The organism is Mesorhizobium sp. B2-3-4 (assembly GCF_006442315.1).
Classification (GTDB): domain Bacteria; phylum Pseudomonadota; class Alphaproteobacteria; order Rhizobiales; family Rhizobiaceae; genus Mesorhizobium.
This window is the reverse complement of sequence record NZ_VFVY01000004.1, coordinates 113,892-167,388: the sequence shown is the minus strand read 5'-3', so window position 1 is coordinate 167,388 and position 53,497 is coordinate 113,892. Positions and strand designations below refer to the sequence as shown.

The window sequence follows — 53,497 nt, the reverse complement described above, 5'->3', positions numbered from 1 at the left end:
TCGGCCGCCGCGTCTTGCGCGAAAGCTGAAGCGAAGGCTGCATCCGGCAGGTAGATCAGGCCATGATCGTCGGGCGCGAGCTTTGGCGCCAGGGCATGCGGCGTGGCGCGGTAGAAGACGTCGGCCACGGTTTCGCTTTCGTCGAGCGCAAGTGCTGCCACGTAGACAAGCGCTCTCACGTGGCTGTTGCCTGCCGCCCCGATCACCGCGCCGGCATAGGCATGGCCGGCGAGCACGACCGGCCCGCCGATGCGCGCCAGTGTCTGGTGGAGTGCCGACACATCGTCCTCGAACGACGTCAGCGGCAGCGGCGCGGCAACCACATTGAAGCCTTGCGCCGCGAGCGGCGCGATGACCCTGGCCCAGCTCGACCCGTCGGCCCAGGCGCCGTGGACCAGCACAACACTGACATCGTTTGAGGGCATCGCGGCTTTCCTTCAGAATTGGAATTTTGGAGTAACCTTCTTGATATTGTTAGAAGGGTTATTCGACAATCACATAACTTGTCAACCGACGCCAAAGGGGTTATCACCGTTTTGTGTTCAAGGCGCTCGGCCGGGCCGGTGCGCGATCGGAGCTGTGATGACCTCTGCAATCTTCGTCGGTGACGCCCTCGGCCTGGATTTCCTCAATTCGGTCGCGACGCCGCTTGATACGCCGGTCGACTGGATCGCCGACGGCGAAGGTTTGCTGGATTGGGTCGAGCAGGCGCGGCTGGCGCCGTCCGAAGCGCTTGCGAGCATTCGCAAGCAAGCGCTGCCGGGCGAACTCGACAGGACGGCCGATCAGGCGCGGCGCCTCAGGGAGTGGTTCCGGGGGTTCGTGCGTGAGCATATGGGGCGCCGGCTGGCCGCTGAAGACTTTGCCGAACTGGAGCCGCTCAACCGCCTGCTCGAGCGGGACGAGGTTTTTACCCGCATTACCCGGGCGGCGAAGGGCACGGACATGCCTTTTGAGCTTGAGGCCGCCCGCAAATGGCGTACGCCCGAGGCGCTTCTGCCGCCGATCGGGGAAGCACTGGCGCGGTTCGTCTGCAGCGAGGATTTCTCACATGTGAAGGCCTGCGAGGGGCCGGCTTGCACCTTGCTGTTCGCCGATCATACACGCGGCCACCGCCGCCGCTGGTGCAGCATGGCGCAGTGCGGTAACCGGGCAAAGCAGGCCGCGCACCGCCACCGTATCAAGGCGCATCACGACTAAGCGCGACCGCTGCTCGAGGGGGCGGGCCGACGCATCGCGCACGGGCCGGCGGCTTGTCGCCGCCAGCCCGCGAGGGCGTCATGGCGCCACGTCGACATGACCCTTCATGTTGGGATGAAAGCGGCAGAAATAATCGACGGCTCCGGCGGCCTTCAAGGTCAGGCTGGCTGACTTCCTCGGCGGGATCATCACTTCCCAGCCGCCCTTCACGGTGGCGGTGTGGGCGAACACATCCTTGTTCACCCACTCGATCGTGTCGCCGACCTTCGCATCGACGCTGGCTGGCGAAAAGACCAGCTTGTCGATGGTGACCTGGATGGTCGCTGCCGCTGCCGCGGGCATCGCAATCGCAATGGATGCAAGCGTCAGTATCGCCAGCCGCACCGGGCGATCCGGGACGCCCGCCTTCATTTCAACATGCCGGCGACGTGTTCGGCATGCTGCTCATGGCCCTGGAAGATCTTCAGGCCAGTCTCCAGCAGGCTTTTCAGCTCGGCATTGCTGGCCGAGGGGATAAGCAGGGTTTCGAGAGCGCCATTGACCTGCTTGTGATAGGCGACCTCGTTTTCGATATAGGCCTTGTCGAAGGCGGCGCCTTTCAGCTTGGCGAGCTTGGCGCGCTCTTCCTTGGCCGCCTTGGTCAGCGCCTGGCTGGTGGCGTTGTCCTCGGGCTTGACCTTGAGCTTCTTGACTAGGTCGAGCGCCTGCTTGTTCACCGCTTCATGGTCGCGCTCCATGTCCTTGGCGAAATCGACGACCTCCTTGTTCTTCGACTTCTTGATCGCCTGCTTGGCCGCCTCGATGTCGAGCACGCCGGCCGTGTAGGCGATATGGGCGATCTGCGGATCGGTCGGCTTGTCGGCGGCATACGAGGCCGGAGCGGCGCCGACGAGAAGCAGGGCGGCAAGGGCAACGGTATATCGGGTGAACATGGCATCCTCCTTGGCCCGGCAGCCAGCAGGCGCAGGGCTCACTTTTTCAGTTGACGTTCATTGGATGCGGGACAGCAAGAAACGTTCCCGGAAAATCAGGATGGCGTCAATCCAGGCCGAGCCGCCCCATCACCGCCCCGGTCAGCCGCTCGCAGCGCCTGCCCGCGAACGGGAAGGCGTCGAGCAGCACGGGGCCGATCTCGTCGTCCATCGCCTTGCGCAACAGGACGCGCGCCCGGTGCAGCCTCGTCTTGACGGTCTGCGGCCGCACGCCCAGCAAATCGGCGGTCTCCTCCATCGACAGGCCCTCGATGACGCGGGCGACGAACACCATGCGGTAGATATCGGGCAGGCTGTCGGTCGCCCGTTCGACAAGTGCCAGAATCTGCCGCTGCGCCATTGCCCGCTCCGGATCGTCGCTGGAATTGAGGGGAAACCGGATGATCTGCGCTTCCGGATTGTCCGGCATCTCGGCTGTGCGACGTCTCTTGCGCAGGCGGCCGAGCGCCTCGTTGATGACGATGCGCGAAAGCCAGGTGGAAAGCTTGGAGCCGCCGCGAAACGCCGCCAGGCTGGCGAAGGCGCTGACATAGGCCTCCTGGACGACATCCTCGGCTTCGGCGTCGTTGCGCAAAATGCCGCGCGCGATGCGGTAGAGCCTCTGGTTGTGCGTCTTCATGATGGCGCGAAAAGCCCCCGGCTCGCGCGCCAGCGCCCGATGGACGAGTTGCATGTCGCCGGAAAAGCTCTCGGCAGCCACGGGCGCCGTGGCGGGCATGGCGTGCTTGCTCATCGCGACCGGATCTCCTCGTGCAAATACTGCACGTTGGATGCGCCTGCCGGCAAAAGGTTCCCGGATCGGCGCTATCCGGATCGCTATTTAGGCTGCTGCCCGTCCCTTGTCTGCCGTCTGCACGCGCGCGGCCGCGGCCAGAAGGTCGGTCTGCGTGATCAGGCCGAGAATATGCCGCTCTGCGTCGACGATGACCACGGCATGGCTGCGGCCGTCGGTGAGGACCGGAAGCAGGCTCATCGCCGGTGTCCGAGGCGAGGCGGTGCCGGCTTTCGCCATCACGCCCTTCACCGTGTCGGTAGCTCTCGTCAGTTCGCGCAGGCCGATGGCGCCAACCAGCCGGCCGTCCGCGTCGACCACCGGCAAGGTGCGGATATTGTGATCGAGCAATTGCTGGCGGGCCTCGTCGGCGGCGGCATGCTCGGGCACCGAAACCACGTCGCGCGACATGATGTCTTCGCACAGCAGCGTCCTGTGCGAGCGCACCATGGCTTGCAGTTCGACTTGCCGCAGCAGCCGCTCGAGGTCGTCGCGGTCGATGTCGAAAGTCTCGTCGAGCGCGGTCAGCGCGGCATCGATGTCCTCGGGCCGGAAGCCCGTGCGCTGCCGTGCCGGCGGGTCGGCGGTGCCGTGGCTGTTGGCGGCTGGTGCGGCGACATGCGGGTAGTTGCGCCGGGCCAGTTTGTGGAAGAGAAAGCCGAGCGCCACCAGGATGGTCGAGTTCAGGGCCACCGGCACGAACGGGAACAGGAAGCCCGCGCTGATGACAGCCGGGCCACCGAGCACAGCCGTCAGCGCCGCGGCGCCGCCTGGCGGATGCAGGCAGCGCGTGAACGACATCGCCGCGATGGCGAGCGCCACGGCGAGGCCCGAGGCCATCACCGGGTCATGGATGAAATGCGCCACGGTCACACCCACCAGCGCCGATATCGAATTGCCGCCGATGATCGACCAGGGCTGCGCCAGCGGGCTTGCGGGTACGGCAAAGAGAAGCACGGCCGATGCGCCCATCGGCGCCACCAAGAGGGCCACATGCGGGCCGCCGCCCATCGCCAGCCCGCTGATCACCCCGGTCAGCGCGATGCCGATCGTGGCGCCGATACACGCCAGGAGGCGTTCGCGCAGCGTCGCGCCGGCAAGGATTGGGACAAAAAGACGAAAGGCCATGGCACGCTTATGGAGAATGGATTGGAGGAGATGCCTGCGCATCACGCAATGCAGCCGAAGCCGCGGATTTGAAAGCCAAACAAATCCGCAAAGTCGCGGCCCGGGAGAATAATATTGCGCGACACCGCTCGCCGGTATGCTGCGAGCGGCTCGCGCTTTGTTATCAGTGTCAGTGTGTCGTGGCTGTTGCTGGGCTCTCCCGGTCAGCCGGCCGGGGTCAGCCTGCGGCAGCCGCCAGCCCGCGCATGATATCGGCTTTCAGGTCGTCGACATCCTCGAGGCCGATCTGCAGGCGGATCAACGGACCCTCGTAAGGGGCTTTCGCAACGACGCGGTCGCCGAGCCAGACCGGAACGGCAAGGCTCTCATAACCGCCCCAGGAGTAGCCGAGCCCGAAGATCCGCAGCGCGTCGAGGAAGGCGTGCTGTTGTTTCTGGCCGCCACCGGCGAGTACGATGGAAAAGATGCCGCTGGAGCCACAGAAGTCGCGTTTCCACAGATGGTGGTCCGGATGACTGGGAAGGGCAGGGTGGAGCACCCGCGCCACGCCCTCTTGGCCCTCCAGCCATGAAGCGATGGCCAGCGCGCTGCGCTGGTGATGATCGAGCCGCACGCCCATCGTGCGCAGGCCGCGCAGCACCTGATAGACGTCATCGGGTCCCGCGCAGCATCCCAGTGTGCAAAAACTCTCATAGAGCTGCTTCCAGCAGCTTTCATTGGCCGAGACCGTGCCAAGCAGCACGTCGGAATGGCCGGCCGGATATTTCGTCGCCGCATGGATCGAGATGTCGACGCCGTGGTCGAGCGGCCGGAAATAGAGCGGCGTCGCCCAGGTATTGTCCATCATCACGATGGCGCCGGCTGCGTGCGCCGCCTTGGCGATGGCCGGGATGTCCTGCACCTCGAACGTGTTGGAGGCCGGCGATTCGGTAAACACCACCTTGGTGTTGGGCTTGATCAACGCGGCGATGCCGGCACCTGCGTCGGGAGCATAGTACTCGACCTCGACGCCCAGCCGCTTCAGCATGGTGTCGGCGAAGTTCCTCGTCGGATGATAGACGGTATCGACGATCAGCAAATGGTCGCCCGCCGACACGAAGGCGAGCAGCGGCACGGTGACCGCCGCGAGACCCGAGGGAACCGCGATCGTGCCGGCCGAGCCTTCCAGCGCATCTATGGCCTGGTTAAGGGCATCGGTCGTCGGTGTACCGCGCGTGCCGTAAGTGTATTTCTGGTCGCGGGCGGCCATCGCGGCGGCATTGGGAAACAGCACGGTCGAAGCATGCACGACCGGCGGGTTGACGAAGCCGAAATAGTCACGCGGGTTGTTGCCCGAATGGGCAAGCCGCGTGTTGATGCCCACCTTGCCGGAACCCTGCTCGCCGCCGTCTTTCGCCATTCGTCCATGCCTCTTCTGGTAAGCCGTTAGCCATAGTGCGGCGGCATGGGCCGCGCAACAGCGCGGCGCGCGCCAGGAAACGACTTCGGATGTGCCAATTCCTCAGGGAGGGTCCTTGGGCCGGGCCGTTGCTTCTCCAGCGCGGTGACGGCGCCCGCTACAGTGCTGTGCGCATGTACTCATGGACAGGAAGCACCGTAACCAAGAGTAATTGGAACCGTTCGGATTGCCCCGACAATGCCCGATTGGGTGTGCGACGAGCTTTGCCGATTTAATTCGCGTCTCTGACTAAATCGCGGGCGCGTTTGTCTGCGATTCAAGCATTTCCGGCAATCGATTTTCAAACGCGTTCGGATTCGGTCATTTTCCTTGACCTCACGAGAATTATCGCCTTCGATGCTGTTCGTGAATGGGAGGCGGCGCGTCGATTTGCGATGCGGGGTTCCGGGAATGGGCCGGGATGGGAGCTGCGTTCACACGGGAAAAAAGATCAGGGTTTGCCTGAAAAACAGAAAAGGGTCTGTGGGTCATGAAACATATTGCTATCGGCATTCTTGGCGCCGCCACGCTCGGATTGATGGCGTCGGCCGCGTCGGCCGGCACGCTCGATACGGTCAAGGCGAAGGGCTTCATCCAGTGCGGCGTCTCGACCGGTCTGGCCGGTTTCTCCGCGCCGGACGACAAGGGCGACTGGCAGGGCATCGACGCCGATTTCTGCCGCGCCGTTGCAGCCGCCGTCTTCGGTGACGGCACCAAGGTGAAGTTCACCCCGCTTAGCGCCAAGGAACGTTTTACCGCGCTGCAGTCGGGCGAGGTCGACATCCTGTCGCGCAACACCACCTGGACGATCAACCGCGATACCGCCCTCGGCCTGAATTTCATCGGGACGACCTACTATGACGGCCAGGGCTTCATGATCAACGCCAAGAAGCTGCCGGGCGTCAATTCGGCGCTGCAGCTTTCGGGCGCCGCCGTCTGCGTGCAGAGCGGCACGACCACCGAACTCAACCTCGCCGACTACTTCAAGGCGAACAAGATGGAGTACAATCCGGTCGTCTTCGAGAAGCTGGAAGAGGTCAACGCCGCCTATGATGCCGGCCGCTGCGACGTCTACACCACCGACCAGTCGGGTCTTTACGGCATTCGCCTGACGCTCGGCTCGCCGGCCGATCACGTCGTGCTGCCCGAGATCATCTCCAAGGAGCCGCTTGGGCCCGCCGTTCGCCAGGGCGACGACCAGTGGTACCATATCGTCAAGTGGACCTATTTCGCCCTGCTCGACGCCGAGGAGCTCGGCATCACCAAGGCCAATGTCGACGAGATGAAGAATTCGGCGAGCCCGGAGATCAAGCGCGTGCTCGGCCAGGAGGCCGACACCAAGATCGGCACCGATCTCGGCGTCTCCAACGACTGGGTCGTCAACATCGTCAAGGCCACCGGCAATTACGGCGAAATGTTCGACCGCAATGTCGGCTCGGGCAGCCCGCTCAAGATTGCCCGCGGCATCAACGCGCTGTGGACCAAGGGCGGCCTGCAATACGCTCCTCCGATCCGCTGATCGAAATGTGATCCGGAAGGCAGGCACCTGCCTTCCGGTTTCTCTTTCACAGGGGACGTGACATGGCATCGCAGGAAATCCTACGCGAGGAGCCGAGCCGCGGCTCCTTCGTCAATGACCCGAGAATACGCAGTCTCTTCTTCCAGACGCTGGTCGTCATCGTTCTGTTCGGCTCCGTCTGGTGGATCGTGCAGAACGTCATCGACAATCTGCAGCGACTGCACATCGCCTCCGGCTTCGGTTTCCTCAAAGGGCGAGCCGGCTTCGACATCTCCGACACGCCGATCGCCTACACGTCGGACTCGACCTATGGCCGCGCCATCATCGTCGGCCTCATCAACACCATCATCGTCGCCGTGGCGGGCATCATCACCGCCACCATCATCGGCTTTGTCATCGGCATCGGGCGGCTGTCGCAGAACTGGCTGATCCAGAAGATCTGCACGGTCTATGTCGAGATTTTCCGCAACATCCCCCCATTGCTGGTCATCTTCTTCTGGTATTCCGGCGTGCTCGCCGTGCTGCCGGCGCCGCGCGACTCCTATCATCTGCCGTTCGGCTCCTTTCTCAACCAGCGCGGTTTCTATTTCCCGCGCGCGGTCTGGGGCGAGGGCTCCTGGCTGATCCTGGTCGCCCTGGTCGTGGCCCTTGCCATGGCCTGGTTCGTCGCCCGCACGGCGCGTCAGCGGCAGATGGCGACAGGCCAGCAATTCCCGGTGTTCTGGACTTCGGTGGCGCTGATCGTCGGCCTGCCGCTGCTGGCTTACGTGCTGAGCGGCTTTCCGCTGAGCTTCGACCTGCCCAAACAGTCGACCTTCAATCTCACGGGCGGCTTCCAGGTCAAGCCGGAGTTCCTGTCGCTCTATCTGGCGCTGTCCTGCTACACGGCGGCCTTCATCGCCGAAATCGTGCGCGCTGGCATCAGGGGCGTCAGCAAGGGCCAGACCGAGGCGGCCGCCGCGCTTGGGCTCCGGTCCGGATCGATCTTGCGGCTGGTCGTGGTGCCGCAGGCCATGCGCATCGTCATTCCGCCGCTGACCAGCCAGTATCTCAACCTGACCAAGAATTCCTCGCTGGCGATCGCCATCGGCTACCCCGACCTGACGGCGACGGCCGGCACCGTTCTGAACCAGACCGGACAAGCGGTCGAGGGCGTGCTGATCATGATGATCGCCTATCTCATACTGAGCTTGGTGACCTCGGCCGTCATGAACGTGGTCAACGCCAGAATGGCGCTGGTGGAGAGGTAGGGCCATGCAGGAACACGATATGTCCTGGGTGCGCACCGAAATGGCGCTGGCGCAGCCCGCGCCGGCAAGCGTCAGCGGTCCCGTCGCCTGGGTGCGCAGGAACCTGATCGGTTCGGTCGGCGACACCATCCTCACCATCCTGGGCATCGTCATCGTCGCCTGGGTTCTGCCGCAAGTCATCAACTGGGCGTTCATCAATGCCGTGTGGACCGGGCCGGACCGCACGGTCTGCGCCACCGTCGGGCAGGGCGGTATTCAGCCGGACGGCTGGAGCGGCGCCTGCTGGGCTTTCGTCAACGCCAAGTTCGGTCAGTTCATGTTCGGTACCTATCCGGTCGAGGAGCGTTGGCGGCCGATCCTGGTTGCCATACTGTTCGTGGCCCTCCTGGTGCCGATGCTGATCCCGCGCGTGCCGCGCAAGGGCTTGAACGCCATCCTGCTTTTCCTGGCGCTGCCGGTCGTTTCCTTCTTCCTGCTGGTCGGCGGCATGTTCGGCCTGCCGCATGTCGAAACCTCGCGCTGGGGCGGGCTGCTGATCACGCTCAGCCTGTCCTTCGTCGGCATCGCCGTGTCGCTGCCCCTGGGCACCGTGCTGGCGCTCGGCCGGCGCTCGAAGATGCCGATCATCAAGATGCTGTGCGTCATCTTCATCGAAGCCGTGCGCGGCATCCCGCTGATCACGGTGCTGTTCTTCGTCAGCGTCATGCTGCCGCTGTTCCTGCCTGCCGGCGTCACCTTCGACAAGTATTTGCGGGCGCTGATCGGCGTGTCGCTGTTTGCCGCCGCCTATATGGCCGAAGTGGTGCGCGGCGGCCTGCAGGCGATCCCCAAAGGCCAGTATGAAGGTGCCGATTCGCTCGGCCTCGGTTACTGGCAGAAGATGAACCTGATCGTGCTGCCGCAGGCGCTGAAACTGGTCATCCCAGGCATCGTCAACACCTTCATCGGCATGTTCAAGGACACTAGCCTGGTGCTCATCATCTCGATGTTCGACCTGCTCGGCATCGTCAAGCAGAACTTCTCCGATGCCAACTGGGCAACGGCGCAGACCGCGAAGTCAGGTCTTGTGTTCGCGGCCTTCGTGTTCTGGCTGTTCTGCTTCGGCATGTCGCGCTATTCAATGTACACCGAACGCCGGCTCGACACCGGTTACAGAAGATAAATAAAGGGGAATTGGCCATGGCCACCGAAAATGCCGTCAGCGCGGAAGACCTCAAGGTCAATGTCGGAAAAATGCACATCTCGACCACCGATGTCGCCATCGACATCATCGCCATGCACAAATGGTATGGCGAGTTCCATGTGCTGAAGGACATCAACCTGAAGGTGATGCGCGGCGAGCGCATCGTCATTTGCGGCCCGTCCGGCTCCGGCAAGTCGACCATGATCCGTTGCATCAACCGGCTGGAAGAGCACCAGAAGGGCAAGATCATCGTCGACGGCAAGGAACTCACCAACGACCTCAAGAAGATCGACGAGGTGCGCCGCGAGGTCGGCATGGTGTTCCAGCACTTCAACCTGTTTCCGCATCTGACCATCCTGGAGAACTGCACGCTGGCGCCGATCTGGGTGCGCAAGACGCCGAAGAAGCAGGCAGAGGAAATCGCCATGCATTTCCTCAAGCGCGTCAAAATTCCCGAACAGGCCAACAAATATCCAGGCCAGCTTTCGGGCGGCCAGCAGCAGCGCGTGGCGATCGCGCGCTCGCTGTGCATGAACCCGCGCATCATGCTGTTCGACGAGCCGACCTCAGCGCTCGATCCCGAAATGATCAAGGAAGTGCTGGAGACCATGGTTGGCCTTGCCGAGGAAGGCATGACCATGCTGTGCGTCACCCACGAGATGGGCTTCGCCCGCAAGGTCGCAAACCGGGTCATCTTCATGGACCAGGGCCAGATCGTCGAGCAGAACACGCCGGCCGAGTTCTTCGACCATCCGCGCCATGAGCGCACCAAGCTGTTCCTGTCGCAGATCCTGCACTAGGCTTTTTACGATTGAAAAGAGCCCGGCCGAGACAGCGCCGGGCTCTTTTGCGTTTGGACCGGAGCAATCCGCGAAAGATATGAAACGGGCTTTGCGCTCATATCGCCCCGGAATGCGTTTGCGGGACTGCCCTTCATGAGAAAGCTCGGCCGTTCTCTGGGTCTGCTGTTGATCGCGGTCGCGCTCGCCGTGACGCTCGGCACTCTGGTGCCACGGCCACTGTGGCAAGTCGCTGGCGACAAGTCGGCGACGCGCCATATCCTGGTGCTGAAGAACCCGATCCACACCGATATCGCCATTCCGGTGGACGACGAGGTCCGCCGGCGCTTCCGTTTCCTTGCCGATGCCGGCCTCCCATCGGACGCAGCCGAAGTGCGCTATCTCGTCTTCGGCTGGGGCGGGCGCGCCTTCTACCTGGAAACGCCGACATGGTCCGAGTTGAAGGCGGTGCCTGTTTTCAGGGCCCTGACGCTCGACGCCTCGGTGATGCATGTCGACCTCGCCGGCGACATCGCCGAACCGCGCCCCGATGTCGCCGGTTTCGACGTGGGCGCGGACCATTTTGCCGCATTGCTCGACTTCATCGAAGCGAGTTTTCAGCAAGGGCCGGGCGGCCCCATCGTCATCGACAATGCCGCCTATTCCGATTTCGACCGCTTTTACGAGGCCAATGGCCATTTCAACGCGCTGATCGGCTGCAACACCTGGACAGCGGCCGCCCTGCGCACCGCCGGCCTGCGCACCGGCTGGTGGAACCCGCTGCCGATCTCGCTCGGCCTGTCGATGCGGCTGTATAACTAGTTTTTGCCGCGGTTCCTTTCAGCGATGGATGATCTGCTGCTGTTCCCAGCCATAAAGCCAGTCAAGATCCGCCGCGAGCTTCTCCCCTGGCCGTGCCGCCAGTAGCAAATTGCGGGCCAACGCGACCGGACCCCGCGCGTGCCAGGCAAGCCGGTTCAGCGCGCCGCGTTTCAGCACCTTTGCGATGCGGGGTCTTCTCAGCTTCTCCCAGGTGGCGAGGCTCTGCCGCGGATCGTCGGGAAAGTCGGCAACAGCATCCGCAAGCGTCGCCGCATCCTCGATCGCCATGGCGGCACCCTGCGCCGCGAAGGGTGTCATGGCATGCGCGGCGTCGCCGATCAGGGCGATGCCTTCCGGTGCCGTCCAGCGTTTTTGCTCGACCGTGTGGATGGGGAAGGCGGTCCAAGGCCCCACGAGGTCCACCAGTCTCGCCAGCGCCTGTGCGGTGCCACGCATGGCGCGGGCCAGGATGGCCGGATCGGCATGGCCCGACCAGCCTTCGGCGATGCGGTCGCCGGGGGTGAAGGCGGCGAGGTTGAAGGCACTGCCCCTGCTGACGGGGTAGGCGACCATGTGAAAGCCGGGGTGCAGGAAGGTGGTGACGCAGTCGCTGGCGCCGATCGCGGCAAAGGCCTGGCCGGCTTCGCTGTCGGCGCTTGCCGTCGCGCGCCAGGCCAGTTCGCCGGAGAAACGGCTGTTGGCGAAACCGGCGCCGCTGGCTGGATCGGCAAACCTCCGTACCGCCGACCAAACGCCGTCGGCTCCGACAAGCAGGGATCCTTCGGTGTCGACGATCTTGCGGCCGACCCCCTCTGTCATGGTGACAACGAGTGAACCGGAGGCCACGCTGCTAACCTGCGCGCCGGTGATGAGATGGATATCGGGCATCTGCGCAACACGCGCCATCAGGGCGTTTTGCAGGTCTGCCCGGTGCGCGACGAGATAGGGCGCCCCCCAGCGTTCCTCGCCGGCACCGCCCAGCGGCACGCGTGCCAGTTGGCGCAGGCTCGCTGCGTCCTTCAGCACCACGGCCTGCGGCTTGACGGCGTTGGCAAGAAGCGTGTCGAGAACGCCGAGCTGGCGCAGAATGCGTGTCGCGTTTGGCGAGAGCTGGATGCCGGCGCCCGCGGCTTCGAGGCGCCTGGCCTGTTCGAACAGTTTCACGGCATAGCCGCGTTCGGCAAAGGCGATCGCGGCCGTCAGCCCGGCGATGCCAGCCCCGGCAATCACGACCTGCCGGAACCGCGCCTCGCTCATGATCGGGAGGTCAGGCGGCCTGGTCGATGTAGAGGCAGCCCGCCGGCAGCGTTTCCGTCGCCTTCAGCTTTGGCGAATAGCGGTAGAGGGTCGAGCAATAGGGGCAGACCTTCTCATTGTCGTCACCCATGTCGAGGAACACGTGCGGATGATCGAACGGCGGGTTGGCGCCCGTGCACATGAATTCCTTGACCCCGATGTCGATCGCCGGATGGCCCGCATCGTTCTGGAAATGGGGAATGGAACCGCCTGCCATCGTCGTCTCCTTAACGCAGTCTCGTCTGCATCTGGATCATATCAGGCCTGTTTGCAAGTTCGATGAAATCAAACTGTCGCAAAAGCCTGTCAGAGAACTGTCGCAAAAGCCTGCCACAGGATAAGTTAAGCCGGTTAACCGGCCGAGGCGGGCGCAAGAGCAGGAACAATGAACGAATTGAAGCCGGTACAGAGCGAATTCAACAATGTCGCGGCGGCGAGCCCGGAAGGCAATCCGGACCGTTTCGTCAACCGCGAGTTTTCCTGGCTGCAATTCAACCGCCGCGTTCTCGAGGAATCGCTGAACACCCATCATCCGCTGCTGGAGCGGGTGCGCTTCCTGTCGATCTCGGCCGCCAATCTCGACGAGTTCTTCATGGTGCGCGTCGCCGGCCTCGCCGGCCAGGTGCGCGAGGGCATCGTGCTGAAGAGCCCGGACGGACGCACCCCCGAACAGCAGCTCGAACAATTGCTGCGCGAGGTCGAGCGGCTGCAGGAGGACCAGCAGAAGAGCCTTTCGGCACTGACGGTACTGCTCAACAAGGAAGGCATCGAGAGCATCACCCGTGATGCACTGACCAAGGACGAGAAGGTCTGGCTGGAAGAGCATTTCCAGGATCAGGTATTTCCGGTGCTGACGCCGCTGTCGATCGACCCGGCGCACCCGTTCCCGTTCATTCCCAATCTCGGCTTCTCGATGGCGCTGCAGCTTCGCCACCGCAAGAACGGCGAGGAGATGAGCGCGCTCCTGCGCCTGCCGGTGGCGTTGAAGCGGTTCATTCGTCTGCCGGACCGCAAGAGCCATGTCCGCTTCATTCCGCTGGAGGAGGCGGTCGGCCTTTACATCGGCAAGCTGTTCCCCGGCTACGAGGTCAAGGGCTCCGGCACGTTCCGCATCATCCGCGACAGCGATATCGAGGTCGAGGAAGAATCGGAAGACCTGGTGCGGCTGTTCGAGACGGCGCTGAAACGCCGCCGGCGCGGCTCCGTGATCCGCATCGAGTTCGACATGCTGATGCCGGCCGAACTGCGCGACTTCGTCGCCGGCGAGCTTGGCGTCTCGTCGAGCCGCATCAGCGTGCTGACCGGCCCGCTGGCGCTCAGCCAGATCTCCGAGATCGTCGCCGTTCCGCGCGACGACCTGAAATTCACGCCCTACAACCCGCGCTTTCCCGAGCGCATCCGCGAACATGGCGGCGACTGCTTCGCCGCCATCCGGGAGAAGGACATCGTTGTCCACCATCCCTACGAATCCTTCGACGTGGTAGTGCAGTTCCTGCGCCAGGCGATGGCCGACCCCGAGGTGGTGGCGATCAAGCAGACGCTTTACCGCACCTCCAATGACAGCCCGATCGTGCGGGCGCTGGTCGACGCGGCCGAGGCCGGCAAGTCGGTGACGGCGCTTGTCGAACTCAAGGCTCGCTTCGACGAGGAAGCCAACATCCGCTGGGCGCGCGATCTGGAGCGCGCCGGCGTGCAGGTCGTGTTCGGATTTCTCGAGCTCAAGACCCACGCCAAGATGTCGCTGGTGGTACGGCGCGAGGACGGCAAGCTGCGCAACTACGTCCATCTCGGGACCGGCAATTACCATCCGGTGACCGCCCGCATCTACACCGACCTGTCCTTCTTCACCACCGATGCCACGATCGCCCGCGACGTCGCCCAATTGTTCAATTTCATCACCGGTTATGCCGAGCCGACCGCCGAAATGCGGCTGGCGATCTCGCCGTTCACGCTGAGGAACCGCATCCTCCAGCACATTTCGGACGAGGTCGCGCACGCTCTGGAGGGACGGCCGGCGCGGATCTGGATGAAGATGAACGCGCTCGTCGACCCGATCATCATCGATGCGCTCTACGATGCCAGCCGCGCCGGTGTGGAAATCGACCTCGTCGTGCGCGGCATATGTTGCCTCAGGCCGCAGGTGCCTGGCCTTTCGGAGAACATCCGGGTCAAGTCGATCGTCGGCCGGTTCCTCGAACACAGCCGTATCTACTGCTTCGGCAACGGCCATGGCCTGCCTTCGGACGAGGCGATCGTCTACATCTCCTCGGCCGACCTGATGCCGCGCAATCTCGACCGCCGTGTCGAGACCATGGTGCCGATCACCAATCCAACTGTGCATGAACAGGTTCTGGGCCAGATCATGCTCGGCAACATCATGGACAATCAGCAAAGTTTCGACGTATTGGCTGATGGAACTTCCCGGCGCGTGGTGCTGGAGGAAGGCGAGGAGCCGTTCAACGCGCAGGAATATTTCATGACGAATCCGAGCCTGTCGGGACGGGGTGACGCGCTGAAATCGCATGCGCCCAAGCGGATCGCGCAGTTCAAGCGCCGCAAGAAGAACGCCACCACCTGATGCTGTCCAATTCCCAGGGCCGGCTGCAGGACCGCCGACCGCTGTCCATCATCGACATCGGATCCAATTCGATCCGTCTGGTCGTCTATGAGGGGCTGGCGCGTTCCCCGACCATGCTGTTCAACGAAAAGATGCTGGCCGGTCTTGGCCGCGGCATCGTGTCGACGGGCAAGCTCGATCCCGAGGGCGTGGCGCGCTCGATGGAGGAGTTTCGCCGTTTCCGCGCGCTCTCCGATCAGGCCGGTGCCGAGCACATGTACGTGCTGGCGACCGCCGCGGCCCGCGAGGCGATCAACGGTCCCGATTTCATCCGTCGCGCCGAGGACGTGCTGAAGACCGAGATCCGCGTCATCAGCGGCCGGCAGGAAGCCTATTATTCGGCCCTCGGCGTGATTTCGGGCTTCCATCCCGCCAACGGCATCGCGGGCGATCTGGGCGGCGGCAGCCTCGAACTGGTCGACGTCAATGGCGAAGCGATCGGCGACGGCATCACGCTGCCGCTGGGCGGCCTGCGCCTGCAGGACATGGCGAAGAACTCGCTCACCCAGGCCGCGAAGATCGCACGCGATGAACTGTCGCGGGCGAAGCTGCTGAAAGGCGGGCAGGGCAGGCCCTTCTACGCCGTTGGCGGCACCTGGCGAAATCTCGCCCGCCTGCATATGGAAATGACGGGTTACGCGCTTGGCGTGATGCACCACTACGAAATCTCGGTCGAAAGCGCCGCCAATTTCCTGCGGCAGGTCGCCAGGGGCGAGGTCGAGAAGGTCAGGGGCATCGAAGGCGTCTCGAAGAATCGCCGCTCGCTGCTGCCTTACGGCGCGGTCGTGCTTCAGGAGATCATGGCGGCGATGCAGCCGTCGAAGATCATCGTCTCGGCGCTGGGCGTGCGCGAAGGCTTCCTCTATTCGCTGCTCGACGAGGCCGAGCAGAAGGCCGATCCGCTGATCTCGGCCGCCGAGGAACTGGCGCTGTTGCGCTCGCGCTCGGTCCATCACGCACATGACCTCGTCGAATGGACCGGAAAGGCTTTCAAGGCCTTCGGCATCGACGAAACCGAAGACGAGGCGCGTTACCGCCATGCCGCTTGCCTGCTCGCCGATATCGGCTGGCGCGCTCATCCCGAATATCGCGGCAAGCAGTCGCTCAACATCATCGCGCACGCGTCTTTCATTGGTGTCGATCACCCTGGCCGCGCCTATCTGGCGCTGACCAACGCCTACCGCCATGACGGCATCTTCAATGAGGGGATCGCGCCCGAGATCAAGGCGCTGGCGCCGCCTCGCCTGCTGGAGCGCGCCCGCGTGCTGGCGGCGATGATGCGGGTTGTCTATCTGCTGACGGCGGCGATGCCCGGTGTCATGCCGAGGCTGAAGTGGGAGCCGCGTGGCAATGGCGTGCTGGCGCTGGTCCTGCCGGCTTCGCTTTCCGATCTCTATGGCGAGCGCCCGGCCGGCCGGCTGGCGCAACTGGCGCGCATCACCAACCGCCGTCTGGTGCTGGCGGTCGAAGGCGGGCCGAGCGTTTCGGTGAAGTAAGCCCCGCAGCAGGGTCCGGGTAAACCGCGCAATCCTTTCCGCCTGAGACCGCGCACAATCCGGAGTCAGGTCGACTCCCGGCCGTCGGCGGACCAGGCGCCGGCGCCGGCCATGGCAAGCGCCAGGAAACCACCTGATATGGCGATGTCCTTCATCAGCATCTGCTGGTGCAGAAAGGCGAGCGTCGCGTCGCCGTCGCCCTGGCCGTAATGGCCGATGAAGCCGGCCACCACGCAGAAAGCCGCCAGCAGCAACGCCACGATCCGCGTCTGGAAGCCGACGAGGATCAAAAGCCCGGCAATCAGCTCGAACAGGCCGGTGCCCCAGGCGGCGAGCGCCGGCAGTGGCAGGCCTAGACCGGCGAAATAGCTGGTGGTGCCGGCAATGTTGGCGAGCGCCTGGAAGCCGGATGGCACGAACAGCACGGCAAACAGCAGCCGCGACACCAGAAGCAATGCGTTGCGGGCCATGGCTACCTCCCTTGCCGGTGCACCGGCGGCCAATCGCAGTCTACGCCTGCAATTGGACAACGAAAAAGCGGCGCGGAAAATTCCGCGCCGCTTTTTCAGTCCTGGGAAGAAAAGTCTCAGCCGCGCTTGGCGTCGATCGAATAGGCGCCGGCACCCGAGGAGGCCAGCAGCAGGAAGCCGCCGGTGATGGCGAGGTTCTTGAGGAACTGGATCATCTGCATCTGGTCAGCCCAGCCGGTATGCGCGACAAGCCCGGTTGCGATGGTGAAGATCGCCAGCACCCAGGCGGCGATCCTGGTCTGGAAACCGATGAGGACCGCAAGGCCACCAAGCAGCTCGATCAGGCCGACGATGACGGCCGTCGCCGTCGGTGCCGGCAGGCCGAGGCCACCGAAATAGGCAGCGGTGCCGGAAATGGCAGTGAGCTTGCCGAAGCCGGAAAGCAGGAAGATGACCGCGAGCAGGACGCGGCCAAGCAGAATGGTGAGGGAACTGTTGGACGCGGTGCCGGCGCCGGCGGCGGAACTGTTGATGGACATGGTGACTCTCCGAATGGGTTTGAATGGCCACTCAGATAAACGAAGCCGACTGTTCACCAAAGTCGGCTATGCGACGACACATTGTTCACAGATAATATATTCCCGCGATTGCCGAGGAAGCGCGAAATTCATATCGGGTCGCGTGGCGACGGGAGTAAATTCTCCCGCCGAAAAATCCCTACGGCTTCGCCCTGGCATGACGGCTTCCCTGGCCTGCGCGCAGCTTACCCCGGATGGGTCATGTCCTCCGGTCGTACCAGCCGGTCGTAGTCGGCTTCACTGACAAGTCCGGTGGCCAGCGCTTCCTCGCGCAGTGTCGTTCCCTTCTTGTGCGCCGTCTTGGCGATCTTGGCGGCGTTGTCGTAGCCGATCGTCGGGGCCAGTGCCGTCACCAGCATCAGCGAGCGGTCGAGTGCCGCCTTGATGTTGTCCTCGCGGGCCTCGATGCCGACGACGCAATTGTCGGTGAAGGAGACGCAAGCGTCGGCCAGCAACTGCACCGATTGCAGGAAATTATACGCCATCAGCGGGTTGTAGACATTGAGCTCGAAATGGCCCTGGCTGCCGGCGAAGGTGAGTGCCGCATTGTTGCCGAACACCTGGACGCAGACCTGTGTCATGGCCTCGCACTGGGTCGGATTGACCTTGCCCGGCATGATCGACGACCCGGGTTCGTTTTCCGGCAGCGACAATTCACCGAGGCCCGAGCGCGGGCCGGAGCCGAGGAAGCGGATGTCGTTGGCGATCTTGAACAGTGCCGCCGCCGCCGCGTTGATGGCGCCGTGCGAGAACACCATGGAATCGTGGGCGGCGAGCGCTTCGAACTTGTTCGGCGCGGTGACGAAGGCGATGCCTGATATGGCGGCGATGCGATCGGCCACTCGCTCGGCAAAGCCGACCGGCGCGTTGAGGCCGGTGCCGACGGCGGTGCCGCCCTGGGCCAGTTCCTGCAGGCCCGGCAGCGTCTGCTCGATGCGCTTGATCGAGGAGGCGACCTGCGCCGCATAGCCGGAAAACTCCTGGCCCAACGTCAGCGGCGTGGCATCCTGCGTGTGGGTGCGGCCGATCTTGATGATGTGGTTGAAGTCCCGGCTCTTGGCGGCCAGCGCCTTGTGCAGATGGTGCAGCGCGGGGATCAGGTCATGAACGATCCGCTCGGCGCAGGCGATGTGCATGGCCGTCGGATAGGTGTCGTTCGACGACTGGCTCATATTGACGTGGTCGTTGGGATGCACCGGCTTCTTCGAGCCCATGACGCCGCCCAGCATCTCGATCGCCCGGTTGGAGATCACCTCGTTGGCGTTCATGTTGGATTGCGTGCCCGAGCCGGTCTGCCAGACCACCAGCGGGAAATGATCGTTGAGCTTGCCGTCGATGACCTCCTGCGCGGCCTCGACGATCGCCTTGCCGATGGCCGGATCGAGCCGCTTTAGCTCCATATTGGCTTCCGCCGCCGCCCGCTTGACGATGCCGAGCGCGCGCACGATCGAAGCCGGCTGCTTTTCCCAGCCGATCTTGAAATTGCCTAGCGAGCGTTGCGCCTGCGCGCCCCAATAGCGGTCGGCGGCAACCTCGATGGGGCCGAACGTATCGGTTTCGGTTCTGGTCTTTGGCGTGCTCACGGCAAGTCTCCGTCTGTCGATTTGCGCAAGGGCGTATCGCGTTGCACAAAACGCATCAAGCGGAGATTGAGGGCGGTGTGGATGCAAATCGGTTCAACTCAAGACGAAGAAGTACCGCGGCGGCATTTTAGCGTGATGACAGATACCGAGCCGTCACATACGGTGCCGTGCAACACAATCTTGATCAGGCAGACGTGGCACACGATTTCCAGCACGATATAGATGCAATCGCACGCATCGATGCCATCCCGACCATCCTTGATGTCGTCTGCCGCACGACCGGCATGGGTTTCGCGGCTGTCGCCCGTGTTACGGAGGATCGCTGGATCGTCTGCAGCGTTCTCGACAATATCGACTTCGGTCTTTCGCCTGGTGGCGAGCTGAAGGTCGAAACCACAATCTGCAACGAGATTCGCGCCAGCCACGAGGCCGTGGTCATTGATAGCGTTGCCGATGACGCGGTTTTTTGTGGCCATCACACGCCCGCGCAGTATGGCTTTCAGAGCTACATATCGATGCCGATCATCCGCAAGGACGGGCAGTTCTTCGGCACATTGTGCGCCATCGATCCACGCCCGGCGCGATTGAAGAATCCCGAAATCATCGGCATGTTCAAACTGTTCGCCGAACTGATCGCGACACATCTGGACGCAGCCGAGCGGCTGGACGCGGCCCGCGCGGAAACCCTTTACGAGCGCGGCAACAAGGAACTGCGCGAGCAATTCATCGCAGTCCTGGGCCATGACCTGCGCAATCCGCTTGGCTCGATCGCGTCCGGCGTCAATATGCTGAAGCGCACCGATGACGAGGCAAAGCGCGCACAGATCCTGGCCCTGATGGAAGGCAGCGTGGTGCGCATGAGCGGGCTGATCGACAATGTGCTCGACTTCGCCCGCGCCCGCATGGGCGCCGGCCTGTTTGTCAAGGAGGCCGAGCCGAAACCGGTGGAGGCACTGTTGGACCAGGTCGTGTCCGAATTCCGATCGATTCATCCAGACCAGATCATCGAAACCGAATTCGACGCTGCCAAGCCTGTGGCCGCCGATCATCTGCGCCTTGGGAGGCTGTTCTCGAACCTTATCGGCAATGCGCTCACCCATGGCGCGGCTGGCGAACCAGTCAAGGCGGGGGCCTCCACGGCAGGCGGCGAACTTGTCTTCTGGGTTGCCAATTCCGGGAAGCCGATCGCGGCCGAGATGATGGGCAATCTGTTCCAGCCCTTCGTGCGCGGCAAGACCACCAATGAGCAAGGTCTGGGGCTTGGACTCTATATCGCATCGGAGATCGCAAAGATGCATGGCGGCAAGGTGGAGGCCACCTCGACTCCACACGAGACGCGTTTTGTCTTTCGAATGCCGCTGACGCGATCTTGATTGACGACGGCCGATTTCGGGTCGACCGCAGCCACAAGACGCTCAGCCCGCAGTGTACCCGCCGTCGATGGCAAAGATACCGCCGCTGGTCCAGGCAGCCTCGTCGCTTGCCAAATACACCGCCATCCCGCCGAGGTCGGCCGGGCGGCCGATGCGGCCCAGTGGGTAGCTGCGCTCGACATAGGCCTTCAGCTCTGTCTTCGCCTCGGAAGGCAGATTGTCGACGGTCTTGCGCCGCATGGCCGTGTCGACCGTGCCTGGTGCTATCGCATTGACGCGGATGCCGCGCGGACCGAGTTCGAAGGCGAGCGATTTGGTGAGCGAGTTCAACGCGCCCTTGGACAGGGAGTAGACGCTCGACGGTCGCTTGGGGATCATCTTGCTGGCGAAATAGGAAGAGATGTTGATGACTGATCCACCGGCGCTGCTGAAATGCTGCAGCAGCCCCTGGGTGAGGAAGAACGCCGCCGTCACGTTGAGCGCGAAGGAGTGCTGGAATTGCGCCTGGCTGACGGTCTCGAACGGCACGAGATAGGCGACACCCGCATTGTTGACGAGAACGTCGAGCGGCCGGCCGGAAGCTGCGACATGCTCGACCACCGCTGCGATGCCGGGGTTGGTGGCGAGATCCGCCGACAATGTCTCCACCTTGCCGGCCAGGCCGGGATCCGTCAGCCGCAGGCGCGCGGCTTCGAGCTTGCTCGCGTCGCGGCCGACGATCAGGACATCTGCGCCTTCGCGCAGAAACGCTTCCGATATCGCCATGCCGATGCCGTCCGAGCCACCGGTGACCACCGCCCGCTTGCCGCCAAGCCTCATCGCTCAAACCTCGTCTAGTCATGTCGAGCCATCAACGAAGGCGATCGCACCGCATGGCCGCCACGGGGTCAAGCCATCCGGCTATCGCAGCGTATGAACTTCAGCAGGCGCATAGCCAAATCCGGCGCGGGCACGTTAGCCATAGCTTGCCTAAGATAAACGGAAAGGATAGCCAATACCGGCAGGCGATCGATATTGAAAGACCTGCCCGTTTTTTGATGTAGTTCTTCGAAGAGAATTCTAGAGATGGCGCGCCTGAAGTCAGGGATTCCGAATCTGCCCTTGCCGGTGGATATTGTCGAAGTGGATCGCCGCATCCTGCCTGGCCTCAACCGGAATGAAATGTACTGCCAATTCCAGGGCGGCAGAATGGAGGCAGTTTTCCGCCTGGCCTGGCTGCAAAGGCACATACAAACACTGACGCTGATTGCCGAGGCATTGGCTATGCTTGGTGTTCGAAGCATAGAGCCCTTCTATGTCAATCTGGCCGATACGCCATCTCTGAGGAGATTTCGGTATTTTCGGACCAGATTCGGATCGTCTTCGGCGGACGGCTATGCGGAAGTCGCCGCTCCTGATTTCGTCTTCAACGGCTGGCCGGAGGCGAAGTTCGACGACTACGATCAGAAGGCGCGGACCATGGCAGCGGCGTCTGAAAGGCCGCCACTCTACGATCGCGCTTTCTGGGCCGGGCGCTGCATGCACGAAGCGCGCAAGGCGACGGTCCGTTTCGCATCAACCCGGCCCGACCTCCTTGATGCATACGACACCGGGCCCAATTACGATGCCAGGGCTAACCAGTATTCCCGTGGGTTCTGGACCATGGAAGAGCAGGTTGCGACCTACAGATACATGATCGACGTCGAGGGTGCTGGCTATAGCGGCCGATTGAAGCTGCTGCTTCACACCAAGCGCGTCGTGCTTTTGCAGGACCGGCCGTGGCGGGAATGGTTCTTCGACGATATCGAACCGTTTCGCCACTACGTTCCGGTGGCGCGTGACATGTCCAATCTGGCCGAACGCATCGAGTGGCTGCGCGCCAACCCCAAGAGGGAAGCCGAAATTGGCGCCGAGGCGCAGGATTTCGCACAAATTCGCCTGACCCGCGCGGCGGCCGTGTCGGCCTGGGCGAGGCTGCTGGCGGATCACGCGGCCGCGGGCGGCAATCTGAAGTCGGGCCTTCAGGGTCGCAAGCGCGCCAAGGGCTGGCCGGCCTGAGATACGTCGCCTCGCGACGGTGGCGTGCTGCCTGCCACCGGGGATGTTCGCATCGCCGGTGGCTGATCACCTCAACAGCGATCGAGCCGTGGGCGCCAGTCGAAACGTCTCGGTCGGTCTTGTGCAAACCGCCTGCATGCTCTGGCTGAGTACCGGCGAGACGGAGGAGCGAGAACTGGCATGGGCACCGGCATCGTCGAAGCCGGCAATGGCGATGAAGACGTTTTCGCCGGCGCGCACGGGAAGTCGCGGGAAGGTGTTCGCGGCCGGCTCCGTCAGAAAGGCACCGAGCAGGCGCGCACCGTTCTGCACAAGCCGCGAGGTCATCTCGGCCTGGAAGCGTCCCGCGAAATCAGCCTCGGCACTCGGCCGCAAGTGATGAATCGAAATCTCAACCAGACCGGACAACCGATTCCGGTCACTTGTGGTTTTGGCCACGGCCGCCGGCCGATTTGCCCCCGACAGATCGAAGCCGGCACCTGGCCAGGCCGGCCGCAGCAACAGCACATCGTCGGAATCGATCATCGTCGCATTGGCGGCATCGCGGTGCTCGCCCCAGACAGGGCCGTCATAGAATGCGCCCAGAGCATTCTTACGGGCTTCCATGCTCTCGAACCCGCGCATCCAGACGAACATGTCGGGGCGATCCAGGTCGCGGAACTGACCGATGATGGTCATTCCCGCATCTTCCTGGCTTTCGATGAATTCCGTGTCGAAGAGTTCGATCAGCGTTTCGCGGCGACCGGGTTTCAACGTGTACTGGCGCAGTTCCACGATCGGCGAGGCGAGTGTCGTGGGCTTCGGCTTGGCAATCGGGGTCGGGTTCATCCGGCGGACTCCAAAACAGGGTGATCGTCCTGTTTATAAACAGACCGGTTGCCCTGTTTTGTCAACATGCTACTCTTCGACAATGTCAGCAGAGATCGACAACAGGCCGAGGCGCGCCAGAGCCAAACGCATCAACGACCCCGAAGGCATGCGCAGGAAAGTGCTCGATGTCGCCGAGGCGGCGTTTCAGGCGCGCGGCTACCATGCATCCAGTCTTGGCGACCTGATGGCGGCGGCGGGCGTCAGCAGCGGCGCGCTCCATCATCATTTTCCGACCAAGAAGGCGCTGGCCCTGGCCGTCATCGACGAACGCGTGGCGGCGGCGGTCGAGGATACGTGGATCGCGCCGGTGCGGCAGGCGGCTTCGGCGCGCGAGGGCGTGCGTCAGGTGTTCGAAGCCGTGGCGGCGGAACTGGAGCGCCAAGGCTTCGTGCGCGGCTGTCCGCTCAACAACCTGGCGCATGAACTGTCGCTCGCCGATCCCGAGCTTCGGCTTGCCCTTGCCAATATTTTTTCCACTTGGCGCCAGGCCATCGCCGACAGGATCGTCGCCGACCAACGAGAGGGCAGGGAGCAAGGCACGGACCCCAGGCATTTTGCGATGTTTGCCGTCGCAGCCTATTCCGGCGCCATGTCGATGGCGAAGGCGGCGCAGGACGCCCGCCCGCTGCGCGACTGCCTTGCGGCACTGGAGCAGAGCGCCTCCCAAGCCGCATCATCGGAGCCGGAGCCCGTCGCGAGGCGACGTCGCCGGGTGCTGCGACGCTACAGCGCAAGTTGAGGCCGGTAGACCACTGCGGGGCGGCTGGTTAATGGGACGGCGCAATCCCATCGGCTGAACTTTACTGCCGGCCGCTCTCCATGTTGAAATTCGCCAATGATGAATCGCCTTTCGTCCACATTGCTGTCGCGTCGTGGTTTCATGGTGCGGGCCGCCGGCCTTGCCGCCGCCGGTTTTGCTTCGCGTCCGGCGCTAGGTCAGACCGGGCAACGCATCCAGCCCATAGACGCCACCTTCCTGTTCGTAGCCGATGTCCATGCCTGCCGGATGGCGAGCGGCCTGAGCCCCAATTGCCTGCAGGAAGGCAAGACGGACGCGGCACTGCTGCGCAATGTCGCGGCGCTGAACGCCATCGGCGACAAGGATTGGCCGGCCGCCATCAACGGCGTCGCCACGGGCCTGCGATCGGCCGGCAGTCGCATCGGCACGCCGCTCGGCCTTGTCGTCGGCGGCGACATCACCGATGACGGCGGCGGCCAGATCACCGAGCCCAGCGAAGGTACGCAGCTCCTGCAGTTCAGCCAGCGCTATCAGCAAGGCATGGGTCCGGACCGCGTGCATGTTCCGGTCTATGTCGGGCTCGGCAATCATGATCTCGATCAGAACGGCCCGCCGCACCATGTCGATTGGTACCGTCGCGAAATGCGCGACTATGTCGAGGTCAACCATCGCGCCGGCGTGTTCTTCAAACCGCCGGTGCCCGCCACCAGCTACGACGTCGACACCGACTGCTATTCATGGGACTGGGGTGGCCTGCATCTGGTTCAGACGCATCGCTTCGCCGGCGATACCGGCCATGGCGCCGACAGCAGCCTGCCCTGGCTCAAGCAGGACCTGGCGACCTATGCCGCGGACGGCCGCCCGGTCATCCTGTTCCAGCATTATGGCTGGGACACTTTTTCGACCGAGCGGTGGGACCCGGCCAAGAAGACATTCGACGATGATGGCAAGGGCGCGCCGCATTGGTGGAGCGACGCGGATCGCCAGTCTTTGCTGGCGGCCCTGAAGGGTTACAACGTCGTTGCGGTCTTCCACGGTCACCAGCACGAGGTGCCGATGATCTATCAACGCGACGGCCTCGATCTCTTCAAGCCGAAGGCCGCCTATATGGGTGGCTTCGCCCTGGCACGTGTCACCGACGACAGGCTGGATGTCGTGCTTGCCGAAGCCGGCGACGATCATGGCGATGTGATCTTCACCAACGCCTTCAGCAAATCCCTGAAAACATGAAAAGGGCCGCTCCGAGCGGCCCTTTTCATAGTGGTCAAAGCGCTTTCTTGACCTTTTCCTTCACGTCGCCATACGCCTTCTGCACTTTGCCTGTGGCTTTGTCGGCCATGCCTTCGGCCTGTGTCTGTTTGTTGCCCGTCGCCTTGCCGGCCGCTTGCTTGACCGAGCCTTTCACCTGCTTGGCCACGCCGGCTACCTGATCCTTGTTCACCATTTTCGCATCTCCCGGGTTTGGTTCGCCTGAGCAAACGAGCCGGCACGGTTTCGGTTCCAACAGCCGCTGCCTGTGCCTGCAAAACTGGTGGCTTCCGGCGATCCGGCCGGCAGGCTAGGGTGCCGGTACACGACAACGCCAAGGGGGACAGATGTCGGACTTCACACTCTATATCGGCAACAAGTGCTTTTCGTCCTGGTCGCTCAGGCCCTGGGTGGCGATGCGGCACCTGGAGATACCGTTCGAGGAGGGTTTCGTGCGGCTGCGCACGCCCGAAACCGCCGCCAACCTGGCCAAAGTGTCACCGACAGGTCAGGTTCCCGTCCTGAATCACAAGGGCAGGATCGTCTGGGAAACCCTTGCCATCCTTGAATATCTCGCCGATCTCTTTCCCGAGAAAAAGCTCTGGCCAGCCGATCCCGGCGCTCGCGCCCTGGCGCGTTCGGCCGCGACCGAGATGCATTCCGGCTTTCGCGAGGTCCGCTATGGCTGGCCGATGAATTTGCGCCGGCCGAAGGGACACAAGCCCCTCGACGCCGAGGGCGACGCCCAACGTGTCCGCATCGAGGCGCTGTGGCGGGAGTGCCGTGAGAAGCACGGCAAGGGCGGCCCGTTTCTATTCGGCCATTTCACTGCCGCCGACGCCATGTATGCACCTGTCGTCACCCGTTTCGACACCTATGGTGGAGACCTTGCGTCCGATACCCGGGCCTATGTCGACGCCGTTCTGGCCACACCGGCGATGCGGCAATGGTATGCCGAGGCCGCGAGCGAGAAATGGCCGGAGCCGGGCCCCGACGAATAGGCCAACGGATTCACCAACTGCAACCGGCCACAGCCAGGGGTGGAACGAAACTTTAAGCAGCCGCGTGTTTCCCTCCGAAGCGTCAGGAGTGGCAACATGCCCGGGGTTTCGCAGCAAAGACCGCAAAGCGACGGTGTGGGGCTTTCCGAACTGGTCAGCGCTCTAAGCTATGCGCTGGATATAAGTGAAGGCCACCCGACCGGTCACTGTGTCCGCGCTTGCTGGATCGGTATTCACATCGGCCTTGAGATCGGCCTGTCGCAGACAGAGCTTTCGCACCTATACTACACGCTTCTGCTCAAGGATGTCGGCTGCAGCAGCAACGCGGCCCGCATCTGCAGCCTCTATCTCGCCGACGACATTGCATTGAAACACGATTTCCATCTCGTCAATGACAGCTTGCCTCAGATCCTGCGCTTCGTGCTGTCGCGCACAGGCATGAAGGCCAAGCTTGCCGAACGCTTCCGCGCGCTGCTCAACATCGCCATGAACGGCGGCACCATTGCAAACGAACTGTTTCAGACCCGTTGCCAGACAGGGGCCGAAATCGTCCTTCAGATGCGGTTTCCAGAACCTGTGGCTCGAGGCGTCATGGATCTTGACGAACACTGGAATGGACAGGGCCAGCCGGCACGCCTGGCAGGGGAGGCAATCTCACCCCTGGCGCGCATTGCTCTGGTGGCCCAGATCGCCGACGTCTTCTACGCCAGTGCCGGCGCCGAAGGAGCCATCGCGGAATTGCGCTCGCGCTCCGGCACCTGGTTCCAACCGTCTCTTGTCGCGGCCTGCGAGCGCGCGGCCAGCGCGCCCCGGTTCTGGGCAATGCTCGATTCACCGGAACTTTCCATGGCGGTTGTCGGGCTGTCGCCCGGAGATCATCGCCTGCCTATCGATGAAGACTATTTGGACGATGTTGCCGCGGCCTTCGCCAAGGTGGTCGACGCCAAGTCACCCTTCACCAATGGTCACAGCGAGCGTGTGGCCTTGTTCACTGACCTGATTGCCGAGGAACTAGGGCTGGACGACCAGCGCCGGCGGCGCTTGAAACGCGCCGCCCTGCTGCACGATATAGGCAAGCTCGGCGTTTCCAACCAGATACTCGACAAGCCCGGCAAGCTGGACGAGACCGAATGGGCCGCCGTTCGCCACCATCCCGCGCTCGGTGAAATCATCCTGTCGCGGATCGGCGCGTTCAGCGAACTGTCGCGCATCGCCGGGGCGCACCATGAAAGGCTTGACGGAAAGGGTTATCCGCGCGGTGTGACCGCCGATGGAATCGACCTCGATACCCGCATCGTCACCACGGCCGACATATTTGACGCGCTGACTGCGGAGCGGCCGTACCGCGCAGCGATGCCTGTCTCGAAAGCCATCGGCATCATGGCTGGCGATGTCGGCACCGCAATCGATCCGGCCTGTTTCGGGGCACTGCAACGGGCCGTCATGCAGCTAGATAGGATGGCCGCCTGAGTACTTCGCCTCGGCGACTGTCGCAGTGGCGTTTGATATCGTGATGACTGGCACCGGCTAGGGACGAATTCTGGTGCACTACCGCGGAGATGTCAGGTGCGTATGAGGGAACCTGTGCATCCAGCCGGATGCGCGGCTTGCCTATGAAGGTCAGGCGGTGCCTGGCCATTTTCATTCGACGGGCTGCCCGTCGAAAGTGCGCTGCACGCCGGCTGGAACGTGCTAAGGACGCTGCAGAAATTTCCGCTGCTATTGCTTTGTGCGAGGTCCTGATCGATGACCCGGTCTCGTCCTTCGACACCAAGCTCCTGACAGGAGAAAGATTTTGACCGCTCATTCAAAAACAGCCGATCCTGCGATATCGCGGTTCAGCAACACGCAAATCCAGTCGATGTCGCTCAATCGCATCCTGTCCGAGCGCGATGTCGTCAGCGAGGCACGGGAAGCCAAAACCGCCCGCTTACGTGAATTGCGCCTGGAAAAGGAAGCCGACGAGATCACCGCGGCAGCTGCACTTGCCGCCTTGCCGAAACGAGCCGGAAAACGCTGATGGCCACGAAACGTGTTCCCCCGACCCAGATTGACGGCAATGCCACCATCGCCGATGTCGTCGAAGGTCTGGACAAGCCGGTCGAATATGTCCGGCGTGTGCTGGAGAGGCTGGAGCGGTGCAAGCGCGCTTTCGGCGATTCGCAGGTGCGGATCGCCGTGCGCAGCCGCGCCGAATGCCCGAACTACCTGATCGAATATGTCCGCGAGGACCCCAAGACACGCCAGCGGACAACCCATCAGGACGCCGCCTATAGCGGCAGCACGCACCGCGAGCTTGGGCCGCACCACATCGAGGCGGCCGGGATGTGGTCGCCTGAGGAAATGAACATTACCGCTGTATCCGCGCTGATCGGCCGCTTGCGCAATCCGCGCGCGCCGTCGCGTTCCGACAATGAGGACTGACATGGCCATAAAATTCTCCGCCAAGGACCAGCCCGCCGCGCCGGCTCCGGCCGCGAAGCCGGCCAAGCCGGCTGCCGCGCCGAAGGCCGCCGAGCCCGCGACCGATCTGTTCAAGTCGCCGGTCGAGGCTCCGAAGGGCAAGAAGAAGAAATAGCGCATTGCCGCGGGATGCCGATCGCAACCATGCCGCTCCGGGGCTGTCGATCCTGGTGACCAGGACCAGCTCTCTCGCCTTCGATTGCCAGAGTTGCGGGGCATGCTGTTCCTTTTCAGCCGAGTGGCCGCGCTTCTCCACCGAGGATGACGCGCAGCTCGATCGCATCCCGCAGAAATATGTCGCGGCCGACCTGTCCGGCATGCGCTGTGAGGGCGTGCGCTGTTCGGCTCTGTCGGGCGAAGTCGGCAAGTCGACTGCTTGCGGCATCTATGACCTGCGACCGGATGTCTGCCGCGCCTGCATGCCCGGCGACGCCGAATGCCTGATGGCGCGCAAGGCGCATGGGCTGCCGGTAACTTAGCTTCTGCTGGCCGAACGCGCCGCTTGCCCACATCCACGCCTCCCGGTATTTTCCTCGGCGCGGGCAGGGCTGTGGAGGATGGCTTGAGCATCGAATTTCTGTTGACGTCGCTGATCGTCGTGGCTTCGCCCGGCACGGGTGTTCTCTACACGCTGAGCGCTGGGCTTTCGCGCGGTGCGCGTGCCTCGATCATCGCGGCCTTCGGCTGCACGCTGGGCATCATCCCGCATATGGCCGCCGCCATTACCGGCCTTGCGGCGCTGCTTCACACCAGTGCGGTCGCCTTCGAGACGCTGAAATATCTCGGCGTCGCCTATCTGCTCTACATGGCCTGGAACACGCTGAAGGAAAAGGGCGGCCTGAGCGTCGAGGACAATGTCGCGCCGCGCTCTGCCGGCAAGGTCATCGCCACCGGCATCCTCGTCAACGTGCTTAATCCGAAACTGTCGATCTTCTTCTTCGCCTTCCTGCCCCAATTCGTCAGCACCACCGAACCCAATGCGCTGTCGAAGATGCTGGAGCTCAGCAGCGTCTTCATGCTGCTCACCTTTGTCGTTTTCGTCGGCTACGGCATTTTCGCGGCCTCGATCCGCAGCCATGTCGCGTCGCGACCCATGGTGCTGACCTGGATGCGCCGTACGTTTGCCGGCGCCTTCGTCATGCTCGGCGCCAAGCTGGCGCTGGCCGATCGTTAGGCGCGCCTTGAAGGTCTAGAGCGATTCAGCGTTTGGTGGAATCGCTGAGCCGCTCCAACTCTTTGTTTTTACGCAATTCCGGACGGAAAACCGTTACACACTTTTCCTGGAATTGCTTTAGGCACCCTGGTTGGGAAAGCAGGCCTGGGCCTTGAGGTTCGGGCCATTCGCCAGCGAGGCCAGGAAGGCCGGCATCACGGTCGCGAATGTGTAGGAAACCTGGACGCTCGAAAAGCCTGACAGGCCCGAACAGGTGGTGTTGTTGTTGATGGTGATGTCGGCATTGGCCAACGCGATGCCGTCGGTCGCCGCCCGGCTGCTGATATAGCCGATCGCACTGGCGGCGCTATAGGCTCCGTTCTGCGTGCATCCGCTCTGCAGCACACCCATGCAGCGCGCGCCCGCGGTGGCGAGCACATGTTGCGTCCCGTATTTTCCGCGATTTGAGATGGCGAACCGCGATGCCGGAAGCGCTACCCCTTCACATAACCCATCGCCTCGACGATCCGCCCATCCGAGACCCTCATCAGGTTGACGCCGCGCAACGAATTGCCGTTGGCCATCCAGAAGCGCCAGCGGATCGTCGCCCGGTCGCCGGCCACGAAAGTCTCTTCGAGGTCGAAGCGCGTGCCGGGTCCGGTGGCGATCGCCGACCATAGCTCCACGCACGCGGCCTTGCCCTCGCGGCGCGCGCCGTCTGGAGCCGGCGTGGTGTTTTCGATCACGCAATCCTGCGCCACCAGATCGTCGAGCGCCGCCGGATCATGATGCTGGAACACGTCGTTGAAGCGCCGCATGATTTCGGCCGTTTCGCCGGAACGGTTGGCCGCGGCCATGTCGATGGTCAATTCCTGGGTCATTGGATTCCTCTCCTTCCTTCAGCGCATTCTGAGGGTCGCCGTCAGCGTGATCGCGGCGACACCGGCCAGCGCCCGCGAGACCAGGCATGTCGCCTTGGCCTTTTGCGCCAGGCGTTCGAAGTTCTCGGCCGTTATGCCGGGGATGGCGGCCTCCATCTCCAGTTCGATGCGGGTGATCGTCGGCCCGGCCGCGGTGGCGCCGAGATGCACCTTCGCGATGGTGCGAATGTCGTCGGGCGTATGGCCTTCGCTGCCCAATACGGCGCTGAACGCCATCGAGAAGCAGCCGGCATGGGCGGCCGCGATCAACTCCTCGGGATTGGTGCCCGGGCCGTTTTCGAAGCGGGACGGGAACGAGTAGGCGCCCTCGAAGACGCCGCTGCCCAGCCTGAGCCGGCCGGATCCTTCCTTGAGTGTGCCGTGCCATTCGGCCGATGCGTCGCGAATTGTCATTGCTCTCTCCTCTGGTTGATGAATGCGGCTCACGCGCCGTCGATGACGACCTTGCCGAAGACGTCGCCCTGCATGAAATGCCGATAGGCCTCGCGCGCCTGCTTGAACGGAAAGACCTTGTCGATGACCGGCTTCGAACGATGCTTGCCGACAGCCTCCAGCATCGCCTCCAACCCGTCGCGGCTGCCGACGAAGACGCGGCTGATGGTGGCGAGGCTGCGCTGGTAGACGGCGCCGGGGATCTCGATCGAATTGCCATTCGTATCCTGCACCGTGAGCAGCACGATGCGGCCGTAAAGCGCGCTGGCAATCAGCGATTGCGCAAACGTCGCCGGGCCGCCGGTTTCGACAACGAGATCGATGCCGCCGGTCGCCTCGCGCAGCTTCGTGCCCCAGTCCGGGGTTTCGGTCGTGGGGAAGACGAGGTCGGCGCCAAGCGCGCGCAGCCTGGCGGCCTTCTCGGCGCGTGAGGTGACAGCGGCGACATGACAGCCGAGCAGCTTGGCAAATTGCAGGGCAAACAGTGCGACGCCGCCTGAACCGATGGTCAGAACCCATTGCCCTGGTTGCAGGATCTCCGCCCCGGTCAGTGCGCTCCAGGCGGTCAGCCCCGCGCATGTGAACGTCGCGGCTTCCTGCCAGGTGAGGTGGTCCGGCAGCCGTACCGCCCATTGCTCGTCGAGCAGCGCATAGTCCGACAGCATCCCGTCCAGCGTGCAACCGAGCTGATCGATGATGCCCGGATGCAGTCGGCCGTCGATCCAGCGCGCGAAATAGCTGCCGGTGACGCGATCGCCGACGTTGAAGCGCGTTATGCCTTCGCCGATGGCTACCACTTCGCCGGCGCCGTCGCTCAGCGGAACAATGCCGTGACGGGGCGGCAGCGGATAGGTGCCCTTGAGGATCATCGTGTCGCGGCGGTTGAGCGAGGTCGCGCGCACGCGCACCAGGATCTGGTTTGCCTTCGGTTGCGGCGTCGCCTCCTCGGACGCAGCCAGCTTTTCGACCCCGCCAAATTCCTGAAGCCGGTAGGTGAGCATCATTGCCTCCATACTATGTAGACCGATTTACATATTATGTAGACCGATTGTCATATTTTGGGCAAGCCCTATAATGCGAATTCCTGACAGGGGCTGACAGACATGGCGACAGACACACGCAACCGTATGATCGAGGCGACGGCACTGCTCTTGCGGCGGCGCGGCTATCACGGCACCTCGCTGAACGACATTTTGAGCGCCAGCGGTGCGCCCCGCGGCTCGCTCTACTTCCATTTTCCAGGGGGCAAGGACCAGTTGGTCATAGAGGTGACGCGCGCCAGCGTGGCCGACGTCACCGAGCGCCTGGGCGAGGCCTTGGCGGCGGAACGCGATCCAGCGGTCGCCGTCCATCACATCTACCAGTCCGTAGCCCGCATGCTCGAGGACAACGAGTTCTCGCTCGGTTGCCCGATCGCGCCGGTGGTGCTCGACGCGCCCAACGATGTGCCGGAACTGATCGAGATCTGCCGCTCGGCCTTCGACCAGTGGATCGGCCTGCTTCGGCAGGCATTCATGCGGGCAGGGGTGCCCGAGCGCCGCGCGCAGGCGCTGGCGTTGCTGGTCGAATCCTCGCTGGAGGGACTGATGGTGATCGCCCGCGCCACCCGCGACCGCGCCCCGCTCCAGGCTGTGGCGGACGAGGTAGCGGCGCTTGTCGAACAGGCGGTGCTTGCCGGCACGGTGGCGGAGCGGGCGGGGAGCGCTGCGTAATGCGCGTCTGATCGAACAGCTCTATCTCGAACCTCGAAACAAAAAGGGCGCCTTTCGGCGCCCTTTCCGTATCTGTTAACTGGATAGCCTGGATTAGAAATCCATGCCGCCCATGCCGCCCATGCCGCCGCCGGGCATACCGCCAGGCATACCGCCGGCAGCTTCCTTCTTCGGAGCTTCAGCGATCATGGCTTCGGTGGTGACCAGCAGGCCGGCGACCGAGGCTGCGTCCTGGAGAGCGGTGCGCACGACCTTGACCGGGTCGACGATGCCCATGGCGATCATGTCGCCATAGTCGCCGGTCTGGGCGTTGTAACCGAAGGTCGCGCCCTTGTTGTCGAGGATCTTGCCGGCAACGATCGAAGCTTCGGCACCAGCGTTGGCAGCGATCTGGCGGGCCGGAGCCTGCAGCGCGCGACGAACGATGTTGATGCCGGCAGCCTGGTCGGAGTTGATGCCGGTGGCCTTGACGTTGGCCGAAGCGCGCAGGAGCGCAACGCCACCGCCGGCGACGATGCCTTCTTCCACGGCCGCGCGGGTCGCGTTCAGAGCGTCGTCAACGCGGTCCTTCTTTTCCTTGACCTCGATCTCGGTCGCACCGCCGACGCGGATCACGGCAACGCCGCCGGCCAGCTTGGCCAGACGTTCCTGCAGCTTCTCCTTGTCGTAGTCCGAGGTGGTCTCCTCGATCTGCTGCTTGATCTGGGCAACGCGGCCCTGGATCTCGGCCTTCTTGCCGGCGCCGTCGACGATGGTGGTGTTCTCCTTGGAGATCGATACCTTCTTGGCGCGGCCGAGCATGTTGAGGCCGACGTTCTCGAGCTTGATGCCGAGGTCTTCCGAAATGACCTGGCCACCGGTGAGGATGGCGATGTCTTCCAGCATGGCCTTGCGGCGATCACCGAAGCCCGGAGCCTTGACGGCGGCGATCTTCAGGCCACCGCGCAGCTTGTTGACGACCAGCGTGGCCAGGGCCTCGCCTTCGACGTCTTCCGAGATGATGAGCAGCGGCTTAGAGGTCTGAACGACGGCTTCGAGAACCGGCAGCATGGCCTGCAGGTTGGAGAGCTTCTTCTCGTGCAGGAGAATGTAGACGTCCTCGAGCTCGGCAACCATCTTGTCGGCGTTGGTGACGAAGTAGGGGCTGAGGTAGCCGCGGTCGAACTGCATGCCTTCGACGACTTCCAGCTCGGTCTCGGCGGTCTTGGCCTCCTCGACGGTGATGACGCCTTCGTTGCCGACCTTCTGCATCGCTTCGGCGATCATCTTGCCGACCGACTCGTCGCCATTGGCCGAGATCGTGCCGACCTGGGCGACTTCCTCGGAGGTCTTGATCTTCTTGGCGGCCTTGCCGAGGGCAGCGACAACTTCGCTCACGGCCAGATCGATGCCGCGCTTCAGGTCCATCGGGTTCATGCCGGCGGCAACGGCCTTGTTGCCTTCCTGGACGATCGCCTGGGCGAGAACGGTCGCGGTCGTGGTGCCGTCGCCGGCGATGTCGTTGGTCTTCGAAGCGACTTCGCGGACCATCTGCGCGCCCATGTTCTCGAACTTGTCCTCAAGCTCGATTTCCTTGGCGACGGTGACGCCGTCCTTGGTGATGCGCGGGGCGCCGAACGACTTGTCGATGACGACGTTGCGGCCCTTGGGGCCGAGCGTCACCTTCACCGCGTCGGCGAGGATGTTGACACCGCGCAGCATGCGCTCGCGGGCGTCACGGGAGAACTTTACGTCTTTGGCAGCCATTTTTTAGCTCCTGGCAGGGGCTTGGGGTAAGCCCGAAATTTAGTTGACGGTGAGGCCGATAATCAGCCGATGATGCCCATGATGTCGGATTCCTTCATGATCAGAAGGTCTTCGCCATTGAGCTTGACTTCGGTGCCGGACCACTTGCCGAACAGGATGCGGTCGCCAGCCTTGACGTCCAGCGGGACGAGCTTGCCGCTTTCGTCGCGGGCGCCCGAGCCGACGGCGATGATCTCGCCTTCCTGCGGCTTTTCCTTCGCCGTATCCGGGATGATGATCCCGCCGGCGGTCTTGGATTCGGATTCGACCCGGCGAACGACCACGCGGTCATGAAGCGGGCGGAACTTCGACTTTGCCATTTTTTCTTCCTCGAATGAGAACGGTGAGAACAGTTCCTCCGTCCGGCGATGCCGGACATGTGGTTAGCACTCACCAATGGCGAGTGCTAACGTGGCGCTGAAATAGGCTGGCGACCTGCCAGAGTCAAGGCGCGCGGAGCATCTCTTGGCAGGATGCGATGAACTTATCGACGCCTGGCCGAACCGAGCATCAGAAGCGGGCAGCGCTCCGCCAGAGGATAGCTGCCGCTTGGCACCACGCGAACCTCGCCGAACCAGCCGCTTGCTTCATCAACCAGCATGGCCAGGGTCGCGAAACTGTATCGCGTTTGGGAGCCCGCATAGACGTCGATCGTGTTGATGGATGCCATGCTCCATCCCGTGCGCGCGGCAAGGCCCTCGCGATCCGGAAACAGCCTGTCGAAGGTTGCGCGGATCGCCTGGACATTGACGCTGCTGTCGCGGTCCTCCGTGGTGCCCGCCATCGCGATCCGCCATTTGAGCGCGTGGAAATTCTCGACCCCGCCGGCCAGGACCAGAGCTTCGATTCCCTCCAGACCGTCCGCTGCTTCGGGCCGTGCGAAAACGCGGATCGCCGCGCGCCTGCCAGGCTTCAGCACCCTTGCGATCTCGCTGAACAGCAAACCGCGCGTGGCCTTGGAATCCACTGCCGATAGACAGCCGTCACCGATGACGGCGTCGAAACTCGCGCTCTCAACAGGCAGGTCAAGCCAGTTGCCGGCCATCGCCCTTCGCGCGACATTGTCGCCGGCCCATACGCCTGAAATCATGGTTGCCGATTGATCGATCGCCAGCATCGACCTGCCCAGGATTGCCAGTTCAGGGGTCACGCCGAGGAGGAGGACATCGGCATTCCCGAGATCGAGTTCGCGATCGAATATGCCGACGGTTTCCGCGGTTGGCCGTAGCGGCGCGTCCAACAGCTTCCAGTGTCGATGATAATTGTCCCAGTGATTTGTCATTCAAGCCCGTTGGAGCCCAGGAAAGTCTGGCGTCGACTGATTAGAGCCGCTTAATAGAAGCGGGGCTGTAAGCCAAGGGGACAGACGTGGCGCGTGTCGTCGTCATTACGCATGAGCATGATCGGTTCCTGGGCAAACGCGACCTGCTGTTGCGCAGGGGCAGCCCCTATCTGCTCTTCGATGTCCTGCAGGATCTGAAAAGGCGAGGCCATTCGGTCCGGATTCAACAAGGCCTGTCGACAACATTCAGCGCCGACATCGCTGTCCTGCACGTCGATGCCACGACAACGCCGGCGGATTATCTCGCCTATGCGCGCGGTTTCCCGGTCTGCCTCAATGTCGGGGCGGCGGATATATCGAAACGACGCATCAGTGGCGCGGTGCTGGGCAAGGACGACCCATGGCAAGGCCCGGTCATCGTCAAGAGCAATCTCAACAATCAGGGCATTCCGGAGACGCTCCTCAACCGGCGATCCAGGCGTGCCGGCAAGCCGCCGCCTTTTCCGCACCTGCCGATCCTGCCGCCCTACGAAGTCCATGCAACTCTCGGCGACGTTCCCGATGACGTCTTCGATAGCGATGATCTCGTCGTGGAGAAGTTCATTCCGGAACGGGAACCCGACGGTTTTGCGGTCCGGTTCTGGGTGTTTTGCGGCGAGAGCGAGCGCTGCACCCGCTATATCTCGCCAAACGGCCTGGTCAAGGCATCGGAGACGATCCGGCGCGAGCCCGTCCCGGTGCCCGACGAACTGCGCGAGCGGCGGCGTGAACTCGGCTTCGACTACGGGAAATTCGATTTCGTCATGCATGAGGGCAGGGCCATCCTGCTTGATGCCAACAAGACGCCCGGCCGCCCCCAGAACCTGGTGAAGATGTTCGCGGCCGGCGCTTCCGTCCTGGCCGACGGCTTCGACGGGCTCATCCGTCGGGCGGGATGGAAGTGACCGGGATCGTCGTTAGAGAAACAGCCGCAACTGGGTGTGGATGATCGACCGGTAGTCCTCGATCGTGCGCCGGCCTTCCTCCTCGTCCTGCGTCAGCGCCAGGCGCACGACGCCGCCGGCAAGCTGGAAGATGAGAAAGACCAGGCGTGCGAATGCCTCGCGCTGCTCCGCCCCAAGCATCGGGCCGACATGGTCGCAAAATATCGTCGACTGATGTCGCGTCTCCGCGATGTCGAGATGCTGCAACGCCTTGTCGGCCTGGATGGCGTTCTGCAGATCCTGGATGGCCGGGTCCGCCGCGACACGGCCGTAGTAATCGTCGAGCAGGCGATCGGCGGCCGCGGTCACGTCGCCCGGCCCGCGGATTTCGGCGATGATGGCGCCGAAGCGAGCCCGGCTGATCTCCGAAAACCGTTCATAGAGCATCGCCAGGATCGCCGACTTGTTGGGGAAGTAGTGGTAGACTGTGGCGATCGGCCCGCCCGCCAGCGCGCCGACCTCCTTCATCGTGACGGCGTCGATGCCTTTCTCGCCGATCAGTCGCATCGTGGTCGCCAGGATGGCGTCGATACGCTCGCGGCTGCGCTCCTGCTTGGGTTTGCGCCTGGGCTCGGTGGCCGTTCGAGTTGGGTCCGTCATGCACCGCTCTTTCGCAAGAGTTCCCAAATTCTGATTGACAAAAAACATGATCAAGTATCAGTTTCTGAAATACTGACAGATTGTCAGCTTTTCCGCCGCGCGGCAAGGACGTTGGGAGGCGCCTTTGACTTCGACAAGCACCGGTCTTCGGAGCGATGGCGACTGGCTGGTCGGTAATCCGACCGGCGGGCAGCTTGCCTCGGCCTTGTGGATCGGATCGGTCGGCCTGCTGATTCTCGGTCTGCAGCCGGTCCTGCTCGGCGCCCTCTACACCGAGGGCCATGTCAGCGGCGACGAACTGGCGCTGGTCGCCACCGCCGAGATGATCGCCATCGCGATTGGCTCGGCGATCGTCGCGATGCTGCTCTCGGCCCACAAAATGCGCTGGAAGAGTGCCATCCTGCTGCTCTTCTTGGCGCTTGCCAATGTCTGGACGGCCTATGCCGCCGGCGCCAGCGCGCTGATGGCGGCACGCGCGCTGGCCGGCCTTGCCGAAGGCGGGCTTGTCGCCATTGCGACCGAACTGATTGCCCGCTCGCGGCGCGCCGAACGCATCGGCGGTTATTTCGTCACCATGCAGACTCTGGCGCAATGCGTGCTTGCCCTGCTGCTGGCGCTCTATGTCATCCCCGCCGCTGGATCGGCTGGCGGTTTCCTCGTTCTAGCCGTCGTCTGTGTCGCGTCGCTCGCGGTCGCCTTCGCGGTGCCCGCCGACTATGCCGACCTGCCGAAGGATGAGAACCTCGCCAATGTGCTGACCGTTCCTTCGATCACCGCGCTGTTGTGTGTCTTCTGCTACTTCATGTTCTTCGGCGCGGTCTGGGCGTTTCTGGAACCGCTTGGCGCACAGTTCGGCATCGACGGCCGCACCGTCGGGCTGATCGTCTCGGCCAGCCTCGCGGTGCAGGTGCTGGGCGCGATGACGGCGACCGTGTTTGAGGCGCGCATCGACTATCGCCTTGCCATCGCGGCGATCGGCATCGTCGCGCTTGTCGCTTCGCTCGTGCTCGCCGGCGGACCTGGCCTTACGACCTTCTGGGTCGCCGCCCTTGTCATGGGTTTTATCCTGCTGTTCATCGTGCCCTACCAGATCCGGCTGGCGATCACCGCCGACGAGACGCGCACCGCCGTGCTGCTGGTGCCGGCGGCCCAACTGTTTGGCCTGGCGATCGGGCCGGTGGCGGCGTCGCTGCTCATCGACGGCAAGGATTTTCGTCCGGTTCCCGAATTCGCCGCCGCGAGCGCCGCCGCCAGCGTGGCCTTGCTCGGCCTGTTCGTGCTTGTGGCGCGGCGCCGCCGCGCTGTTGCGTGAGCCGAGCGTTACCATGCCGAACAGCTGGAGCAACTGGTCGGGCTTCGTCACCGCCGAGCCGCGGCTGATGGCGAGCCCCGCCGATGCCGGCGAACTCGGCGATCTCGTGCGCACGGCGCCCGGTCCTGTCCGCGTCGTCGGCGCCGGTCATTCCTTCACGCCATTGGTGGCGTCGCAAGGCACCATCCTGTCATTGGAGAAGCTCGAAGGGCTGGTCTCGCATGACGCGAAAAAGCATCAGGCACGCGTGCGGGCCGGCACACGGCTCGGTCCGCTCATGCACATCCTGCAAGACATCGGCCAGGGTCTGCCCAATATGGGCGACATCGACCGTCAGGCGATAGGCGGCGCGCTCGGCACGGCCACCCATGGCTCGGGGCCGACGCTCGGCGCCTATCACACGCAGCTCGAAACGGTGCAGATCGTCGACGGGCTCGGCAAAATTCGCGACTTCAACCGGGAAGGGGACCAGGAGGCGATCCATGCCATTGGCGTCGCGCTGGGTGCCTTCGGCATCTTGAGCGAAGTGACGCTGAACAACATTGCGACCTACCGGCTGCGGCGCCGCAAATGGGTGCTGCCGATCGCCGACATGCTGCGCGATTTCGAAACGATGATGGCCGAGCACCGGTCGGCCGAATTCTACTACATTCCGTTCTCCGGCTACGCGCAGTTCATCGCCAGCGATTTGAGCAATGCTGCGACCACAGCGCGCCCGACCGAGGATGACGAGGCCGGGTTGAGGACGTTGCGCCGTTTGCGCACCGGGCTCGCCTGGCTGCCCTCGCTGCGCCGCCGGCTGATCCGCGGCGCCGTCGCCAAGGTGCCGGCCGAGGACTATGTGCAGGACTGGCTCAACGTCTATGCCAGCGACCGGCAGACCAGGTTCAACGAGATGGAATATCACCTTCCCTTCGAGGAGGGGCCGAACGCGCTGGCCGGGATCATCGAACTGACCGAGAAGCGCTTTCCGGAGGTCTATTTCCCGATCGAAGTGCGCAGCGTCGCCCCCGATCGGTTCTGGCTCTCGCCCTTCTACGACAGGCCGACCTGTTCCATCGCCATCCACCATGACGCGGCGAGCGATCCGCTGCCGTTCATGCGCGCGGCCGAGCCGATCTTTCGCAGATACGGCGGCAGGCCGCACTGGGGCAAGATGCACAGCCTGAAGGCGGCGGATCTGAAAAAGCTCTATCCGCGTTGGGACGACGCGATGGCGGTGCGCCGCGATATCGACCCCCAGAACCGCTTCGTCTCGCCCTATATGGCCGGCCTGTTCGGCATCGACCCATGAGCGCCTATTTCGCCATGCTTTCGGTCGCGTTGAGGGAAGCCGGCCTTTTCCAGCCTTGCCTGGTGCTTGACCGCGACCGGCTGGACGGCAACATCGCCCTGGCGAAGGAACGGCTCGATCCCGGGCTCGTGGTGCGGCTGGTCGACAAGTCGCTCGCTTGCCTGCCATTGCTTGCCCATATCGGCAAGGCGCTTGGAACCCGCCGGTTCATGACCTTCCATCCGCCGATCAGCGAGGCGGTGCTGAAGGCGTTTCCCGATGCCGATCTCCTCTATGGCAAGCCAATGCCGGTCGGGGCGGCAAGGGCGGTGCTTTCCAGGGCAGACGCGGCCTGGTCGCGCGTCTGCTGGCTGATCGATACCCGGGAGAGGCTGGCGGAATATGGCGCGCTCGCCGGCGAACTCGGTGTCGGGTTGCGCATCGCTTTCGAAATCGACGTCGGGCTGCATCGCGGCGGCTTCGCGGAACCGGAGGCGCTTTCGCAGGCGCTAAAGGCGCTGTCGGCCCACAAAGGCCTGCGTTGCGAAGGGATCATGGCCTACGAAGCGCATGCGCCGCACATTCCAGGCCTGTTCGGCGGCCGGGCTAGAGCGCTCGCGCAGGCTTCGGAACGGGCCGCCGCTTTCGTGGATTGCCTCGGTGCGGAGCAGGGAAACATTCTCAACATCGGCGGCAGCAAGACCGCGCTGCTTCACCATGGCGGCACCGCCAATGAAGTGTCGATGGGCTCCGCCTTCGTGCTGCCCGGTGATTTCGACACGCCGGGCCTCCATGGGTTCCAGCCGGCCGCCTTCATCGCGACGCCGATCCTGAAAGTGGTCGAGCCGATGCTGCCGGGTCCGCCCGCCGTTTCCCGTCTGCTCAAGGCGCTTGGCCGCTTTCCGCGCAATGGCTGTTATCTCTACGGTGGCAAATGGATGGCCGACGCCGTGTTCCCCGAAGGCATGAAGGCGAACGGCCTGCTTGGCCTGTCCTCGAACCAGCAATTCATGGGTCTCCCTGCCGGGACCGTCGTCAGGCCGGGCGACTATGCGTTCCTGCGGCCGACGCAGAGCGAAGCCGTGCTGCAGCAGTTCGGGGCGATCGCGGTGCTTTCCCAGGGCAGAATCGTCGATCGCTGGCCGGTGTTGCCGACGATGTGAATATCGCCATCGTCCTAAATTGGTTGACTTAGTCAAGTAAATGATTGATCCTGTGTCGACAGGAGATGATCAATGACAATCCGCCATCAGCCCGACAGGGCCGTCCCCAGCAAGGATCTGATCGATGCGGTGCGGGCGTTCAACCGCTTCTACACCCGCCAGATCGGGCTGCTCGACGAAGGGCTGCTGAAGAGCACGTTCTCGCTGACCGAGGCGCGCGTGCTCTACGAGCTGGCGCATCGTGACGGCCTGACCGCGACCGATCTCGGACGCGATCTCGGGCTCGATGCCGGCTATGTCAGTCGTTTGCTGAAGAAGTTCGAGCGTCTTCATCTCATCTCCAGGGCCACGCTGGCTTCGGACGCGCGGCAATCGTCGATCGCGCTGACGCCGGCCGGCCGCAATGCCTTCGCGCCGCTGAACAAGGATTCGCACGACCAGGTTGCGGCCCTGCTCGATCGCCTGCCCACGTCGGAGCAGGACCGGCTGGTCAAGTCGATGCGTACGGTACAGCGTCTTTTGGATGAGAATGCCGAGCCAAAAATCCCTTACCTGCTGAGGCCGCTGCAGGTCGGCGACATCGGCTGGATCACCCGCCGGCAAGGCATGCTCTACGCGCAGGACTATGGCTGGGACGAAACTTACGAGGCGCTGGTTGCCGAAATCCTCGCCGCGTTCGTAAAATCCTACGATCCGAAATGGGAGCGCAGCTGGGTCGCCGAGCGGGAAGGCGAGGTCGTCGGCTCGGTCTTCGTCGTGCGCAAGTCGGACCAGGTGGCCAAGCTGCGCCTGCTCTATGTCGAACCTTCAGCGCGTGGCCTCGGCATCGGCAAGCGCCTGGTCGAGGAATGCATCGGCTTTGCCCGTGCCAGGGGATACAAGACCCTGACCTTGTGGACCAACGACATTTTGACCGCTGCCCGGCACATCTACCAGGCGGCCGGTTTCAGGCTGACCGAAGAAGAGCCTCACCATTCCTTCGGCAAGGATCTGGTTGGCCAGAACTGGGATCTCGACCTCTAGCGGCCTCTCCGGCAATCCCGGTTGTTGGCAAATTGCGCCGATGATATTGAAGACGGGTCGAAAAGGACCTTGGAGCGGCAAACGGTAAGCCCGCTCCCTTCCATCGGATGGAAGCTCCGTTCCCATCTGGAATGGGAACCCACGGCAAGCCCACGGCGTGCTTTGACGCCGGGCTTGGCGTTCGGGGTCCCGCCGGTCGGCGTTCCTTCGCGTGCCAGGCGCCAACGAAGGAGAAGAGAAAATGCCCATCATTCGCGCCGATACCGGCGTCGTCACCCAGATCAATGTCTTCACCGTGCCCGAGGGCGGACAGCAGGCCTTGATCGACTTGCTGCGGGAAGCGGCAATGAGTTGTCGCGGCATTCCCGGCTGGATGTCCGCCAGCCTGCACAGGAGCCTCGACGGCACACGCGTCGCCAATTACGCGCAGGCGCGGGACCAGGCGGCCATGCGGCGCGTCTTCGAACATCTGCGCACGAGCGGTTTACTCGATCGCAACAAGGGCTTGGGCCAGGCCCATCCCGGCCTCTATGAGGTCGCGCTCACCATAGAGTAGCCGACGCGGTAGACCGCGCCCCGGTCCATTCCGGGGCGCGGTCCATTCGGCTCCAGCCTCTACGGTTTGACCGGGATCCAGATTTCCAGCCCGCCATCGCCGGTGCGGGCATCGAACTCGGGCCCATAGCGCTCGAATTCCGGCGCGTCGGCGATTTCGTGGCCGGAGTCGGGCAGCCAGCTGTTCCAGATCGTGTTGATCGTGCGCCGGATGGTCGAGATGTGCTCGCGATGCGTGAACACGGCGTATTTCTGCGCCGGCACCCGCACCCGCTGGAATTCCTTGGGCAGGTCGGCGAAGTCGCGCACTTCGACGCCGACGACATAGTCGAAATTGCCGGAATCGTCGCCATTGAGGCAGACGCCGTAGAAAACACCGGAAATCTCGCCTTGTATGTTGCCGATATGGGGAGCGAAGCGCTGCCATTGCATCGGAATGGCGGCGCTGGACTCGCAGCTGTAGCGCTCGCCGAGCCCGGCGATGAGGAAGGGCCGGCTGGTTTCGAAGCGAGGCGGCTCGAGTGTGGTGAGAAGTGAACTGTCCATCAGGATAGGCTCCACGAGGTCGAGGGACTTGGTCGAACCTTGCGCGCGCACCAATTCCGGCGTGGTGCCGAACTGGTCGCGGAAGGCTCGGGTGAAAGCCTCATGCGAGTTGTAGCCGGCGTCGAGCGCGACGCCCAGGATGTCGGTCGCTCCGCCGGCCAGCTTGCGCGCCGCCTCGGTCAGCCGGCGCGAACGCATGTAACCCATGACGGAGCGACCGGTGGCGGCGCCGAAGGCGCGCGTCACATGAAAGCGCGACACGCCGCTACTTTGGGCAACGTCGTCGAGTGTAACGGCGTCCGGCAGATGGCTTTCGACAAACCATAGCGCTTTCTCGGTCGGGTTCATGTGTTCCTCGCATTTGGCGCCTTCACTCTGGCGCCTCGTGGCCCTGCCAGTTTGATCGAAATTGCGCATGGCGCAAAATGGCGAACGGCCTGCCGTCGATCGTTGGCGCGAATATCCGGAAAATGCCGTTGATGACGGTCACGCGAGGCAGCGATTGACCGCAATTCTGTTCTGTTATAACAAAACCAAATGATCGTCTTGCCTTGGCGCCGCAGGCGGCCTAGGCTGCGACTCGTGATGGTCCCCAAGCCGAAAGGCGAGGGGTGAAAAGGGAACGCGGTGAGACCCGGTTTGGGTCGAGGCCGCGGCTGCCCCCGCAACTGTAAGCGGCGAGCAAGATCCGGAACGCCACTGGCCGGCAAGGCTGGGAAGGCAGGATTGCGCAGAGACCCGTGAGCCAGGAGACCTGCCATCACAGAGTTGACCGGACGGGGTGTGCCGGGAGGAAACGTGGACATCGGTCTGTCGGCCGGTCGACCAACATCCTTCCGTCGCCAGTTTTGAAAGTGACGGAAGTTGGACGGCGCAAGCGATCGTATTCATCCCATACCGATGCATCAGATCATCGTGTGCACCCTTTGCCGCGACGTGCCGACCGGCGTCAGGTCGGGCGAAAGCCTATGCAGTGAGCTGCGCTCCCGCCTCTCGGCCCATCATGAGCCTGAGCTGGCGCATGGGTTCACGGTCGAGGGCGTCGCCTGCATGGCCGGATGCGCGCGTCCGTTGACGGTGGCTTTCCAGGCGCCAGGCAAGGCCGCCTATCTCTTCGGGTCGATCGACGCCGAGGCCGACGCTGGCGATCTCGTGCGGTTTGCCAGGCTCTACGCTTCGCTTGCCGACGGCTGGTGCAATTCCGGACAGCGTCCGCCGCGGCTGGCCGGCAAGACGCTGGCCCGCATCCCGGCATCGGCCAAGCCGGCGGATGGCAATCCATGACGTCGCCGCTTCTTGACGCGCATGAGCTGAGTGCGACGGCGAATGGCCGGAAGCTGGTCGATACGGTCAGCCTGTCGGTGGTATCGGGCGACCGCCTCGCCATCATCGGCCCCAACGGCGCCGGCAAGACCACGCTGCTGCGCATGCTGTCCGGCATGCTCAGGCCAAGCTCCGGCGCGGTGAGGCTTGGCGGGCGGCGTCTGGACAGGATTTCACCGGCGGAGCGGGCCCTTCACATCGCCGTCGTTGGCCAGACCGACCAGCCGGATCCGCGTCTGGCGGTGATCGACTATGTCGAGCTTGGCCGCGTGCCGCATGCCGGCCTGAGGCGCCGGGGCGAGGAACGCGACATTGTCGTGGAGGCGCTGCGCCGGACCGGCCTGTTGCCATTGCTCGGCCGCACCGTCGGCTCGCTGTCGGGTGGTGAACGCCAGCGTGCCCAGCTTGCGCGCGCCATCGCGCAGGAGCCAAAGATACTGTTCCTCGACGAGCCGACCAACCACCTCGACCCGCGCGCCCGCGCCCAGCTGCTCGAACTGGTGGCCGGCTTCGGCATGACCGTGATCGCCGTGCTGCACGATCTGGCGCTGGTGGCACCCTTCGCCACAAGGGTGGCGGTGATGAACGAGGCCCGGCTGCACGCGCTGGCGCCGCCGCACGAAGCGCTGACGCAGCAACTGATCCGCGACATTTTCGGGGTCGATGTCTTTCGCCTGCGCCATCCGACGGAGGATCGCGAGCTGACGGTGTTCGATGTTCCCAATCGCGCCGCGCCGCCATCCTGACCGAAACCCGTCTTCATCCGCCCCCGTCCTTCATCAGCATTGTTCAACCAAGGAGCAAAATCCGTGAAACGTCTCGCCTTGTCGCTCGTCCTCTCGCTGCTGGCCTCGACAGCCTTTGCCTTCCCCGTCACCGTCGACAGCTGCGGCAAGCCCTTGACCTTCGATGCGCCGCCCAAGCGCGCGGTCATCCATGATCTCAACATGGCCGAGATGGCCTTCGCGCTGAAGCTGCAGCCCTCGATCGTCGGCCTCACCGGCATCACCGGGTGGTACAAGGTCGGCCCCGAATTCAAGGCCGAGCAGGGCTCCATCCCCGAACTGGCGCCGAAATATCCGACGCTGGAGAATCTCGTCGCGGTCGAGCCCGATTTCTTCTTCGCCGGCTGGTACTACGGCATGAAGCCCGGCGGCGAGGTGACCCCCGACACGCTTGCCCCGCACGGTATCAAAACGCTGGTGCTGACCGAAAGCTGCGTCCATCTCGACAAGAGCCGCCCTGCCGCCTCCATGGACCTGCTTTATGGCGACATCGAAAAGCTGGGCAAGATCTTCGGCAAGGAGGCCGAGGCGGACAAGCTCGTCTCCGGCTGGAAAGCGCAGCTCGCCGATATCACCGCCAAGGTCGGTGATCGCAAGGGGACGCGGGTCTTCCTCTACGATTCCGGCGAGGACAAGCCGTTCACCGCGGGAAAATTCGCCATTCCCAGCGCCATGATATCGGCGGCCGGCGGCGACAACATCATGGCCGACATGGAAACAAGCTGGGGCAACACGGACTGGGAGACGGTGGCGGCGCGCAATCCGCAATTCCTCATCCTGCTCGATTATCAGGACGGCGGCGGCTACAAGAAGCTGCTCGAGTTCCTGAAGGCGCACCCGGCGATGAAAGAGACCGACGCGGTCAAGAACGAGCGCTTCGTCGCCCTTCGTTATGCCGAACTGACGCCAGGGCCAGCGAACATCGAAGCAATCGACAAGATCGCCAGGGCGATGCATCCGGAAGCGTTCTGATGCATCTTGCCCGGGAGCACAAATCCGGCGCGCTTTCAGGGCACAGGGCCTTTACGCTGGCCATGACAGCCGGCGCGGTGGCGCTCGTCGCTTTCGCGCTGCTGTCGATCGCATATGGCTCGACGCTGATACCTCTGGGCGATGTCGTCGCGGCGATCGGTCGTGCCATCGGGTTGGATGAGCCGCAGATATCGGGCCCGGTCGGCAAGATCGTCGTCGATCTGCGGCTGCCGCGTACGATCCTGGCGATCTGCGTCGGCGGCGGGCTGGGCGTTGTCGGCGCCTTGCTGCAGACGGTGACCCGCAACGACCTTGCCGATCCCTTCCTGTTCGGCCTGTCTTCGGGAGCCGCTGCCGGCGCTGTTTCCGTCATCACCATCTTCGGCGACAGTTTCGGCATCTGGACCTTGCCGGTCGCGGCCTTCACCGGGGGCATACTGGCCGCATGCATCGTGCTGCTGCTGGTCGCGCGGGTCAGGGGGCAAGGTCCCGAACGGCTGATCCTCGCCGGCCTTGCCGTCTCCTTCATGTTCACCGCCTTGACCAACTATCTGGTCTTCGCCGGCGACCAGCGCGCTGCCCATTCGGTACTGTTCTGGACGATGGGCGGGCTCGGGCTGGCGCGCTGGGACAATGTATGGCTGGGCGCGGTCGGCGCCGGCGCGATCGCGGCCTACGGGCTGTGGAACCACCGCAGGCTGGACGCCTTCCTCGCCGGCGAGAGTGCTGCCGAGAGCCTTGGCGTGCCGGTGGCGCGCATGCGCAGGGCGACATTTCTCGTCGCCGCCTTCTCGACGGCGATCCTCGTCTCGGTCGCCGGCGTCATCGGTTTTGTCGGGTTGATGATCCCGCATCTGTCGCGGCCGCTGGCCGGTCCCTTGCATCTGCGCCTGATTGCGAGCTGCGCGCTGTTCGGGGCGGTGCTGCTTCTGGCGAGCGATCTTCTGGCCCGGACCCTTTTGCCGCCGCAGGAACTGCCGATCGGCATCATCACCAGCTCGCTCGGCGCGTTCTTCGTCGTCACCATGGTCGTTCGAAACCGCCTTTGAAGCGGTGTCTTCAGTACCCTTCCGGGGGCGCTGTTTCGGGTGGCCGAGGCATTCACCACCCGCTAACCAGGATCACGGTGCATGGCAGGCATACGCATTTTGCCGGCTTTGGCAGCGCTGTGGCACCTTGAATAGTAAGCACGCTTATTATATGTATCGCTCATGGTTTCAGATGGCATCGACAGATTGGGATTTTTGATCCACGACGTGCAGCGCCTGATGCGCAAGCGCTTTGAGGCGCGCGCGAGCGGGCTTGGGCTGTCCTCGGCGCAATGGCGGCTTCTGGTCCGCGTCGCCAAGGAGGCTGGCGTCGCGCAGGCGCGGCTCGCCGAACTCCTTGAAATCGAGCCGATCAGCGTCTCGCGCCTGGTCGACCGGATGGAGGAGGGCGGCTGGATCGAACGCCGTTCCGACGCGGCTGACCGGCGTGTGCGCATGATCTTCCCGACCGAGAAAGCGAACGCGGCCTATGCGGACGTCAAGAGCCTTGCCGGCGAGGTCTATGAGGAATCGCTGAGCGGCGTTTCGCCGGAAGACCGACGCGTCCTGATCCAGGTGCTGGATGTCATCGTGCAGAATCTGACCGACGGCGAGGCCTCGTCGCTTGAAAAGATCAAGAGTGCGGAAGGCGCAGCAGCATGAACGCCGTAGCCAAGGTAGAAGAAAACGCCGCCAAGGTGGAGATGGAGGCGCCGGCCCAGCCGGCTGCCGCCCCCGTCGCGGTCGCTCCTCCCGTGCAGCCGGTCGCGGCGCCGAAGAAGAAGCGCCGCATTGGCCGCTTGTTCCTGATGTTGGCCCTGCCGGCGGCGCTGGTCATCGGCGGCGGTTATGTCTGGGTGACGGGCGGACGCTACCAGGAAACGGAAAATGCCAATTTGCAGCAGGCCAAGGTGTCCATCGCCTCCGATACGGCCGGCCGCATCGTTCAGGTCGCCATAGCGGACAACCAGATCGTAAAGCAGGGCGATCTCTTGTTCGCCATAGACCCCGAGCCCTATCGGATCGCGCTCGCCCAGGCCGATGCGGCGGTCGCCGCCGCGCGCCTCAATGTCGAGCAGCTGCGCGCCGCCTACAGCCAGGCGCTGGCCCAGCAGAAGTCCGATTCCAGCGAGGTCGACTATGCGCAGTCGCAATATGGCCGCGCCGCCGATCTTGCCCAGAAGGGCATCAACGCCAAGTCATCGCTCGATCAGGCCAGGAACGACCTCGACAAGGCAAAGCAGCAGCTTGCCGTTGCCGAGCAGGGTATCATCAGCGCCAAGGCCGCGCTCGGCGGCAACCCCGACATCGAAACCGACAAGCATCCCACGGTAATGTCGGCGCTCGCCGCGCGCGACAAGGCCGCCTACGATCTGGCGCAGACCACGGTCAAGGCGCCCGCCGATGGCATCGTCTCGCAGGCCTCGTCCTTCAAGGTCGGCCAGTATGTCGGCGCCGGCACGCCGCTGTTTGCGCTGGTCGAGACCGGTGACACCTGGATCGACGCCAATTTCAAGGAAACCCAGCTCACCAACATGAAGCCGGGCCAGAAGGCCGAGATCGTGGTCGATACCTATCCTGGCAGGACCTTCGAGGCGACCGTCAAGGCTATCGGTGCCGGGACAGGCGCGGAGTTCTCGCTGCTTCCCGCACAGAACGCCACCGGCAACTGGGTCAAGGTCACGCAGCGCATTCCGGTGCGCCTCCAACTGACCGACCCCGATGCCACGATGGCTTTGCGCACCGGCATGAGCGCCACCGTCACCGTCGACACCGGCGTTGCGCGCGGTTTCCCGGCAATATTCGGTCACGCCAAGGCTGGCGAGGTCGTGCAGTAGAGTTGGCCGAAGCCCGGATGGGCGGACGCCGATAGCGAGATTGGTCTGAGGGGAGGAGTGAGAAGGATCGGTATTTTGGTTTCGAGCCGCGCCAGGGCCGGGCTGAAATCTGAAACCTTCGACACGGACCCGTCGGTCCTCATGTTTCCGGGCGGCAGCGCTCCGCTCAATCGAGACGTTCGGTCGATGTAACCCCCACATCGATAATCGCGTCCCACCGCGATGAGTGTCTCTCAACGGAAGGCTTGCCGCCCGGAAACCTAGAGCCGGATGATTTCGGGTCGATTCGACCTGAAATCTGAATCCGCCTCTAAATCAAAGAGGTAGAGCATGATGTCGTCCGCGAACCACGTCACGCTTTTTGGCGTCGTGCTCTAGTGTACACGTTTTTGTTACCTGCTGGAAGTTCAGCCTCATGAGCACGCCCGAACCATTCAAGGAAGTGCCGCATCGCGGTCTGATCACGGTCGCGCTGATGCTGGCGACGGTCATGCAGGCGCTCGACACCACGATCGCCAATGTCGCGCTGCCGACCATGACCGGCGATCTCGGCGCTTCTCCCGACAACATCAACTGGGTGCTGACCTCCTACATCGTGGCCGCCGCCATCATGACCCCGGTCACCGGCTGGCTTGCCGACCGGCTCGGCCGCAAGCAACTGTTCCTCGCCTCGGTCGTTGGCTTTACCATCTGCTCGATGCTGTGCGGCATAGCCTGGAGCCTAGAGACGATGGTGCTCTTCCGCCTGCTGCAAGGCGTGTTCGGCGCCGCGATCGTGCCGCTGTCGCAGACCTTCCTGCTCGACATCAATCCCAAGGAGCGCCATGGCCAGGCGATGGCGATCTGGGGTGCCGGCATCATGCTGGGGCCGATCCTGGGGCCGACTCTCGGCGGCTGGCTGACCGAGAATTTCAACTGGCGCTGGGTGTTCTTCATCAACCTGCCGGTCGGCATTCTCGCCTTCCTCGGCATGGCAGCGTATCTGCCCGTCGTCGCCAAGCGCTTGCGCAGCTTCGACTTCTTCGGCTTCGCCATGATCTCGCTCGGCGTCGGCGCGCTGCAGCTTCTCCTCGATCGCGGCGGTGAGGTCGACTGGTTCAACTCGGCCGAGATCTGGATCGAGCTTGCTCTCTCGCTCACCGGCTTCTGGGTGTTCGTCATCCATACGGTGACGGCGGAACATCCCTTCATCGATCCCAAGATATTCCTCGACCGCAATTTCGTGACAGGGCTGGGCTTCATCTTCATCATGGGCGTGCTGATCCTGGCTTCGATGTCGCTCCTGCCGCCGATGCTGGCCAACATATTCGGCTACCCGACGGTCACCATCGGCGTGGTGCTTGGACCGCGCGGCATCGGCACGATGATCTCGATGCTGGTGGTTGGCCGCATCATGCACAGGATCGACGCGCGTATCCTGGTCGCCTTCGGCTTCCTGCTGACGGCGCAGTCGCTCTACACCATGGCGAGCTTCACCCCGCAGATGGACAATTGGCTGATCCTTTCCTCTGGTATCATCCAGGGCCTCGGCATGGGCATGGTGTTCGTGCCGCTGTCGACAGTGGCCTTCGCCACCCTCGACGCGCGCTATCGCACCGACGCCACCTCGCTGTTCAGCCTGGTGCGCAATCTCGGCTCCTCGATCGGCGTCTCGGTGGTCGCAGCCCTCATGGTGCGCAACACGCAGGTCAACCACACCGAGCTGTCCGCCTTCATCAACCCGTACAACCCCAATTTGTGGGCTGCCTCGCCGGCCGCGGCAAGCGGCGATCCCGCCGCGCTTTCGCAAGTCGACAGGCTGGTCAACGTCCAGTCGATGATGATTTCCTACATCAACGACTTCAAGATCCTGATGATGATGACGCTGGCCGCGATCCCCTTCGTGATCCTGCTGCGCAAGCCGAAATCGGCGTCGGCGGGCGGTGCTCCCGCCGCGCATATGGACTAGGCTGGCAGGCGGGCACTGGCTCGCGCTCGGCATGGACCACACCGCCATGGCTGTTGGTCCTAGCCGGGCTCCAGGCAAGGCTGCATCGTTCGCCAAATCGACGCACGGATGCAGCCACGATGCAAAATCCGACATTTCCGGTCTTCGACCTCGGGCAATTTGAGCAAGCGAGCGCCGCCGACAAGAAGGCACTCGGCGCCGAGGTCGATCGCATCTGCCGCGACACCGGCTTCCTGGCGGTCAAGAACCACGGCATTGCGCCGGAGGTGATCGACGCCGCCTGGTCGAAGGCCCGCGCCTTCTTCGACTTGCCGCCAAAACAGAAGCAACGATCCAGGGCGCCCTACAAGGGCTATCCCTACGGCTATCTCGGCCCCGAACTCGAAGCGCTGGCCAAATCCCGCAATGTCGACACGCCGCCGGACCTCAAGGAGAGCTTCAATGGCGGGCCGCTCGGCGTGCCGGCGGGCATGTCCGATCCCGAGGCACTTGCCTTCTGTTATGCCGAGACGATCTGGCCTGAAGCGCCGGACGGTTTCGTCGACGCATGGAAGGCTTATTATGCCGCGCTGGAGGATCTGGCGCTGCGCATCATGCGTGTGTTCGCCACCGCGCTCGGCCTGCCCGAGACCTTTTTCGACAGCTATCTCGATGCGCCGATCAGTGCGCTCAGGGCGCTCAACTACCCCGAACAGCTTGTTGCGCCGAAGCCCGGCCAGATCCGCGCCGGCGCCCATACCGACTATGGCAGCCTCACCATCCTGCTGCCGCAGGCCGGCTCGCGCGGCCTTCAGATCATCACGCCGGACGGAGACTGGACCGAAGTGCCGCCGATCCCGGGAGCCTTCATCATCAACATCGGCGACCTGATGGCGCGCTGGACCAATGACCGCTGGGTGTCCACCGTGCATCGTGTCGTCAATCCACCGGCGCCGGAGGGTGGTCGGGACCGGCGCCAGTCCATGGCTTTCTTCCACCAGCCGAACTGGGATGCCGAGATCAAGGTGCTGGATGCCTGCCTGGCGGATGGCGAGGCGCCGAAATATGGCCCGGTGCGCTCCGGTCCCTACCTGATGGCGAAATTCAAGGCGACGACGAAATAGGCCGCAGCGCCTATTTCCCGAGAACCAGGGCCCAATAGCGCAGGTTCGGGTCACGGCCGTCGCGCACATAGGCGAGGCCGAAGCGGCTGAAGTCCGGGTCGAGTATGTTGCGCCGGTGGCCCTGTGAATTCATCCAGATGTCGAACAGCTTCTGCTGGTCGAAGCGGCCTTCGGCGATGTTTTCGGCTGCCGCGCCTCGTACGCCATTGTCCTTCATGCGCGAGGCGAAATCCTTGCCCCAGCCGGTGGTGTGGCTCATGCGCTCGCGCGAAGCCATGTAGCCGGCCTGCTGCAGCGCTGCCTGCTCGAGCTGGCTGTCGGGTGTCAGCGGGCCGCGCCCGGCCGTGGCACGCAAACCGGCCAACGTGGCCGTGGCGGAGGACGATACACCCGCGCCCGCGCCGGTGGGGACGGAGACGGTGCTGCAGGCGGCAAGCATGGCAAGTGCGGCAAGGCCCGCAACGAGCAGGCGCCTGTTCGTGACCGGGCTGGGTTCGCGGCAACGGCTGTCGGTCGATGTATTGGCTGTGGTCATACATGCCTGATTGTTGGCAATCGTGGCTTTTGACGGGCAGGCTGATCAAATCGTGCGAAAATCCGGCCGGCGCCGTCTCCCGGGCTGTCTCCCGCGCGGTTGAATTGTTCTCGCTCGCTCGGCACAATCGGTTGATCCTTGCCCGTGAGTCCGCAATGCCAAAGACAGTTCGTCCTTTCCCGACACTTGCTACCGGGCGCCTGTCGTTGCGTGCTGCGACATTGGCGGACGCGGCGGCGTTCCGGGACATTCTCTCGGTGCCGGAAGTGACCCGGTTCTCGAACTGGCCGGACAGGCCAGGCAAGGCGGCCGCCGAGCGCGCCATGCGATGGATGTGCAAGGCCTATCCGT

At 63.6% G+C, this 53,497-nt stretch carries 59 protein-coding genes and 1 riboswitch (2 of these 60 only partly in view); of the genes, 35 read left to right on the top strand and 24 right to left on the bottom strand.

Features of this window, described 5'->3' with window-relative positions; genetic code table 11:
* Positions 1-425, bottom strand: partial view of an alpha/beta hydrolase gene (locus tag FJ967_RS08690; RefSeq protein ID WP_140731297.1) — the 5' portion only. Its footprint begins 301 nt before the window's first position; the window shows 425 of its 726 coding nt (coding positions 1-425); the start codon lies at positions 423-425; the stop codon falls past the left edge of the window.
* A gap of 157 nt (positions 426-582) precedes the next feature.
* On the opposite strand from FJ967_RS08690, the gene FJ967_RS08685 reads away from it, so the two are divergent.
* Complete coding sequence (locus FJ967_RS08685) at positions 583-1,200, top strand: ABATE domain-containing protein (RefSeq protein ID WP_140731296.1); 618 nt, start codon at positions 583-585, stop codon at positions 1,198-1,200.
* Between the two features lie 78 nt (positions 1,201-1,278).
* Here FJ967_RS08685 and FJ967_RS08680 read toward each other — a convergent pair whose 3' ends face one another.
* The 5 genes from FJ967_RS08680 to FJ967_RS08660 all read right to left on the bottom strand — a co-directional run bounded on the left by FJ967_RS08680 (position 1,279) and on the right by FJ967_RS08660 (position 5,491).
* On the bottom strand, positions 1,279-1,611 hold the full coding sequence (locus FJ967_RS08680; RefSeq protein ID WP_181175712.1) for a cupredoxin family copper-binding protein: 333 nt from the start codon (positions 1,609-1,611) through the stop codon (positions 1,279-1,281).
* On the bottom strand, positions 1,608-2,132 hold the full coding sequence (locus FJ967_RS08675) for a DUF4142 domain-containing protein (RefSeq protein WP_140731295.1): 525 nt from the start codon (positions 2,130-2,132) through the stop codon (positions 1,608-1,610). The genes FJ967_RS08680 and FJ967_RS08675 overlap by 4 nt, the downstream gene beginning before the upstream one ends.
* A 106-nt stretch (positions 2,133-2,238) precedes the next feature.
* Entirely contained in the window at positions 2,239-2,925 is a 687-nt protein-coding gene (locus tag FJ967_RS08670; RefSeq protein WP_181175711.1) for an RNA polymerase sigma factor, read from the bottom strand.
* A gap of 87 nt (positions 2,926-3,012) precedes the next feature.
* Positions 3,013-4,092: an HPP family protein gene (locus FJ967_RS08665; RefSeq protein ID WP_140731294.1), complete on the bottom strand. Its 1,080-nt coding sequence runs from the start codon at positions 4,090-4,092 to the stop codon at positions 3,013-3,015.
* A gap of 217 nt (positions 4,093-4,309) precedes the next feature.
* Positions 4,310-5,491, bottom strand: coding sequence for a cystathionine beta-lyase (locus FJ967_RS08660; protein ID WP_140731293.1), 1,182 nt, complete (start codon positions 5,489-5,491; stop codon positions 4,310-4,312).
* Positions 5,492-6,020: 529 nt separating this feature from the next.
* On the opposite strand from FJ967_RS08660, the gene FJ967_RS08655 reads away from it, so the two are divergent.
* The 5 genes from FJ967_RS08655 (at position 6,021) to FJ967_RS08635 (ending at position 11,083) form a co-directional block, all read left to right on the top strand.
* Positions 6,021-7,049 (top strand): amino acid ABC transporter substrate-binding protein, encoded by a 1,029-nt coding sequence (locus FJ967_RS08655; RefSeq protein WP_015318414.1) that lies wholly within the window; start codon positions 6,021-6,023, stop codon positions 7,047-7,049.
* A gap of 62 nt (positions 7,050-7,111) precedes the next feature.
* Positions 7,112-8,299, top strand: coding sequence for an amino acid ABC transporter permease (locus tag FJ967_RS08650; RefSeq protein ID WP_140731292.1), 1,188 nt, complete (start codon positions 7,112-7,114; stop codon positions 8,297-8,299).
* 4 nt (positions 8,300-8,303) lie between these two features.
* Complete coding sequence (locus FJ967_RS08645; protein WP_140731291.1) at positions 8,304-9,461, top strand: amino acid ABC transporter permease; 1,158 nt, start codon at positions 8,304-8,306, stop codon at positions 9,459-9,461.
* A gap of 17 nt (positions 9,462-9,478) precedes the next feature.
* On the top strand, positions 9,479-10,282 hold the full coding sequence (locus FJ967_RS08640; protein WP_140731290.1) for an amino acid ABC transporter ATP-binding protein: 804 nt from the start codon (positions 9,479-9,481) through the stop codon (positions 10,280-10,282).
* 135 nt (positions 10,283-10,417) lie between these two features.
* On the top strand, positions 10,418-11,083 hold the full coding sequence (locus FJ967_RS08635) for a TIGR02117 family protein (RefSeq protein ID WP_140731289.1): 666 nt from the start codon (positions 10,418-10,420) through the stop codon (positions 11,081-11,083).
* A gap of 18 nt (positions 11,084-11,101) precedes the next feature.
* Here the strand turns inward: FJ967_RS08635 and FJ967_RS08630 are convergent, their stop codons facing one another.
* Positions 11,102-12,340 (bottom strand): FAD-dependent monooxygenase, encoded by a 1,239-nt coding sequence (locus tag FJ967_RS08630; protein WP_140731288.1) that lies wholly within the window; start codon positions 12,338-12,340, stop codon positions 11,102-11,104.
* Between the two features lie 10 nt (positions 12,341-12,350).
* The gene (locus FJ967_RS08625; RefSeq protein WP_015318409.1) at positions 12,351-12,596 is read right to left on the bottom strand and encodes a zinc-finger domain-containing protein; all 246 of its coding nucleotides are present in this window, start codon (positions 12,594-12,596) and stop codon (positions 12,351-12,353) included.
* A gap of 168 nt (positions 12,597-12,764) precedes the next feature.
* Here FJ967_RS08625 and FJ967_RS08620 point away from each other — a divergent pair, with 168 nt between their 5' ends.
* Both FJ967_RS08620 and ppx read left to right on the top strand, forming a co-directional pair.
* Complete coding sequence (locus tag FJ967_RS08620; protein WP_140731287.1) at positions 12,765-14,957, top strand: RNA degradosome polyphosphate kinase; 2,193 nt, start codon at positions 12,765-12,767, stop codon at positions 14,955-14,957.
* A complete protein-coding gene (gene ppx / locus FJ967_RS08615) occupies positions 14,957-16,492 on the top strand; it encodes an exopolyphosphatase (protein WP_140731286.1) in 1,536 nt (511 codons plus the stop codon). Before FJ967_RS08620 ends, ppx begins: the two co-directional genes overlap by 1 nt.
* A 65-nt stretch (positions 16,493-16,557) precedes the next feature.
* Here ppx and FJ967_RS08610 read toward each other — a convergent pair whose 3' ends face one another.
* The 3 genes from FJ967_RS08610 to fumC all read right to left on the bottom strand — a co-directional run bounded on the left by FJ967_RS08610 (position 16,558) and on the right by fumC (position 19,123).
* Entirely contained in the window at positions 16,558-16,962 is a 405-nt protein-coding gene (locus tag FJ967_RS08610) for a DoxX family protein (protein ID WP_140731285.1), read from the bottom strand.
* 116 nt (positions 16,963-17,078) lie between these two features.
* Positions 17,079-17,501, bottom strand: a complete 423-nt coding sequence (locus FJ967_RS08605) for a DoxX family protein (RefSeq protein WP_140731284.1) — start codon at positions 17,499-17,501, stop codon at positions 17,079-17,081.
* Positions 17,502-17,725: 224 nt separating this feature from the next.
* Positions 17,726-19,123, bottom strand: a complete 1,398-nt coding sequence (gene fumC, locus FJ967_RS08600; protein WP_140731283.1) for a class II fumarate hydratase — start codon at positions 19,121-19,123, stop codon at positions 17,726-17,728.
* A 194-nt stretch (positions 19,124-19,317) separates the two neighbouring features.
* On the opposite strand from fumC, the gene FJ967_RS08595 reads away from it, so the two are divergent.
* A complete protein-coding gene (locus tag FJ967_RS08595; RefSeq protein WP_140731282.1) occupies positions 19,318-20,496 on the top strand; it encodes a GAF domain-containing sensor histidine kinase in 1,179 nt (392 codons plus the stop codon).
* Between the two features lie 42 nt (positions 20,497-20,538).
* Here FJ967_RS08595 and FJ967_RS08590 read toward each other — a convergent pair whose 3' ends face one another.
* A complete protein-coding gene (locus FJ967_RS08590) occupies positions 20,539-21,315 on the bottom strand; it encodes an SDR family oxidoreductase (protein WP_140731281.1) in 777 nt (258 codons plus the stop codon).
* Positions 21,316-21,684: 369 nt separating this feature from the next.
* On the opposite strand from FJ967_RS08590, the gene FJ967_RS08585 reads away from it, so the two are divergent.
* Complete coding sequence (locus FJ967_RS08585) at positions 21,685-22,533, top strand: glycosyl transferase family 90 (RefSeq protein WP_181175710.1); 849 nt, start codon at positions 21,685-21,687, stop codon at positions 22,531-22,533.
* Between the two features lie 66 nt (positions 22,534-22,599).
* Here FJ967_RS08585 and FJ967_RS08580 read toward each other — a convergent pair whose 3' ends face one another.
* The gene (locus FJ967_RS08580; protein WP_140731279.1) at positions 22,600-23,361 is read right to left on the bottom strand and encodes an NIPSNAP family protein; all 762 of its coding nucleotides are present in this window, start codon (positions 23,359-23,361) and stop codon (positions 22,600-22,602) included.
* A gap of 148 nt (positions 23,362-23,509) precedes the next feature.
* On the opposite strand from FJ967_RS08580, the gene FJ967_RS08575 reads away from it, so the two are divergent.
* Together FJ967_RS08575 and FJ967_RS08570 are read left to right on the top strand one after the other, a co-directional pair.
* On the top strand, positions 23,510-24,142 hold the full coding sequence (locus tag FJ967_RS08575) for a TetR/AcrR family transcriptional regulator (RefSeq protein WP_181175739.1): 633 nt from the start codon (positions 23,510-23,512) through the stop codon (positions 24,140-24,142).
* Between the two features lie 96 nt (positions 24,143-24,238).
* On the top strand, positions 24,239-25,372 hold the full coding sequence (locus tag FJ967_RS08570) for a metallophosphoesterase (protein ID WP_140731278.1): 1,134 nt from the start codon (positions 24,239-24,241) through the stop codon (positions 25,370-25,372).
* Positions 25,373-25,406: 34 nt separating this feature from the next.
* Here the strand turns inward: FJ967_RS08570 and FJ967_RS08565 are convergent, their stop codons facing one another.
* Entirely contained in the window at positions 25,407-25,586 is a 180-nt protein-coding gene (locus FJ967_RS08565) for a CsbD family protein (protein ID WP_140731277.1), read from the bottom strand.
* A 151-nt stretch (positions 25,587-25,737) separates the two neighbouring features.
* Here FJ967_RS08565 and FJ967_RS08560 point away from each other — a divergent pair, with 151 nt between their 5' ends.
* The 7 genes from FJ967_RS08560 (at position 25,738) to FJ967_RS08530 (ending at position 30,028) form a co-directional block, all read left to right on the top strand.
* Complete coding sequence (locus tag FJ967_RS08560; protein WP_140731276.1) at positions 25,738-26,391, top strand: glutathione S-transferase family protein; 654 nt, start codon at positions 25,738-25,740, stop codon at positions 26,389-26,391.
* Between the two features lie 96 nt (positions 26,392-26,487).
* Positions 26,488-27,861, top strand: a complete 1,374-nt coding sequence (locus FJ967_RS08555) for an HD-GYP domain-containing protein (RefSeq protein WP_140731275.1) — start codon at positions 26,488-26,490, stop codon at positions 27,859-27,861.
* Positions 27,862-28,186: 325 nt separating this feature from the next.
* Positions 28,187-28,411, top strand: coding sequence for a hypothetical protein (locus FJ967_RS08550; RefSeq protein ID WP_140731274.1), 225 nt, complete (start codon positions 28,187-28,189; stop codon positions 28,409-28,411).
* Positions 28,411-28,815, top strand: coding sequence for a hypothetical protein (locus FJ967_RS08545; protein ID WP_140731273.1), 405 nt, complete (start codon positions 28,411-28,413; stop codon positions 28,813-28,815). Before FJ967_RS08550 ends, FJ967_RS08545 begins: the two co-directional genes overlap by 1 nt.
* A gap of 1 nt (position 28,816) precedes the next feature.
* Positions 28,817-28,969, top strand: a complete 153-nt coding sequence (locus tag FJ967_RS08540) for a hypothetical protein (protein ID WP_140731272.1) — start codon at positions 28,817-28,819, stop codon at positions 28,967-28,969.
* A gap of 4 nt (positions 28,970-28,973) precedes the next feature.
* Positions 28,974-29,333 carry a YkgJ family cysteine cluster protein gene (locus FJ967_RS08535; RefSeq protein WP_140731271.1) on the top strand — a complete coding sequence of 120 codons (360 nt, stop codon included), beginning with the start codon at positions 28,974-28,976 and terminating at the stop codon, positions 29,331-29,333.
* An 83-nt stretch (positions 29,334-29,416) separates the two neighbouring features.
* Complete coding sequence (locus FJ967_RS08530) at positions 29,417-30,028, top strand: LysE family translocator (RefSeq protein WP_019857424.1); 612 nt, start codon at positions 29,417-29,419, stop codon at positions 30,026-30,028.
* A 117-nt stretch (positions 30,029-30,145) separates the two neighbouring features.
* On the opposite strand, the gene FJ967_RS08525 is transcribed toward FJ967_RS08530, so the two are convergent.
* The 4 genes from FJ967_RS08525 to FJ967_RS08510 are packed head-to-tail and all read right to left on the bottom strand — an operon-like array spanning position 30,146 to position 32,384.
* Positions 30,146-30,445, bottom strand: a complete 300-nt coding sequence (locus FJ967_RS08525) for a pilus assembly protein (protein WP_246675223.1) — start codon at positions 30,443-30,445, stop codon at positions 30,146-30,148.
* Between the two features lie 56 nt (positions 30,446-30,501).
* Positions 30,502-30,888, bottom strand: coding sequence for a nuclear transport factor 2 family protein (locus FJ967_RS08520; RefSeq protein WP_140731270.1), 387 nt, complete (start codon positions 30,886-30,888; stop codon positions 30,502-30,504).
* Between the two features lie 18 nt (positions 30,889-30,906).
* On the bottom strand, positions 30,907-31,341 hold the full coding sequence (locus FJ967_RS08515; RefSeq protein WP_140731269.1) for an OsmC family protein: 435 nt from the start codon (positions 31,339-31,341) through the stop codon (positions 30,907-30,909).
* Positions 31,342-31,370: 29 nt separating this feature from the next.
* Positions 31,371-32,384: an NAD(P)-dependent alcohol dehydrogenase gene (locus FJ967_RS08510; RefSeq protein ID WP_246675222.1), complete on the bottom strand. Its 1,014-nt coding sequence runs from the start codon at positions 32,382-32,384 to the stop codon at positions 31,371-31,373.
* A 99-nt stretch (positions 32,385-32,483) separates the two neighbouring features.
* Between FJ967_RS08510 and FJ967_RS08505 the strand changes: the two genes are divergently transcribed.
* The gene (locus tag FJ967_RS08505; protein WP_140731268.1) at positions 32,484-33,092 is read left to right on the top strand and encodes a TetR/AcrR family transcriptional regulator; all 609 of its coding nucleotides are present in this window, start codon (positions 32,484-32,486) and stop codon (positions 33,090-33,092) included.
* Positions 33,093-33,185: 93 nt separating this feature from the next.
* On the opposite strand, the gene groL is transcribed toward FJ967_RS08505, so the two are convergent.
* The 3 genes from groL to FJ967_RS08490 all read right to left on the bottom strand — a co-directional run bounded on the left by groL (position 33,186) and on the right by FJ967_RS08490 (position 36,159).
* Positions 33,186-34,838, bottom strand: a complete 1,653-nt coding sequence (groL, locus tag FJ967_RS08500; RefSeq protein ID WP_140731267.1) for a chaperonin GroEL — start codon at positions 34,836-34,838, stop codon at positions 33,186-33,188.
* 62 nt (positions 34,839-34,900) lie between these two features.
* A complete protein-coding gene (gene groES, locus FJ967_RS08495) occupies positions 34,901-35,197 on the bottom strand; it encodes a co-chaperone GroES (protein WP_010915433.1) in 297 nt (98 codons plus the stop codon).
* A gap of 164 nt (positions 35,198-35,361) precedes the next feature.
* Positions 35,362-36,159: a class I SAM-dependent methyltransferase gene (locus FJ967_RS08490; protein WP_140731266.1), complete on the bottom strand. Its 798-nt coding sequence runs from the start codon at positions 36,157-36,159 to the stop codon at positions 35,362-35,364.
* A gap of 86 nt (positions 36,160-36,245) precedes the next feature.
* Between FJ967_RS08490 and FJ967_RS08485 the strand changes: the two genes are divergently transcribed.
* Positions 36,246-37,103 (top strand): hypothetical protein, encoded by an 858-nt coding sequence (locus FJ967_RS08485; protein WP_140731265.1) that lies wholly within the window; start codon positions 36,246-36,248, stop codon positions 37,101-37,103.
* A 12-nt stretch (positions 37,104-37,115) separates the two neighbouring features.
* On the opposite strand, the gene FJ967_RS08480 is transcribed toward FJ967_RS08485, so the two are convergent.
* A complete protein-coding gene (locus FJ967_RS08480) occupies positions 37,116-37,742 on the bottom strand; it encodes a TetR/AcrR family transcriptional regulator (protein ID WP_140731264.1) in 627 nt (208 codons plus the stop codon).
* Positions 37,743-37,866: 124 nt separating this feature from the next.
* On the opposite strand from FJ967_RS08480, the gene FJ967_RS08475 reads away from it, so the two are divergent.
* From FJ967_RS08475 to FJ967_RS08455, 5 genes are all read left to right on the top strand, one after another.
* The gene (locus FJ967_RS08475) at positions 37,867-39,054 is read left to right on the top strand and encodes an MFS transporter (protein WP_140731263.1); all 1,188 of its coding nucleotides are present in this window, start codon (positions 37,867-37,869) and stop codon (positions 39,052-39,054) included.
* A gap of 13 nt (positions 39,055-39,067) precedes the next feature.
* Positions 39,068-40,348 (top strand): D-arabinono-1,4-lactone oxidase, encoded by a 1,281-nt coding sequence (locus FJ967_RS08470; protein WP_140731262.1) that lies wholly within the window; start codon positions 39,068-39,070, stop codon positions 40,346-40,348.
* Positions 40,345-41,490 carry a DSD1 family PLP-dependent enzyme gene (locus tag FJ967_RS08465; protein WP_140731261.1) on the top strand — a complete coding sequence of 382 codons (1,146 nt, stop codon included), beginning with the start codon at positions 40,345-40,347 and terminating at the stop codon, positions 41,488-41,490. Before FJ967_RS08470 ends, FJ967_RS08465 begins: the two co-directional genes overlap by 4 nt.
* A gap of 72 nt (positions 41,491-41,562) precedes the next feature.
* Positions 41,563-42,513: a helix-turn-helix domain-containing GNAT family N-acetyltransferase gene (locus tag FJ967_RS08460; RefSeq protein WP_140731260.1), complete on the top strand. Its 951-nt coding sequence runs from the start codon at positions 41,563-41,565 to the stop codon at positions 42,511-42,513.
* 241 nt (positions 42,514-42,754) lie between these two features.
* A complete protein-coding gene (locus FJ967_RS08455) occupies positions 42,755-43,069 on the top strand; it encodes an antibiotic biosynthesis monooxygenase family protein (protein WP_140731259.1) in 315 nt (104 codons plus the stop codon).
* 59 nt (positions 43,070-43,128) lie between these two features.
* Here FJ967_RS08455 and FJ967_RS08450 read toward each other — a convergent pair whose 3' ends face one another.
* Positions 43,129-43,962 (bottom strand): AraC family transcriptional regulator, encoded by an 834-nt coding sequence (locus FJ967_RS08450; RefSeq protein ID WP_140731258.1) that lies wholly within the window; start codon positions 43,960-43,962, stop codon positions 43,129-43,131.
* A gap of 221 nt (positions 43,963-44,183) precedes the next feature.
* Positions 44,184-44,391, top strand: a riboswitch (cobalamin riboswitch).
* A gap of 123 nt (positions 44,392-44,514) precedes the next feature.
* Here FJ967_RS08450 and FJ967_RS08445 point away from each other — a divergent pair.
* From FJ967_RS08445 to FJ967_RS08410, 8 genes are all read left to right on the top strand, one after another.
* Positions 44,515-44,898 carry a DUF1636 family protein gene (locus FJ967_RS08445; protein WP_140731257.1) on the top strand — a complete coding sequence of 128 codons (384 nt, stop codon included), beginning with the start codon at positions 44,515-44,517 and terminating at the stop codon, positions 44,896-44,898.
* On the top strand, positions 44,895-45,683 hold the full coding sequence (locus FJ967_RS08440; RefSeq protein WP_140731256.1) for an ABC transporter ATP-binding protein: 789 nt from the start codon (positions 44,895-44,897) through the stop codon (positions 45,681-45,683). The genes FJ967_RS08445 and FJ967_RS08440 overlap by 4 nt, the downstream gene beginning before the upstream one ends.
* A gap of 63 nt (positions 45,684-45,746) precedes the next feature.
* Complete coding sequence (locus FJ967_RS08435; RefSeq protein WP_140731255.1) at positions 45,747-46,694, top strand: ABC transporter substrate-binding protein; 948 nt, start codon at positions 45,747-45,749, stop codon at positions 46,692-46,694.
* Positions 46,694-47,743, top strand: a complete 1,050-nt coding sequence (locus FJ967_RS08430; RefSeq protein ID WP_181175709.1) for an iron ABC transporter permease — start codon at positions 46,694-46,696, stop codon at positions 47,741-47,743. Before FJ967_RS08435 ends, FJ967_RS08430 begins: the two co-directional genes overlap by 1 nt.
* Before the next feature lie 162 nt (positions 47,744-47,905).
* On the top strand, positions 47,906-48,385 hold the full coding sequence (locus FJ967_RS08425; RefSeq protein ID WP_140731254.1) for a MarR family transcriptional regulator: 480 nt from the start codon (positions 47,906-47,908) through the stop codon (positions 48,383-48,385).
* A complete protein-coding gene (locus tag FJ967_RS08420) occupies positions 48,382-49,560 on the top strand; it encodes an HlyD family secretion protein (RefSeq protein ID WP_140731253.1) in 1,179 nt (392 codons plus the stop codon). Before FJ967_RS08425 ends, FJ967_RS08420 begins: the two co-directional genes overlap by 4 nt.
* A gap of 415 nt (positions 49,561-49,975) precedes the next feature.
* The gene (locus FJ967_RS08415; protein WP_140731252.1) at positions 49,976-51,508 is read left to right on the top strand and encodes a DHA2 family efflux MFS transporter permease subunit; all 1,533 of its coding nucleotides are present in this window, start codon (positions 49,976-49,978) and stop codon (positions 51,506-51,508) included.
* A 119-nt stretch (positions 51,509-51,627) separates the two neighbouring features.
* The gene (locus tag FJ967_RS08410) at positions 51,628-52,611 is read left to right on the top strand and encodes a 2OG-Fe(II) oxygenase family protein (protein ID WP_140731251.1); all 984 of its coding nucleotides are present in this window, start codon (positions 51,628-51,630) and stop codon (positions 52,609-52,611) included.
* 10 nt (positions 52,612-52,621) lie between these two features.
* Here the strand turns inward: FJ967_RS08410 and FJ967_RS08405 are convergent, their stop codons facing one another.
* Positions 52,622-53,146: a CAP domain-containing protein gene (locus FJ967_RS08405; RefSeq protein WP_140731250.1), complete on the bottom strand. Its 525-nt coding sequence runs from the start codon at positions 53,144-53,146 to the stop codon at positions 52,622-52,624.
* A gap of 155 nt (positions 53,147-53,301) precedes the next feature.
* Here FJ967_RS08405 and FJ967_RS08400 point away from each other — a divergent pair, with 155 nt between their 5' ends.
* A protein-coding gene (locus FJ967_RS08400; protein WP_140731249.1) for a GNAT family protein crosses the window boundary here: on the top strand, positions 53,302-53,497 show its 5' end (the start). It continues 404 nt past the right edge of the window; the window shows 196 of its 600 coding nt (coding positions 1-196); its start codon is at positions 53,302-53,304; its stop codon lies beyond the right edge, outside the window.

Excerpts from the sequence above, each read along its gene's own strand:
- FJ967_RS08685 (WP_140731296.1), top strand. The coding sequence starts at position 583 with ATGACCTCTGCAATCTTCGTCGGTGACGCCCTCGGCCTGGATTTCCTC.
- FJ967_RS08680 (WP_181175712.1), bottom strand. The coding sequence starts at position 1,611 with ATGAAGGCGGGCGTCCCGGATCGCCCGGTGCGGCTGGCGATACTGACG.
- FJ967_RS08675 (WP_140731295.1), bottom strand. The coding sequence starts at position 2,132 with ATGTTCACCCGATATACCGTTGCCCTTGCCGCCCTGCTTCTCGTCGGC.
- FJ967_RS08670 (WP_181175711.1), bottom strand. The coding sequence starts at position 2,925 with ATGAGCAAGCACGCCATGCCCGCCACGGCGCCCGTGGCTGCCGAGAGC.
- FJ967_RS08665 (WP_140731294.1), bottom strand. The coding sequence starts at position 4,092 with ATGGCCTTTCGTCTTTTTGTCCCAATCCTTGCCGGCGCGACGCTGCGC.
- FJ967_RS08660 (WP_140731293.1), bottom strand. The coding sequence starts at position 5,491 with ATGGCGAAAGACGGCGGCGAGCAGGGTTCCGGCAAGGTGGGCATCAAC.
- FJ967_RS08655 (WP_015318414.1), top strand. The coding sequence starts at position 6,021 with ATGAAACATATTGCTATCGGCATTCTTGGCGCCGCCACGCTCGGATTG.
- FJ967_RS08650 (WP_140731292.1), top strand. The coding sequence starts at position 7,112 with ATGGCATCGCAGGAAATCCTACGCGAGGAGCCGAGCCGCGGCTCCTTC.
- FJ967_RS08645 (WP_140731291.1), top strand. The coding sequence starts at position 8,304 with ATGCAGGAACACGATATGTCCTGGGTGCGCACCGAAATGGCGCTGGCG.
- FJ967_RS08640 (WP_140731290.1), top strand. The coding sequence starts at position 9,479 with ATGGCCACCGAAAATGCCGTCAGCGCGGAAGACCTCAAGGTCAATGTC.
- FJ967_RS08635 (WP_140731289.1), top strand. The coding sequence starts at position 10,418 with ATGAGAAAGCTCGGCCGTTCTCTGGGTCTGCTGTTGATCGCGGTCGCG.
- FJ967_RS08630 (WP_140731288.1), bottom strand. The coding sequence starts at position 12,340 with ATGAGCGAGGCGCGGTTCCGGCAGGTCGTGATTGCCGGGGCTGGCATC.
- FJ967_RS08625 (WP_015318409.1), bottom strand. The coding sequence starts at position 12,596 with ATGGCAGGCGGTTCCATTCCCCATTTCCAGAACGATGCGGGCCATCCG.
- FJ967_RS08620 (WP_140731287.1), top strand. The coding sequence starts at position 12,765 with ATGAACGAATTGAAGCCGGTACAGAGCGAATTCAACAATGTCGCGGCG.
- ppx (WP_140731286.1), top strand. The coding sequence starts at position 14,957 with ATGCTGTCCAATTCCCAGGGCCGGCTGCAGGACCGCCGACCGCTGTCC.
- FJ967_RS08610 (WP_140731285.1), bottom strand. The coding sequence starts at position 16,962 with ATGGCCCGCAACGCATTGCTTCTGGTGTCGCGGCTGCTGTTTGCCGTG.
- FJ967_RS08605 (WP_140731284.1), bottom strand. The coding sequence starts at position 17,501 with ATGTCCATCAACAGTTCCGCCGCCGGCGCCGGCACCGCGTCCAACAGT.
- FJ967_RS08590 (WP_140731281.1), bottom strand. The coding sequence starts at position 21,315 with ATGAGGCTTGGCGGCAAGCGGGCGGTGGTCACCGGTGGCTCGGACGGC.
- FJ967_RS08585 (WP_181175710.1), top strand. The coding sequence starts at position 21,685 with ATGGAGGCAGTTTTCCGCCTGGCCTGGCTGCAAAGGCACATACAAACA.
- FJ967_RS08580 (WP_140731279.1), bottom strand. The coding sequence starts at position 23,361 with ATGAACCCGACCCCGATTGCCAAGCCGAAGCCCACGACACTCGCCTCG.
- FJ967_RS08575 (WP_181175739.1), top strand. The coding sequence starts at position 23,510 with ATGCGCAGGAAAGTGCTCGATGTCGCCGAGGCGGCGTTTCAGGCGCGC.
- FJ967_RS08570 (WP_140731278.1), top strand. The coding sequence starts at position 24,239 with ATGATGAATCGCCTTTCGTCCACATTGCTGTCGCGTCGTGGTTTCATG.
- FJ967_RS08565 (WP_140731277.1), bottom strand. The coding sequence starts at position 25,586 with ATGGTGAACAAGGATCAGGTAGCCGGCGTGGCCAAGCAGGTGAAAGGC.
- FJ967_RS08560 (WP_140731276.1), top strand. The coding sequence starts at position 25,738 with ATGTCGGACTTCACACTCTATATCGGCAACAAGTGCTTTTCGTCCTGG.
- FJ967_RS08555 (WP_140731275.1), top strand. The coding sequence starts at position 26,488 with ATGCCCGGGGTTTCGCAGCAAAGACCGCAAAGCGACGGTGTGGGGCTT.
- FJ967_RS08545 (WP_140731273.1), top strand. The coding sequence starts at position 28,411 with ATGGCCACGAAACGTGTTCCCCCGACCCAGATTGACGGCAATGCCACC.
- FJ967_RS08540 (WP_140731272.1), top strand. The coding sequence starts at position 28,817 with ATGGCCATAAAATTCTCCGCCAAGGACCAGCCCGCCGCGCCGGCTCCG.
- FJ967_RS08520 (WP_140731270.1), bottom strand. The coding sequence starts at position 30,888 with ATGACCCAGGAATTGACCATCGACATGGCCGCGGCCAACCGTTCCGGC.
- FJ967_RS08515 (WP_140731269.1), bottom strand. The coding sequence starts at position 31,341 with ATGACAATTCGCGACGCATCGGCCGAATGGCACGGCACACTCAAGGAA.
- FJ967_RS08510 (WP_246675222.1), bottom strand. The coding sequence starts at position 32,384 with ATGATGCTCACCTACCGGCTTCAGGAATTTGGCGGGGTCGAAAAGCTG.
- FJ967_RS08505 (WP_140731268.1), top strand. The coding sequence starts at position 32,484 with ATGGCGACAGACACACGCAACCGTATGATCGAGGCGACGGCACTGCTC.
- groL (WP_140731267.1), bottom strand. The coding sequence starts at position 34,838 with ATGGCTGCCAAAGACGTAAAGTTCTCCCGTGACGCCCGCGAGCGCATG.
- groES (WP_010915433.1), bottom strand. The coding sequence starts at position 35,197 with ATGGCAAAGTCGAAGTTCCGCCCGCTTCATGACCGCGTGGTCGTTCGC.
- FJ967_RS08490 (WP_140731266.1), bottom strand. The coding sequence starts at position 36,159 with ATGACAAATCACTGGGACAATTATCATCGACACTGGAAGCTGTTGGAC.
- FJ967_RS08480 (WP_140731264.1), bottom strand. The coding sequence starts at position 37,742 with ATGACGGACCCAACTCGAACGGCCACCGAGCCCAGGCGCAAACCCAAG.
- FJ967_RS08470 (WP_140731262.1), top strand. The coding sequence starts at position 39,068 with ATGCCGAACAGCTGGAGCAACTGGTCGGGCTTCGTCACCGCCGAGCCG.
- FJ967_RS08465 (WP_140731261.1), top strand. The coding sequence starts at position 40,345 with ATGAGCGCCTATTTCGCCATGCTTTCGGTCGCGTTGAGGGAAGCCGGC.
- FJ967_RS08460 (WP_140731260.1), top strand. The coding sequence starts at position 41,563 with ATGACAATCCGCCATCAGCCCGACAGGGCCGTCCCCAGCAAGGATCTG.
- FJ967_RS08455 (WP_140731259.1), top strand. The coding sequence starts at position 42,755 with ATGCCCATCATTCGCGCCGATACCGGCGTCGTCACCCAGATCAATGTC.
- FJ967_RS08450 (WP_140731258.1), bottom strand. The coding sequence starts at position 43,962 with ATGAACCCGACCGAGAAAGCGCTATGGTTTGTCGAAAGCCATCTGCCG.
- FJ967_RS08445 (WP_140731257.1), top strand. The coding sequence starts at position 44,515 with ATGCATCAGATCATCGTGTGCACCCTTTGCCGCGACGTGCCGACCGGC.
- FJ967_RS08440 (WP_140731256.1), top strand. The coding sequence starts at position 44,895 with ATGACGTCGCCGCTTCTTGACGCGCATGAGCTGAGTGCGACGGCGAAT.
- FJ967_RS08430 (WP_181175709.1), top strand. The coding sequence starts at position 46,694 with ATGCATCTTGCCCGGGAGCACAAATCCGGCGCGCTTTCAGGGCACAGG.
- FJ967_RS08425 (WP_140731254.1), top strand. The coding sequence starts at position 47,906 with ATGGTTTCAGATGGCATCGACAGATTGGGATTTTTGATCCACGACGTG.
- FJ967_RS08420 (WP_140731253.1), top strand. The coding sequence starts at position 48,382 with ATGAACGCCGTAGCCAAGGTAGAAGAAAACGCCGCCAAGGTGGAGATG.
- FJ967_RS08415 (WP_140731252.1), top strand. The coding sequence starts at position 49,976 with ATGAGCACGCCCGAACCATTCAAGGAAGTGCCGCATCGCGGTCTGATC.
- FJ967_RS08410 (WP_140731251.1), top strand. The coding sequence starts at position 51,628 with ATGCAAAATCCGACATTTCCGGTCTTCGACCTCGGGCAATTTGAGCAA.
- FJ967_RS08405 (WP_140731250.1), bottom strand. The coding sequence starts at position 53,146 with ATGACCACAGCCAATACATCGACCGACAGCCGTTGCCGCGAACCCAGC.